Origin of the sequence: Azonexus sp. (genome assembly GCF_041909095.1) — a bacterium.
GTDB lineage: Bacteria > Pseudomonadota > Gammaproteobacteria > Burkholderiales > Rhodocyclaceae > Azonexus.
This window is the reverse complement of record NZ_JAYREB010000001.1, coordinates 1,192,909-1,247,693: the sequence shown is the minus strand read 5'-3', so window position 1 is coordinate 1,247,693 and position 54,785 is coordinate 1,192,909. Positions and strand designations below refer to the sequence as shown.

At 64.6% G+C, this 54,785-nt stretch carries 56 protein-coding genes, 2 tRNA genes, 1 pseudogene and 1 riboswitch (2 of these 60 only partly in view); of the genes and pseudogenes, 25 read left to right on the top strand and 34 right to left on the bottom strand.

Annotated elements, in window-relative coordinates; all coding sequences use genetic code 11:
• The 5 genes in view from pilQ to ACE3OV_RS05970 are tightly spaced (at most 8 nt apart) and all read right to left on the bottom strand, a layout consistent with a single transcriptional unit that may run on beyond the window.
• A protein-coding gene (gene pilQ / locus ACE3OV_RS05990; RefSeq protein ID WP_374325998.1) for a type IV pilus secretin PilQ crosses the window boundary here: on the bottom strand, nt 1-1,754 show its 5' portion. It extends 421 nt beyond the left edge of the window; the window shows 1,754 of its 2,175 coding nt (coding positions 1-1,754); its start codon is at nt 1,752-1,754; its stop codon lies off the left edge, out of view.
• Nucleotides 1,751-2,296, bottom strand: coding sequence for a pilus assembly protein PilP (locus ACE3OV_RS05985; protein WP_374325996.1), 546 nt, complete (start codon nt 2,294-2,296; stop codon nt 1,751-1,753). The genes pilQ and ACE3OV_RS05985 overlap by 4 nt, the downstream gene beginning before the upstream one ends.
• Nucleotides 2,293-2,982 carry a type 4a pilus biogenesis protein PilO gene (locus ACE3OV_RS05980; protein WP_374326240.1) on the bottom strand — a complete coding sequence of 230 codons (690 nt, stop codon included), beginning with the start codon at nt 2,980-2,982 and terminating at the stop codon, nt 2,293-2,295. The genes ACE3OV_RS05985 and ACE3OV_RS05980 overlap by 4 nt, the downstream gene beginning before the upstream one ends.
• Before the next feature lie 8 nt (nt 2,983-2,990).
• On the bottom strand, nt 2,991-3,554 hold the full coding sequence (locus ACE3OV_RS05975) for a PilN domain-containing protein (protein ID WP_374325994.1): 564 nt from the start codon (nt 3,552-3,554) through the stop codon (nt 2,991-2,993).
• Entirely contained in the window at nt 3,551-4,636 is a 1,086-nt protein-coding gene (locus ACE3OV_RS05970) for a pilus assembly protein PilM (protein ID WP_374325992.1), read from the bottom strand. The genes ACE3OV_RS05975 and ACE3OV_RS05970 overlap by 4 nt, the downstream gene beginning before the upstream one ends.
• Nucleotides 4,637-4,795: 159 nt before the next feature.
• Here ACE3OV_RS05970 and ACE3OV_RS05965 point away from each other — a divergent pair, with 159 nt between their 5' ends.
• Nucleotides 4,796-7,141 carry a penicillin-binding protein 1A gene (locus tag ACE3OV_RS05965; protein WP_374325991.1) on the top strand — a complete coding sequence of 782 codons (2,346 nt, stop codon included), beginning with the start codon at nt 4,796-4,798 and terminating at the stop codon, nt 7,139-7,141.
• Here ACE3OV_RS05965 and cyaY read toward each other — a convergent pair whose 3' ends face one another.
• The gene (gene cyaY / locus ACE3OV_RS05960) at nt 7,142-7,453 is read right to left on the bottom strand and encodes an iron donor protein CyaY (protein WP_374325989.1); all 312 of its coding nucleotides are present in this window, start codon (nt 7,451-7,453) and stop codon (nt 7,142-7,144) included.
• 42 nt (nt 7,454-7,495) lie between these two features.
• On the opposite strand from cyaY, the gene ACE3OV_RS05955 reads away from it, so the two are divergent.
• Genes ACE3OV_RS05955 through ACE3OV_RS05945 form a run of 3 tightly spaced genes read left to right on the top strand, consistent with a single transcriptional unit; the run spans nt 7,496 to nt 9,251 of the window.
• A complete protein-coding gene (locus tag ACE3OV_RS05955; RefSeq protein ID WP_374325987.1) occupies nt 7,496-7,624 on the top strand; it encodes a lipoprotein in 129 nt (42 codons plus the stop codon).
• The gene (gene lysA, locus ACE3OV_RS05950) at nt 7,621-8,880 is read left to right on the top strand and encodes a diaminopimelate decarboxylase (protein ID WP_374325985.1); all 1,260 of its coding nucleotides are present in this window, start codon (nt 7,621-7,623) and stop codon (nt 8,878-8,880) included. Before ACE3OV_RS05955 ends, lysA begins: the two co-directional genes overlap by 4 nt.
• A gap of 8 nt (nt 8,881-8,888) precedes the next feature.
• The gene (locus tag ACE3OV_RS05945; RefSeq protein WP_374326239.1) at nt 8,889-9,251 is read left to right on the top strand and encodes an RNA-binding S4 domain-containing protein; all 363 of its coding nucleotides are present in this window, start codon (nt 8,889-8,891) and stop codon (nt 9,249-9,251) included.
• On the opposite strand, the gene ACE3OV_RS05940 is transcribed toward ACE3OV_RS05945, so the two are convergent.
• The 11 genes from ACE3OV_RS05940 to ACE3OV_RS05890 form a co-directional block, all read right to left on the bottom strand.
• Nucleotides 9,248-10,120, bottom strand: coding sequence for an AEC family transporter (locus tag ACE3OV_RS05940; protein WP_374326238.1), 873 nt, complete (start codon nt 10,118-10,120; stop codon nt 9,248-9,250). The two genes, ACE3OV_RS05945 and ACE3OV_RS05940, sit on opposite strands and share 4 nt — an antisense overlap.
• A gap of 88 nt (nt 10,121-10,208) precedes the next feature.
• Nucleotides 10,209-11,534, bottom strand: coding sequence for an ATP-dependent protease ATPase subunit HslU (gene hslU / locus ACE3OV_RS05935; protein ID WP_374326237.1), 1,326 nt, complete (start codon nt 11,532-11,534; stop codon nt 10,209-10,211).
• An 11-nt stretch (nt 11,535-11,545) separates the two neighbouring features.
• The gene (gene hslV / locus ACE3OV_RS05930) at nt 11,546-12,082 is read right to left on the bottom strand and encodes an ATP-dependent protease subunit HslV (protein WP_374325983.1); all 537 of its coding nucleotides are present in this window, start codon (nt 12,080-12,082) and stop codon (nt 11,546-11,548) included.
• Nucleotides 12,083-12,094: 12 nt separating this feature from the next.
• On the bottom strand, nt 12,095-13,387 hold the full coding sequence (locus tag ACE3OV_RS05925; RefSeq protein ID WP_374325981.1) for an STAS domain-containing protein: 1,293 nt from the start codon (nt 13,385-13,387) through the stop codon (nt 12,095-12,097).
• A gap of 84 nt (nt 13,388-13,471) precedes the next feature.
• Nucleotides 13,472-14,665 (bottom strand): class I SAM-dependent rRNA methyltransferase, encoded by a 1,194-nt coding sequence (locus ACE3OV_RS05920; RefSeq protein WP_374325979.1) that lies wholly within the window; start codon nt 14,663-14,665, stop codon nt 13,472-13,474.
• Nucleotides 14,666-14,740: 75 nt separating this feature from the next.
• Nucleotides 14,741-14,893 (bottom strand): hypothetical protein, encoded by a 153-nt coding sequence (locus tag ACE3OV_RS05915; protein ID WP_374325977.1) that lies wholly within the window; start codon nt 14,891-14,893, stop codon nt 14,741-14,743.
• Nucleotides 14,894-14,987: 94 nt separating this feature from the next.
• Nucleotides 14,988-15,881 carry a tyrosine recombinase XerC gene (gene xerC / locus ACE3OV_RS05910; RefSeq protein ID WP_374325975.1) on the bottom strand — a complete coding sequence of 298 codons (894 nt, stop codon included), beginning with the start codon at nt 15,879-15,881 and terminating at the stop codon, nt 14,988-14,990.
• Nucleotides 15,878-16,549, bottom strand: coding sequence for a DUF484 family protein (locus tag ACE3OV_RS05905; protein ID WP_374325973.1), 672 nt, complete (start codon nt 16,547-16,549; stop codon nt 15,878-15,880). Before ACE3OV_RS05905 ends, xerC begins: the two co-directional genes overlap by 4 nt.
• Nucleotides 16,546-17,376 (bottom strand): diaminopimelate epimerase, encoded by an 831-nt coding sequence (gene dapF, locus ACE3OV_RS05900; RefSeq protein WP_374325971.1) that lies wholly within the window; start codon nt 17,374-17,376, stop codon nt 16,546-16,548. The genes ACE3OV_RS05905 and dapF overlap by 4 nt, the downstream gene beginning before the upstream one ends.
• A 60-nt stretch (nt 17,377-17,436) precedes the next feature.
• On the bottom strand, nt 17,437-17,940 hold the full coding sequence (locus tag ACE3OV_RS05895; protein WP_374325969.1) for an N-acetyltransferase family protein: 504 nt from the start codon (nt 17,938-17,940) through the stop codon (nt 17,437-17,439).
• Nucleotides 17,941-18,034: 94 nt separating this feature from the next.
• Nucleotides 18,035-18,874 carry a lysophospholipid acyltransferase family protein gene (locus ACE3OV_RS05890; protein ID WP_374325967.1) on the bottom strand — a complete coding sequence of 280 codons (840 nt, stop codon included), beginning with the start codon at nt 18,872-18,874 and terminating at the stop codon, nt 18,035-18,037.
• Between the two features lie 158 nt (nt 18,875-19,032).
• Here ACE3OV_RS05890 and metK point away from each other — a divergent pair, with 158 nt between their 5' ends.
• The 6 genes from metK (at nt 19,033) to metF (ending at nt 25,033) form a co-directional block, all read left to right on the top strand.
• Nucleotides 19,033-20,196, top strand: a complete 1,164-nt coding sequence (gene metK, locus ACE3OV_RS05885; protein WP_374325965.1) for a methionine adenosyltransferase — start codon at nt 19,033-19,035, stop codon at nt 20,194-20,196.
• 63 nt (nt 20,197-20,259) lie between these two features.
• Complete coding sequence (locus ACE3OV_RS05880; protein WP_374325963.1) at nt 20,260-21,468, top strand: HD-GYP domain-containing protein; 1,209 nt, start codon at nt 20,260-20,262, stop codon at nt 21,466-21,468.
• Nucleotides 21,469-21,489: 21 nt separating this feature from the next.
• A riboswitch (S-adenosyl-L-homocysteine riboswitch) is annotated at nt 21,490-21,551 on the top strand.
• A 75-nt stretch (nt 21,552-21,626) separates the two neighbouring features.
• Nucleotides 21,627-23,027 carry an adenosylhomocysteinase gene (gene ahcY / locus ACE3OV_RS05875; protein WP_374325961.1) on the top strand — a complete coding sequence of 467 codons (1,401 nt, stop codon included), beginning with the start codon at nt 21,627-21,629 and terminating at the stop codon, nt 23,025-23,027.
• A 10-nt stretch (nt 23,028-23,037) separates the two neighbouring features.
• Nucleotides 23,038-23,385 carry a phage holin family protein gene (locus ACE3OV_RS05870; RefSeq protein ID WP_374325959.1) on the top strand — a complete coding sequence of 116 codons (348 nt, stop codon included), beginning with the start codon at nt 23,038-23,040 and terminating at the stop codon, nt 23,383-23,385.
• Between the two features lie 2 nt (nt 23,386-23,387).
• Complete coding sequence (locus ACE3OV_RS05865) at nt 23,388-24,209, top strand: TlyA family RNA methyltransferase (RefSeq protein WP_374325957.1); 822 nt, start codon at nt 23,388-23,390, stop codon at nt 24,207-24,209.
• On the top strand, nt 24,206-25,033 hold the full coding sequence (gene metF / locus ACE3OV_RS05860) for a methylenetetrahydrofolate reductase [NAD(P)H] (protein WP_374325955.1): 828 nt from the start codon (nt 24,206-24,208) through the stop codon (nt 25,031-25,033). Before ACE3OV_RS05865 ends, metF begins: the two co-directional genes overlap by 4 nt.
• A gap of 34 nt (nt 25,034-25,067) precedes the next feature.
• Here the strand turns inward: metF and ACE3OV_RS05855 are convergent, their stop codons facing one another.
• Complete coding sequence (locus ACE3OV_RS05855) at nt 25,068-25,889, bottom strand: mechanosensitive ion channel family protein (RefSeq protein ID WP_374325953.1); 822 nt, start codon at nt 25,887-25,889, stop codon at nt 25,068-25,070.
• Nucleotides 25,890-26,076: 187 nt separating this feature from the next.
• Here ACE3OV_RS05855 and ACE3OV_RS05850 point away from each other — a divergent pair.
• Together ACE3OV_RS05850 and ACE3OV_RS05845 are read left to right on the top strand one after the other, a co-directional pair.
• Nucleotides 26,077-26,152 (top strand) — tRNA-Lys (locus tag ACE3OV_RS05850).
• Nucleotides 26,153-26,163: 11 nt separating this feature from the next.
• Nucleotides 26,164-26,239, top strand: a tRNA-Lys gene (locus tag ACE3OV_RS05845).
• Between the two features lie 150 nt (nt 26,240-26,389).
• Here ACE3OV_RS05845 and ACE3OV_RS05840 read toward each other — a convergent pair.
• The 3 genes from ACE3OV_RS05840 to rng form a co-directional block, all read right to left on the bottom strand.
• A complete protein-coding gene (locus ACE3OV_RS05840; protein ID WP_374325951.1) occupies nt 26,390-26,809 on the bottom strand; it encodes a ProQ/FINO family protein in 420 nt (139 codons plus the stop codon).
• A gap of 69 nt (nt 26,810-26,878) precedes the next feature.
• Nucleotides 26,879-27,754 (bottom strand): dienelactone hydrolase family protein, encoded by an 876-nt coding sequence (locus tag ACE3OV_RS05835; protein WP_374325949.1) that lies wholly within the window; start codon nt 27,752-27,754, stop codon nt 26,879-26,881.
• A gap of 19 nt (nt 27,755-27,773) precedes the next feature.
• Complete coding sequence (gene rng / locus ACE3OV_RS05830) at nt 27,774-29,225, bottom strand: ribonuclease G (RefSeq protein ID WP_374325947.1); 1,452 nt, start codon at nt 29,223-29,225, stop codon at nt 27,774-27,776.
• A gap of 34 nt (nt 29,226-29,259) precedes the next feature.
• On the opposite strand from rng, the gene yegQ reads away from it, so the two are divergent.
• Both yegQ and ACE3OV_RS05820 read left to right on the top strand, forming a co-directional pair.
• Complete coding sequence (gene yegQ, locus ACE3OV_RS05825) at nt 29,260-30,534, top strand: tRNA 5-hydroxyuridine modification protein YegQ (RefSeq protein ID WP_374325946.1); 1,275 nt, start codon at nt 29,260-29,262, stop codon at nt 30,532-30,534.
• 64 nt (nt 30,535-30,598) lie between these two features.
• Entirely contained in the window at nt 30,599-31,657 is a 1,059-nt protein-coding gene (locus ACE3OV_RS05820; RefSeq protein WP_374325944.1) for an acyltransferase family protein, read from the top strand.
• Here ACE3OV_RS05820 and ACE3OV_RS05815 read toward each other — a convergent pair.
• Nucleotides 31,654-33,612: an acetoacetate--CoA ligase gene (locus ACE3OV_RS05815; protein ID WP_374325942.1), complete on the bottom strand. Its 1,959-nt coding sequence runs from the start codon at nt 33,610-33,612 to the stop codon at nt 31,654-31,656. The genes ACE3OV_RS05820 and ACE3OV_RS05815 overlap by 4 nt on opposite strands.
• A gap of 115 nt (nt 33,613-33,727) precedes the next feature.
• Between ACE3OV_RS05815 and ACE3OV_RS05810 the strand changes: the two genes are divergently transcribed.
• On the top strand, nt 33,728-34,501 hold the full coding sequence (locus ACE3OV_RS05810; RefSeq protein ID WP_374325940.1) for an enoyl-CoA hydratase: 774 nt from the start codon (nt 33,728-33,730) through the stop codon (nt 34,499-34,501).
• A 51-nt stretch (nt 34,502-34,552) separates the two neighbouring features.
• Here the strand turns inward: ACE3OV_RS05810 and ACE3OV_RS05805 are convergent, their stop codons facing one another.
• On the bottom strand, nt 34,553-35,152 hold the full coding sequence (locus tag ACE3OV_RS05805; protein ID WP_374325938.1) for an isochorismatase family protein: 600 nt from the start codon (nt 35,150-35,152) through the stop codon (nt 34,553-34,555).
• Between the two features lie 92 nt (nt 35,153-35,244).
• Here ACE3OV_RS05805 and ACE3OV_RS05800 point away from each other — a divergent pair, with 92 nt between their 5' ends.
• Nucleotides 35,245-36,225: a GlxA family transcriptional regulator gene (locus ACE3OV_RS05800; RefSeq protein ID WP_374325936.1), complete on the top strand. Its 981-nt coding sequence runs from the start codon at nt 35,245-35,247 to the stop codon at nt 36,223-36,225.
• Between the two features lie 3 nt (nt 36,226-36,228).
• Nucleotides 36,229-37,275, top strand: coding sequence for a hypothetical protein (locus ACE3OV_RS05795; RefSeq protein WP_374325934.1), 1,047 nt, complete (start codon nt 36,229-36,231; stop codon nt 37,273-37,275).
• Here ACE3OV_RS05795 and ACE3OV_RS05790 read toward each other — a convergent pair.
• The 10 genes and pseudogenes from ACE3OV_RS05790 to ACE3OV_RS05745 form a co-directional block, all read right to left on the bottom strand.
• A pseudogene (locus tag ACE3OV_RS05790) lies at nt 37,272-39,080 on the bottom strand (methyl-accepting chemotaxis protein); the annotation flags it as partial. The gene ACE3OV_RS05795 and the pseudogene ACE3OV_RS05790 sit on opposite strands and share 4 nt — an antisense overlap.
• Nucleotides 39,081-39,321: 241 nt before the next feature.
• Complete coding sequence (locus ACE3OV_RS05785; RefSeq protein WP_374325933.1) at nt 39,322-39,900, bottom strand: nucleoside triphosphate pyrophosphatase; 579 nt, start codon at nt 39,898-39,900, stop codon at nt 39,322-39,324.
• A complete protein-coding gene (gene rlmH / locus ACE3OV_RS05780) occupies nt 39,900-40,370 on the bottom strand; it encodes a 23S rRNA (pseudouridine(1915)-N(3))-methyltransferase RlmH (protein ID WP_374325931.1) in 471 nt (156 codons plus the stop codon). Before rlmH ends, ACE3OV_RS05785 begins: the two co-directional genes overlap by 1 nt.
• Nucleotides 40,367-40,732 carry a ribosome silencing factor gene (gene rsfS / locus ACE3OV_RS05775; RefSeq protein ID WP_374325929.1) on the bottom strand — a complete coding sequence of 122 codons (366 nt, stop codon included), beginning with the start codon at nt 40,730-40,732 and terminating at the stop codon, nt 40,367-40,369. The genes rlmH and rsfS overlap by 4 nt, the downstream gene beginning before the upstream one ends.
• Nucleotides 40,732-41,385: a nicotinate-nucleotide adenylyltransferase gene (gene nadD, locus ACE3OV_RS05770; RefSeq protein WP_374325927.1), complete on the bottom strand. Its 654-nt coding sequence runs from the start codon at nt 41,383-41,385 to the stop codon at nt 40,732-40,734. Before nadD ends, rsfS begins: the two co-directional genes overlap by 1 nt.
• A complete protein-coding gene (locus tag ACE3OV_RS05765) occupies nt 41,378-42,151 on the bottom strand; it encodes a BPSS1780 family membrane protein (RefSeq protein WP_374325925.1) in 774 nt (257 codons plus the stop codon). The genes nadD and ACE3OV_RS05765 overlap by 8 nt, the downstream gene beginning before the upstream one ends.
• Before the next feature lie 3 nt (nt 42,152-42,154).
• On the bottom strand, nt 42,155-42,901 hold the full coding sequence (locus ACE3OV_RS05760) for a BPSS1780 family membrane protein (RefSeq protein ID WP_374325923.1): 747 nt from the start codon (nt 42,899-42,901) through the stop codon (nt 42,155-42,157).
• A 9-nt stretch (nt 42,902-42,910) separates the two neighbouring features.
• Nucleotides 42,911-43,837, bottom strand: a complete 927-nt coding sequence (locus tag ACE3OV_RS05755; RefSeq protein WP_374325921.1) for a homoserine kinase — start codon at nt 43,835-43,837, stop codon at nt 42,911-42,913.
• Between the two features lie 3 nt (nt 43,838-43,840).
• Nucleotides 43,841-44,170 carry a DUF2782 domain-containing protein gene (locus tag ACE3OV_RS05750; protein WP_374325919.1) on the bottom strand — a complete coding sequence of 110 codons (330 nt, stop codon included), beginning with the start codon at nt 44,168-44,170 and terminating at the stop codon, nt 43,841-43,843.
• Nucleotides 44,171-44,201: 31 nt separating this feature from the next.
• Nucleotides 44,202-44,930 carry a TIGR00730 family Rossman fold protein gene (locus ACE3OV_RS05745; RefSeq protein ID WP_374325917.1) on the bottom strand — a complete coding sequence of 243 codons (729 nt, stop codon included), beginning with the start codon at nt 44,928-44,930 and terminating at the stop codon, nt 44,202-44,204.
• A 3-nt stretch (nt 44,931-44,933) separates the two neighbouring features.
• Here ACE3OV_RS05745 and polA point away from each other — a divergent pair, with 3 nt between their 5' ends.
• Nucleotides 44,934-47,633, top strand: a complete 2,700-nt coding sequence (polA, locus tag ACE3OV_RS05740) for a DNA polymerase I (protein WP_374325915.1) — start codon at nt 44,934-44,936, stop codon at nt 47,631-47,633.
• 47 nt (nt 47,634-47,680) lie between these two features.
• On the top strand, nt 47,681-48,271 hold the full coding sequence (locus ACE3OV_RS05735) for a Uma2 family endonuclease (protein WP_374325913.1): 591 nt from the start codon (nt 47,681-47,683) through the stop codon (nt 48,269-48,271).
• A 12-nt stretch (nt 48,272-48,283) separates the two neighbouring features.
• Here the strand turns inward: ACE3OV_RS05735 and ACE3OV_RS05730 are convergent, their stop codons facing one another.
• Nucleotides 48,284-48,901, bottom strand: a complete 618-nt coding sequence (locus ACE3OV_RS05730) for an adenylate/guanylate cyclase domain-containing protein (protein WP_374325911.1) — start codon at nt 48,899-48,901, stop codon at nt 48,284-48,286.
• Between the two features lie 142 nt (nt 48,902-49,043).
• On the opposite strand from ACE3OV_RS05730, the gene ACE3OV_RS05725 reads away from it, so the two are divergent.
• The 6 genes in view from ACE3OV_RS05725 to ACE3OV_RS05700 are tightly spaced (at most 26 nt apart) and all read left to right on the top strand, a layout consistent with a single transcriptional unit that may run on beyond the window.
• Nucleotides 49,044-49,664, top strand: coding sequence for a thermostable hemolysin (locus ACE3OV_RS05725; RefSeq protein WP_374325909.1), 621 nt, complete (start codon nt 49,044-49,046; stop codon nt 49,662-49,664).
• On the top strand, nt 49,657-51,780 hold the full coding sequence (locus tag ACE3OV_RS05720; protein ID WP_374325907.1) for an AMP-binding protein: 2,124 nt from the start codon (nt 49,657-49,659) through the stop codon (nt 51,778-51,780). The genes ACE3OV_RS05725 and ACE3OV_RS05720 overlap by 8 nt, the downstream gene beginning before the upstream one ends.
• A complete protein-coding gene (locus ACE3OV_RS05715) occupies nt 51,771-52,556 on the top strand; it encodes an SDR family oxidoreductase (RefSeq protein WP_374325905.1) in 786 nt (261 codons plus the stop codon). Before ACE3OV_RS05720 ends, ACE3OV_RS05715 begins: the two co-directional genes overlap by 10 nt.
• A 26-nt stretch (nt 52,557-52,582) precedes the next feature.
• Nucleotides 52,583-53,227, top strand: a complete 645-nt coding sequence (locus ACE3OV_RS05710; RefSeq protein ID WP_374325903.1) for a TRAP transporter TatT component family protein — start codon at nt 52,583-52,585, stop codon at nt 53,225-53,227.
• A complete protein-coding gene (locus tag ACE3OV_RS05705; protein ID WP_374325901.1) occupies nt 53,228-53,887 on the top strand; it encodes a response regulator in 660 nt (219 codons plus the stop codon). It abuts the gene before it with no gap.
• Nucleotides 53,888-53,889: 2 nt separating this feature from the next.
• Nucleotides 53,890-54,785: the 5' portion of an ATP-binding protein gene (locus ACE3OV_RS05700; protein ID WP_374325899.1), read on the top strand. Its footprint extends 472 nt past the window's final position; 896 of the gene's 1,368 nt are visible here — the first part of the coding sequence; its start codon is at nt 53,890-53,892; the stop codon falls past the right edge of the window.

Genomic DNA, 54,785 nt, shown 5'->3' with positions numbered 1-54,785 from the left:
ATTTCGGTACCGTCTTCGATTTTTGCTTCGACATTGTTCGCGGTAACGATGCGCGGACTCGAGATGATCTTCCCCAAACCGTCACTCTGCAGCGCTGTCAGTTCCAGATTGAGGATGCGGGTCGCGGCGGAATTGAACAGGCTCAGCGCCAGCGAGCCCCCGGTGGCCGGAGCCGGCAAATTGACCCCCACCATCGGATTCTGGATCAAGGTTGCCGGGGTCGTCGTCGTTACCCCATTGGAGGTGGTATCGATCGCCGGCGTCATTTTGCCACCCGCAGTGTAGATGCCCGAGCCACCAAGCTGCACAGCCTTCGAGTTGATCAGACCAATCTTGGCCCCCAGCTCGCGATTGAAATTATCCTGCGCCTCAACAATTCTGGCTTCAATCATCACTTGGCGCGCACCGACATCAATCGTCTTGATGAAGGAGCGAATCTCGGCGAGCTTCGACGGGATATCGGTAACAAAAAGGATGTTCGATTGCGGATCAGCGACGGCACTGCCACGCTTACTCAGGATCTTCTGGGTTGCGATTGCCCCACCACCTTCGGCACCGCTGGAGGCCTGCTGATCGGAGCCCGATAGCAAACGTGCCACATCTCCCGCCCGCTGATAGTTCAGCATGAACTGCTCCATCTGCAACGGCTCAAGTTCGCTGATCTGCTGACGCGATTCGAAATCTAGCTTCTCGCGGGTGGCAATTTCGTCACGCGGGGCAATCATGATGATATTGCCCTTCTTGCGCATGTCGAGGCCCTTCTGCTGGAAGATGATATCGATCACCTGGTCGGCTGGCACGTCCTTGAGGACCAGGGTCGTCGTTCCGGTCACGGTCTCGCTGATCACCGCGTTCAACCCGAGCTCTTCCGCCATCAAGCGCAACAGCGCTCGCACATCGCCGTTCTGGTAGTTGATACTGACGCGCGGCCCCTGATAACCGATCTTCGTTCCCTGAACCAGTTTGTTGGGATCCTCGACAATTTCCTTGACCTCAACCACGAACTGGTTGTCGGTCTGATAAGCGTTATGCTCCCACAGCCCCTTTGGGGTGATCGTCATCCGCACGTTCTCGCCCATGACCCGGGTCTCCACCCCCAGGACCGGCGTGGCGAAATCGGTCACATCGAGTTTGCGGCGCAGATGTTCGGGAACGCTCGTCTTCATGAAATCAACAATCAGCCCCGTTCCCTGCTTGCGAATATCGATCCCGGTACCAGCATCGCTCAACTCTACGACAACCCGTCCCTCACCATCCTTGCCGCGCCGGAAAACCACATCGCGAACTGCATGACGCGAACCAACCAGACTCTCTTCTGCGAAGCGGACCGAGCGCTCGGCCACTGCGTCGCCCAGGCGCTCGATCGGTGTCAGGGTGACATACAAAGACTTCCCGTCGAGACGCGTCCGGTAGTTCATGTTACGCACGAGATTCAGCACCAGACGTGTTCTTCCGGCGACCTGAACGATATTGATGCTGCGCAGATCGCCCTGATTCAGCATTTCCGTTGTTTTTCCCAACGCATTGGCTGTTCCGGGGAAATCGAAAGCGATCTTCGCCGGATTGGCAACGGCGAAGCCCGCAGGCGGTGTCGCCAGCGCTTCCTTGAGATCGATCTTTACCGCTGTCTCATTGCCCTGCTGCGCAACATTGACCGCTTCGATAGCGTTCGCCGCAGCCGTTTCCGCCCGCAAAGGGGAAGCCATCAGCATACAGATGGCCGCGACGGCCGTTACGTAGTTGACCAATTTCATTTACCGCTCCCCTCCGTGGTCTGCAGGAATAGTGAACTCTGGCGCTCACTCCATTCCCCAGCAGAATCCTGAATCAGTTCCTTCAATTTCAGTTCGCTCTCGCCGATCTCGGTCACCATGCCGAAATCCAGCCCTAAATAATCGCCGACCTTCACTTGCTTGACATTATTTTCGTACTTGATGACCGCGATCGGACGCTTGTTGACTACCAATCGACCAATCATGGTCAGGGACTCAAGGGGATACTTCTCCAGGACACTGTTGCGCAACTCCCTGGCCTCGAAATCAGGCTGGAATTGCCCCCCCTTCCCCGTACCGAAGCGATTTTTTGTATCCGGGTCAATTTTCTTGGCCCTGAACGGCTCAATCATGTCGCTGACTTCGTAAGGTACCGGCTCATAGGACTTTACCTCAGGCAGCGGCTCAACTTTACCCCGCAAATCCCTTGAGTTTTCCTCCATCCATGACCTGAGTTCGTCCTGCTCACTGCCAGAACAGCCGGCGATGGCGATGCACAAGGCCACAAGCGCAATATGTCTCACTTGCCCCCTCCCTTTGCCTGGTCTGCTTTGAGTTTTTCCTCTGCCCGCTTCTGCTCAGCCAGTTCCTCTTCATCAAGATAGCGGAAGGTCTTCACAGTCGCGTCCAGAGAGAGGGTTTCGCTATTTTTCAGTGGCGCGATGGCAACGCTGTTGAGCGTGACGATACGCGGCAACTTCGCCACATCGGCAGCAAAAGCACCAATATCGTGGTAAGAGCCGTTGATCTTCACGGTTACCGGCAGCTCTGCATAAAAATCCTTGATCTGTTCAGCGCCCGGGCGGAACAACTCAAACTGCAGACCACGACCAAGCCCAGCCTGGTTGACTTCGATCAACAACGCCTCGATTTCGGACTTGTTCGGCAACTGCTTGAGCAGTGCGCCAAACGAACGGTCGATTTCGGCCAGTTGCTGGGTATAGAGATCCAGATTTACTGCCTGACGCTTTTTGGCAATGTACTGGTCCTTCAAACTCAACTCTTCTTGGCCGGCGCCTTCCAAGAGCGCCAGTTGGTCACTCCAGAAAAACCACCAACCAGCCAGCAGGATGACCAGAAAAACCCCTATCAGCACTGTAACCTTGGGAATGGCGGGCCATGCCCCCGGATCGTTGGGGTTCATGTAACGGAAATCATCAAGGATGGCCTGGTAGCTCACTCGCGACGCTTTCCCGGTCAATACAGGCATTTTCGGGCTCATTGTTTCGCCCCCTCAAGCGGCACTCGGGTCAGCGTGAAATCCATGCCAAACTCGTTGACCCTGCGACCATCGAGAACGACGGCCTTGGTTTCGATAAGACGCGGATTTTCCAACCAAGGAGAGCCGTCAATATTGCGCATCAGTGCCGAGACTCGCGCATTGGACTGGGCGTAGCCTGTCACATTGACTTTCAGGCCTTCCTGTTTCATGGACTTGAGATAGACCCCTTCAGGGACCTGGCGCACCATTTCACTCAACAGGTGCACCGTCTCGCCACGGTCGCGCTGCAAGTCCTCGATTACCTGTTTACGCGCCAGCAAGGCTTGCGTTTGCTCTTTCAGGCGCTTGATTTGCGTCAGCTGCTTGTCAAGAACGGCAATTTCTTGCTTGAGAAAATCATTCCTCTCGTTCTGCGCCTGAATCTGCGCATCAATCAGCGAGTAAATCGCAAATGCGACAAGGACGCCAAGCACCAGCACCAGCCCGGCCAGAACGTAAAACTGTTCGCGCCTGGCCTTTCTGGCCTGTTCACGATGTGGCAATAGGTTGATACGTATCATGCTGGATCAAACCTCCGCAAGGCCAAACCACAGGCCACCATCATGGACGACGAGTCTGCCAGCAGATTTCGCGCCCGAACCCGATCGGACAGCAGCATGTTGGCAAACGGGTTGGCAACCAGTGTATTGAACTGTGTTCTCGTCGCCACGACTTCGTCAATCCCGGGAATCACCGCACATCCGCCTGCCAGGACGATGTGGTCCACCTGATTGAACTGCGTCGAGGTAAAGAAGAATTGAAGCGAGCGCGAAACCTCAAGCGCCAGATTTTCCATGAACGGATTGAGCAACTCCGCCTCATAGCCTTCCGGTAGATTCCCCGAGCGCTTCGCCAACTCAGCCTCTTCAATTGCCATTCCATAATGGCGGGATATATCCAGGGTCAATTGACTGCCGCCAAACGCCTGCTCGCGCGCATAAACCTGCTGGCCGTTGCGCATGACCGTGAGGTTCATCACATTGGCGCCGATATCAACCAATGCGACCACCTGATTCTTGCCACCCTCGGGAAGCTGACGCTCGACCAGTTCAAACGCCGCCAAGGTAGCAAACGACTCGACATCGACGACCGCAGCCTTAAGCCCGGCCGCCTCGGCAACCGCCACCCGATCTTCGACCCGCTCCTTCTTCGACGCGGCGATCAACACCTCGACCTCGTCAGGAACGGAAGGCGCCGGCCCCAGAACCTGATAATCCAGATTCACGTCGTCAATAGAAAAGGGAATGTACTGATTGGCTTCAGTCTCGACCTGAACTTCCAGATCCTCTTCCCGCAAGCCGGCCGGCACTATGATTTTCTTTGTAATCACAGCCGATGCGGGGAGCGCCATCGCAACGTTACGTGTCGACGTCCCGAGACGCTTCCAGGCCCGTTTGACCGCCTCCACCACGGCGTCGAGGTTCGCAATATTGCCATCGGAAACAGCATCCTTTGGCAACACTTCTATGGCGTAACGCTCAACGCGATAGCCATCCCTCCCGTTAGCAGTCAACTCGACGAGCTTTACAGCCGACGAACTGATGTCGAGCCCCAGCAGAGGGCGCGCCTTGGGATTAAGTAAAGCTGAGATATCGAAGCCCACCACACCCCCAGAAAGTCCTTACGGATTACGATCTTAGAAGAAAAACCAATAATTCACTTCAGATGCTAACAACAAGCCACTGCAGTGTAAAGCTCTTTTATACCCCGAAATGACCTCAGCGTATAATGCCGACACACTTGCCACACACGACAACAATCCATGCCCCGTGCGCTTCGCCTACTCCTTTACCCCATCATCGCTCTCGTTGGCATCGCTCTGGTCGGCCTGGCCATCGCCATCATTGTGATTGCCCTGGCCTACCCAAACCTGCCCTCGCTCGAAGTACTGACCGACTACCGCCCCAAGATTCCGTTACGCATCTACACCGCCGACGGTCACCTCATTGGCGAATTCGGCGAAGAACGACGCGCTGTTGTAGCGATTTCGAAAGTCCCAGCCATCATGAAGCAGGCGATCCTCGCGGCCGAGGACGATCGTTTCTATCAGCACATGGGGATCGATTATACCGGAATCATACGAGCTGCCACCTCGAACCTGATCAGCGGCGGAAAAAAACAAGGCGCCTCCACAATCACGCAACAGGTCGCCCGGAATTTCTTTCTGACTTCCGAGAAAACCTACACACGGAAACTCTACGAAGCCTTGCTGTCGCTGAAAATTGAAAGCAGCCTGAGCAAGGATCAGATCCTTGAGCTATACATCAACCAGATTTTTCTGGGGCAGCGCGCTTACGGCTTCGGTGCCGCCGCCCAGATCTATTTCGGCAAATCACTGGACAGCGTTTCGATCGCTGAGGCCGCCATGCTGGCAGGGCTGCCCAAAGCGCCATCAGCCTACAATCCTATTGCCAACCCCCGACGCGCCAAAATCCGGCAGCAATATGTATTGCGCCGCATGCTGGAGCTTGGCTTCATCTCTGACGCGCAACATGAACAGGCACTCAAGGAGCCACTGGTCATCAAACGCGAACTTTCCGAATACGCGGTGAATGCCGAATTCGTGGCCGAGATGGCGCGCCAGCTTGCCGCCGACAGTTTCCCGGAAGACGTGTATACGCGCGGCATGAAAGTCTACACGACCCTGCTCCGTGCCGATCAGGAAGCAGCCTATCGTTCGCTACGCAAGGGCGTGATGGACTACGACCGCCGCAACGGTTATCGCGGCGCGGAGTCCTACATCGACATGAGCAGCCTGACTTCCGACCAGGACGAAACCATCGACATCCTGCTCCAGGACATCCACGATGCCGGCGACCTGCGGCCTGCGCTGGTCTTGCAGACCGGGCAGAACACAGTGCAGGCTTACGTCAAAGGTGGCGAGTTGCTGACCCTCTCGGGTGAAGGAATGCGCTTCGCCCAACGGATGCTCGACGACAAGGCCCCCCCCAACAAACGCATCCGGCGTGGCGCCATCATCCGGGTGATCAAGGACGAGGCCGGCAAATGGTCGATCTCCCAACTCCCCGAAGTGGAATCGGCCTTTGTCGCCATAGACCCCGCTGACGGCGCCATCCGGGCACTGGTCGGCGGTTTCGACTTCAATCGCAACAAGTTCAACCACGCGACCCAGGCCTGGCGACAGCCGGGATCCAGTTTCAAGCCTTTCATTTATTCCGCAGCGCTGGAAAAAGGCTTCCACCCCGGCAGCATCGTCGAAGACGAACCGATCGTCATCTCCGCCGGGGAAACCGGCTCCCAGGCCTGGCAGCCCAAAAACTACGACGGCAAGTACGATGGCCCCATGCCGCTGCGCACCGCCTTGGCAAAATCGAAAAACATGGTTTCCATCCGCTTGCTGCAAGCCATAGGCACGCAGTATGCCCAGGACTACATCGGCCGTTTCGGTTTCGACACGGCGAAACACCCGCCCTATCTGACGATGGCGCTGGGCGCAGGCTCGGTCACTCCATGGCAAATGACCACCGCCTATGCGGTATTCGCCAACGGCGGTTTCCGCATCACACCTTATGTGGTCAGTGAAATCCGCGACGAAAGGAACCGGGTTCTTGCTGTCGCCAAGGCCGCCAAAGCCGGAGATGAATCGATCCGGGCGATCGACGCCCGCAACGCCTTCCTCAGCGACTCGATGATGCGCGACGTCACGATCTACGGGACTGCCGCCCGCGCCTCCAGCCAACTGAAACGCCGCGACCTGGCAGGCAAGACCGGAACGACCAATGAATACGTCGATGCCTGGTTCTGTGGCTACCAGAAGACCGTAGCCGGCTGTGCGTGGGTCGGCTTCGATCAACCGCGCAAACTGGGCAGCAGGGAAACCGGCGGTGTCGCCGCGCTGCCGATCTGGATCGGCTACATGGCGACCGCGCTGAAAAATGTCCCTGAGGGATTACCCTCGCCGCCCCCGGGCCTGAGTTCGGCACCAGATGCCGATGGTGCCGGCCGCGAACTGATTTATAGCGAGAACCTGCCGAAGACGGCGACAGAAACCCCTGCGGCGGTAGGCGAGCAAGCACCACCGCCGCGTTCCGAAGCCGCTACCTCAAGCTTGCCGCAGGGCGTCCGTCAACTGATGGGCCCGCAGTGATCAGGAAAAACTGACCGACTCGCCGGCCTGCTGGCTGGCGAGCGCCGCCAGTTTAGTCAGCAGCGGGGAAGCATCGCGGGTATCGAGCCACTGCCCGCCATCCCAGCGAAAATGGAAGCCGCCGCTACGGGCGGCGACCCAGATTTCCCGGGCGACGCCATGGCGATTGACGATGATCTTGCTGCCATCGTCGAACTCGATTTCAAGCACACCACCCGCGACGATTTCAAAATCGATGTCGGCACGTTCGAGCCCCGCTTCGATCTGCTGCAAAGCCTGATCAGCCAAGGCATTGAATTCTTTGTCATCCATCGTGTGCTAACATCCCGCTCTTCGCAGACCGCGACCGAAACCATGTCCCGAATCGCTGCCGTACTGATCATCCTGAGCCTTGCCGCCTGCGGCATGAAAGGCCCGCTCGAATTGCCGCCCAAGGGCGGCGCGGCAGATGTTAGCACGGCTCAACGCAGCCCCGCCCGATGACCCACTTTGCCCTCAAGAACGGCGTCCTGCACGCCGAATCCGTCGCCCTGCCGGGCCTCGCCGAACGGTTCGGCACGCCTGCCTACGTCTATTCGCGCGCCGCGCTGAGCGCAGCGCTCAAGGAATTTCACGACGTCCTCGGCGCCCATCCGGCCGGTGCCGGCGCGCTCGTCTGCTACGCCGTCAAGGCCAATTCCAACCTCGCCATCCTCAACCTGTTCGCCCGCCTCGGCGCCGGTTTCGACATCGTTTCCGGCGGTGAGTTGCAGCGCGTCCTGGCCGCTGGCGCCGATCCGCAGAAGGTTGTCTTCTCCGGCGTCGGCAAGACGGCGGCGGAAATGAAGCTGGCGCTTGAAGCCGGCATCTTCTGCTTCAACATCGAATCGATCCCGGAAATCGAGCGCCTCAACGAGGTTGCCGGCCAGCTCGGCAAGACCGCGCCAGTCAGCCTGCGCGTCAATCCGAACGTCGATCCGAAGACCCACCCGTACATCTCGACCGGCCTCAAGGAAGCCAAGTTCGGCGTTGCCTACGACGACGCGCTGGCGCTTTACCGCCGCGCCGCCGCGCTGCCGAACATCGCCGTCGCCGGCATCGACTGCCACATCGGCTCGCAATTGCTCGATCCGTCGCCGTTTGCCGAAGCCCTTGACCGCATCCTGGCGCTGATCGACCAGCTCGCTGCCGAAGGCATCGCCGTGCATCACATCGACCTCGGCGGCGGCCTCGGTATCCAGTACCGCGCCGATGAAGTGCAGCCGACCGTCGCCTCCTACCTCAATCCGCTGCTCGACAAGCTGCAGGGCCGCGGTCTCAAGGTGGTGCTCGAACCGGGCCGCCGGCTGGTCGGCAACGCCGGCCTGCTGCTCACCCGCGTCGAATTCCTCAAGGAAGGCGAGGCCAAGAACTTCGCCATCATCGACGCGGCAATGAACGACCTGATGCGCCCGGCCCTCTACGAAGCCTGGCACGACATCGACCCGGTCGTGCCGCGTGCCGGCGCCACGCGCGACTACGACGTCGTCGGCCCGGTCTGCGAAACCGGCGACTTCCTCGGCCAGGCGCGGCCGCTCAACCTGCAGCCGGGCGACCTGCTCGCCGTGATGTCGGCCGGCGCCTACGGCATGGCCATGGCCTCGAACTACAACACGCGGCCACGCGCCGTCGAAGTCATGGTCGATGGCGACCAGGTGCACGTCATCCGCCAGCGCGAGACCGTTGAACAGCTCTACGCCGGCGAATCCCTCCTCCCGTAGTGGCTGGCATCCGCATCGACAAGTGGCTGTGGGCTGCGCGTTTCTTCAAGACGCGCAGCCTGGCCACAGATGCAGTCAGCGGCGGCAAGATCAAGCTGAACGGCGCGCCGACCAAGCCGGCGCGTGACGTAAAGGTCGGCGACCGCCTCGACATCTTCAATGGGGATACCCGCTGGACCGTGAGCATCCTCGGCCTGTCGGACAAGCGCGGCCCGGCGCCGGAAGCGCGCCTGCTCTACGAAGAAACCGCGGAGAGCATCGCCGCCCGCGAAGCCGAGCAGATGCGACGCAAATTCACCCAGGAACCCGCCGCCGCAATCCACGGCCGGCCGACCAAGCGCGATCGGCGGCAGATGGACAGTCTGGGCTAAAGCACCAGCGCCAGGGCCAACGGCAGGAATATCAGTGCCGCCAGATTGCCGACCAGCACGATCGACGCCACCCGTTGCGGCTCCTGTTTATAGCGCTCGGCAAACAGGAAATTGAGCACCGCCGGCGGCAAGGCGCCGAACACCAGCAACATCGCCGCGTCACGCCCTTCCAGTCCGAGTAGCTGGATGACGGCCCAGGCGATGGCCATGCCGGCCAGCGGGCGCAACAGTGCGCTGCCCACCGACAATTTCCACTCGCCGAAGGATACGTCGGTCATGCGCACGCCAAGCGAGAACAGCAACAGCGGCACCGAGACATCGCCGAGCATCTTTATGGCGATGACCAGCGGCTGCCACACGGGAATCTTCAGGACGGCCACGGCCAAGCCTGCAATGGCGGCGAACACCACCGGGATGCGCCAGAGCATCAGGATGCGTGTTTTCGGATCGAGCAGTTTGGCGCCGAAAGAGAAATGCAGCGTGTTCTCGACCATGAACAGGATCACCGCCGCCGGCAGGGCGTTCTCACCCCAGGCCAGCACGGCGAGCGGCAGACCGATGTTGCCGGAATTGTTGAACATCATCGGCGGCGCCAGCGTCTTCGCCTGCACGCCGCAGAGTTTGGCGATCGGCCAGGCGAGCAGGCCGCAGGCGGCAAGTACGAGGAAACCAGCAAGCGCCAGCGGCGCGTAAGCGACAAGATCGAAGGACTTGCCGGCCATCGCGGCAAAGACCAGCGCCGGCACGAAGACATCCATGTTCAGCCGGTTGGCCACCGCCATCTCCGGCTTGTGCTTGCGGCCGTAGAAAAACCCGGCGGCGACGATACCGAAGATTGGAAAAAGAATGGCCAGCAGGCGGAAGGTCAGGCTGCTTTCGTCCACGGTTCGGCCTCAGCAAGAAATGGGGAAGCGGATTGTGCGGGCAGCGCGGCCGCCCGCCCATCCGGAAATGCCCTTAGAGCACGTAGCGGGAGAGGTCCTCGTCGGCCGCCACTTCGCCAAGCTTGTCATTGACGTAGGCGGCATCGAGCGCAATGTTTTCCAACCCGACCTTGCCGGCCTCGAAGGACACTTCTTCCAGCAGCTTTTCCATCACCGTGTGCAGGCGACGGGCGCCAATGTTCTCGGTTTTCTCGTTCACCTGGAAGGCGATCTCGGCCATGCGGCGGATGCCATCCTCGGCGAAGTCCAGCGTCACCCCCTCGGTCGCCAGCAGCGCCTGATACTGCTTGGTCAGGCAGGCGTCGGTCTGGGTCAGGATGCATTCGAAATCGGCGACCGACAGCGAGTCGAGTTCGACGCGGATCGGGAAACGCCCCTGCAATTCGGGAATCAGGTCGGACGGCTTCGACAGGTGGAAGGCGCCGGAGGCGATGAACAGGATGTGGTCGGTCTTGATCATGCCGTACTTGGTCGACACCGTCGTTCCCTCGACCAGCGGCAACAGGTCGCGCTGCACGCCCTGGCGCGAGACGTCGGCGCCCTGCACGTCGGAACGGCTGGCCACCTTGTCGATTTCGTCGAGAAAGACGATGCCGTTCTGCTCGACCGCCTTGACGGCATCAAGCTTGATTTCCTCGTCATTGACCAGCTTGGCGGCTTCCTCATCGGTGAGCAGTTTCAGCGCATCCTTGATCTTCAATTTGCGCGACTTCTTCTTGCCGCCGCCGACGTTCTGGAACATCCCCTGGATCTGCTGGGTCAGCTCCTCCATGCCCGGCGGCGCAAAAATCTCGGCCTGCATGCTCGGCGCAGCAAGCTCGATGTCAATTTCCTTGTCGTCGAGTTCGCCCTCGCGCAACTTCTTGCGGAATTTCTGGCGGGTACCGTTATCCGTCGTCGCCGACTCCTCGGCGTAGAAACCTGGGCTGCGCGCCGGCGGTAGCAGCGCGTCGAGCACGCGCTCCTCGGCGGCATCTTCGGCACGCGCGCGGTTGGCCTTCATCGCCCGCTCGCGGTGGCCCTTGATCGCCATCTCGACGAGATCGCGGATGATTGTCTCGACATCGCGGCCGACGTAGCCAACCTCGGTAAACTTGGTCGCCTCGACCTTGATGAAGGGCGCATCGGCCAGCCGCGCCAGGCGGCGGGCGATCTCGGTCTTGCCGACACCGGTCGGGCCGATCATCAGAATGTTCTTCGGCGTGATTTCCTGGCGCAGCGGCTCGGCCACCTGGGCGCGCCGCCAGCGGTTGCGCAGGGCGATGGCCACCGCCTTCTTGGCCGCATGCTGGCCGACGATGTGCTTGTCGAGTTCGGAGACAATCTCCTTCGGGGTCATCGTGGCGCCACTCATTCCAGCGTCTCCAGCGTGAAGTTGCGATTGGTGTAGATGCACAGGTCGCCGGCAATCTCCAGCGACTTGGTGACGATTTCCAGCGGGCTCAAGTCGGTGTTCTCGACCAGCGCACGCGCCGCGCTCTGGGCGTAGGCGCCGCCCGAGCCGATGGCGACGATGCCGTATTCCGGTTCGAGGACGTCGCCGTTGCCGGTGATGACCAGCGAGGATTCGCGGTCAGCTACCGACAGCATGGCTTCCAGCCGGCGCAGCGCGCGGTCGGTGCGCCAGTCCTTGGCCAGCTCGACGGCCGAGCGCACCAGATTGCCCTGATGCTTCTCCAGCTTGGCTTCGAAACGCTCGAACAGCGTGAAGGCATCAGCAGTGCCGCCGGCAAAACCGGCGAGAATCTTGCCCTGATAGAGACGACGTACCTTTTTCGCCGTGCCCTTGATGACGATGTTGCCCAGCGTCACCTGGCCGTCGCCACCCATCGTGACGACGTTGCCCCGGCGCACCGACAGGATCGTCGTGCCGTGATATTGCTCCATGGAATAACCTTTTTAGGACTTGGGAACGATGATGCGCGCCTGCTTGTTGAGGCCGACCACGGCCATCAGCTCGGCGACGAGGTGATTCGGACTGCGGATCACGATATCCTGACCGGCAGCCTTGAACGGCGCCAGCCGATTGACCAGTTGCCCGGCCGAATAAAAATCGACGCGGCGGACCGCGGCAAAATCGATGACCGTCGGACCACCCGCTTCGAGCAGGGGAAGCAGTTCATCGAAGCGCAGCCCCTTGAGTTCGCCAGCCAGGTAATAAACCTCGTCCTTGGGTACAGCGGCAAGCGCCGTCTGTTTGGCCACGACATCCTTGGGCAGGGTTTCCCAGGACGGCGGCGACAGTTCGAAGGTGATCGCGTAATCAACCGCCTTTTCCTCGAAATGGGCTTGCGTGTCGAGCCGCTGCAGCAACTCCAGCAGCAGGCGCCAGGCAGATTCGTGCACCGGCTCACCGGTTTTCAAGCGCTCCTCGAGGCGACGCGCAAAGATGTCAGCGCCCTGCAAGGTCACCACCTTGCCGGAACGACGGGCAGCGATCAGCACATCGGCCAGGAGGCCGGCAGCGATGTCGTCGCAACCGACCAAGCGACTGCAATCGACCAGCAGATCGCCGGCCTGCTTCAAGGATGCATCGAGTTGCTGCAGTGCTTCACTGTCATCACCCGCCAGCACGCCTTGCAGCGTGAAGCCCTTCGCTGCCGAAGCCGGCCCCGCACCGGCGCCGCCAGCGTCCCGCCAGGCCGGCGGCGACATTTCACAACTACGCGCAAACTCCATGCCGAAGCGGTCAAAAGCGGCACGGTCTCCCTGAATCTGCAACAGATCGAACAACATCCGCCACAGGCGGATGCCCTCGCTCCCCGAGTAGGTCTTCAGCACACTGAGCAGCAGCGCACGTGCGGCATCGTCCTGACTATTGGCGAAGAGCACCGCCACCTGCTCGACATCGGCCTGCAGGGGATCGATATCGTGAACGACATCGATCGCCATCACCGACGAGGTGGTGAACTCACCGTCAAAATCGTCTTCCGCCGACATCGCCAGTGGCGTCCGTCCTGGCACAGGGGATGGGCTCACGGGAGGTTTCGCCGGCTTGGCCGGAGGCGGCGCTTTTACTGGCGGGACTTCCTCTACGGAAAATTCAAGATCCGGCAAAGGCTGCTCAAGCTTCTGCGGCACACCGGCCTGCGGTGGCGGCACCTTCATCTCGGGCAGCGGCGTGCGCGGGCGAGCGACGGTCGCCTTGGGCACCACCTTCTCGGGCTGCTTCTTGAAGAAAGAGAAAACCATGACCACTCCGTGTCCAGAACGGCTTTTTTAGCATGCCCTGACCGTTCATGGCAATGTTTTACAACAAAGCCGCATGCTCCCCGGTCAATCGACCTGTACCAGCAAGCCTTTCAAGTACTCGCCCTCGGGAAAATTCAGCGCCACCGGATGATCCGCCGCTCCCGCCAGGCGGCGCACAATGCGTGCTTCCCGTCCGGCGTCGTGGGCAGCGCCGGCGACGATCTTCTGGAACAGTTCGAGGCCGATGCCGCCGGAACACGAGTAGGTCATCAACATCCCGCCCGGGCGCAGCAGGCGGCAGCCGAGGACATTGATGTCCTTGTAGGCGCGTGCGGCGCGTTCGGCATGGGCGGCCGATGGGGCGAACTTGGGCGGATCGAGGACGATCAGGTCGAACTTGCGGCCGGCCTGGCGGAAATCACGCAAGGCCTGGAAGACGTCAGCCTCCTGCCATTCGGCACGCTCGGCCGGTAGTTGCGGGTTGAGTGCCAGGTTGGCGCGAGCCTGTGCCAGCGCCGGACCAGAGGAATCAATCGACAGCACATTGGCAGCGCCGCCAGCCAGCGCCTGCAGCGAGAAACCGCCGGTGTAGCAGAAGCAGTTGAGGATTTCCTTGCCGGCGGCCAGCTCACCGAGCAGGCGGCGGTTCTCGCGCTGGTCGAGGTAGAAGCCGGTCTTGTGCCCGCCGGCGATGTCGACCGCCAGGCGCACGCCGTTTTCCATGATCGAGAGCGGCGTCGCCGGCGCCTCGCCATGCAGCCAGCCGGTGGTCGGCTCCAGCCCTTCGAGGGCGCGCACTTCGGAATCCGAGCGCTCATAGACACGGGCGCAGCCGGTCGCCTTGATCAGGCCGGCGACGATTGCCTTGCGCCACTTGTCGGCACCTGCCGAAGTGAGCTGGACGACGACGGTGTCCCCGTAGCGGTCGGCGATGACGCCGGGCAAACCGTCGGATTCGGCATGGATCAGGCGCACGCCATCCTGGCCGCGCAGTTCCGGCAGCGCTTCGCGGCGGGCGACGGCGGCGGCAATGCGACGCTTGAAGAAGGCATCGTCGACCGACTCGTCAGCGTCGAAAGTCCAGAAGCGGGCGCGGATCTGCGATTGCGGGCTGTAGGCAGCACGCCCGAGCGGACGCAGATTGTCGGCCAGCACCTCGACGGTATCGCCGGGCCGGGCGCGGCCTTCGAGGCGGCCGACCGAGCCGGCGAACAGCCAGGGGTGGCGCTGCTTCATCGCCGAGCGTTCCTTGCCGGGCATCAGGATCAATTGGGCCATGTTTTTTGTCGACCGGTAAATGCAAGAAGCCCCGGTTACCTTGCGATAACCGGGGCCGGGAATGCGTGGTGCGGCTTAGTTGCCCAGCGGCTTGCGGTTGCGCTGATGGCACTCGACGGCGTACATGGTCTTGAACGTCGTCTTGCCGTCGCCCTTGAACAGGCGCTTGACGGTTTTCGAAACGCAGCGGCGTTCCAGGATGTTGCGGCGGTTGCGGTTGATGGCCATGACTGACTCCGGATTACGGCGAAATTTTGAAAGACGGGCATTATGCCGGGTTGACCGGACGGCGGTCAATTACCACTTGATTTGTTTGCCGTTTTCAGCGCTTGGCTCGTGGATGCGCCTTGTCGTAGACGCTGGCCAGGTGCTGGAAGTCAAGATGGGTATAAACCTGGGTCGAGGCAATGCTGGCGTGACCGAGCATTTCCTGCACCGCGCGCAGGTCGCCGGACGACTGCAGGACATGCGAGGCGAAGGAATGGCGCAGCATATGCGGGTGGACGTGCTGCGCCAGGCCGAGCTGCAGGGCCCGCTGCGCCAGCCGCTGTTCGACGCTGCGCGGCCCGATGCGGCGGCCGCGGGTATTGACGAAAAGCGCAGCTTCATCGGGCAAGGCCAGCGCGCCGCGCACTGCCGCCCAGGCGGCGACCGCCTGCCGGGCCGGGGTACCGACAGGCACCAGGCGCGGCTTGTTGCGCTTGCCGATGACCCGGACCTCGCCTTCATGCACGATGCTTTCAAGCGCCGAACAATCGAGGCCGACCAGTTCGGCGAGGCGCAGACCGGACGAGTAAAGCAGCTCGAACATCGCCGCGTCGCGCCGCTCGAAGAGATCGTCGGCGTCGGCCAGCGGCTGCATCAGTTGCGCCGCTTCGTCGACCGACAACGCCTTCGGCAACAGGCGCGGCGACTTCGGCGCCCGGATGCCTTCGCAGGGGTTGGCCCGGATCAGGCCGCGCGCGCCGAGCCAGGCGAAGAAGCCGCGCCAGGCCGAAAGCAGGCGGGCCAACGAGCGGCCGGAGAGGCCGCCACCATGCAGATTGGCGACGAAACGCCGGATGTGATGAACCAGCAACTGGTCGAGCGGCAGTTCGCCCGCCGCCGCCAGCAGTTTTTCCAGGTCGCGCCGGTAGTTGCTCAGCGTGTGCGGCGACAGCCGGCGCTGCCCGGCGAGTTCGCCGAGGTAGGCGTCGACCGCGGCCGCTGGCGTCACAGCGTGCTCTTGGTGACCCGTGCCAGCGCCGCCGAGACCATCTCGCCGATACGCTCGAGGTAGAGCGTCCCCATGTCGGCGTAGAAGCGCTGGGTTTCTTCGCTGCCCAGGGCGACCATGCCGATCGTGCCACCGCCGTTGCGCAGGGCGATCAGCGCCTGCGAACGGATGTGCGGCGCCGCTTCGCCGAACCAGGAAGCGGTACCGAAACCGGCGGTCGAACCGCAGTAGGGACGCGCCAGCGTCTCGGCGAACACCTGCAGTTCCTCGCTGACCGCGGCGAATTCCGGCAGGTCCTCGATGCCGGCCGGCTTGTCCCACAGGCGCAGGGCGACGTGCGGCACGGAAAAATCGTCGCGCAGGTGGAAGTTCAGCAGGTGAATCACCGCCTGGAAGGTTTCGGCGGCGATCAGCCCGACCGCCAGCCGATGCACCTTTTCGGAAATCTGGTCGTTCTCCTCGCCGAAAGCGATCAATTCGGCCAGCTTCGACTCGCTGGCGCGGTTTTTCTCGCGCAGCGTCAGCATCTGCCTTTCGGCCAGCGAAACGGCGCGCCCGCCGTGCGGATGCGGCACGAAAATCTGCGCCATCAGGTCGGCGTACTGCTCGAAGAAGCCGGGGTTGCGCTTCAGGTACTCGGCAACGTCTTCGGGAAACAAGGCGCTCATAAATCGATTTCTCCGGAAAATACCGTCTGGGCGGGACCGGTCATCAGCACCGGACGGCCCTCGCCGCCCCAGGCGATGGTCAGGTCGCCACCACGTGTGCTGACGCGCACCGGCGATTCGAGCAGGCCACGGCGGATACCGGCGACCGCGGCGGCGCAGGCGCCGGTGCCGCAGGCCAGGGTTTCGCCAGCGCCGCGCTCATAGACCCGCAGCCTGATCGCATGCTTGTCGACGACCTGCATGAAGCCGGCGTTGACCCGTTGCGGAAAACGCGCGTGCGATTCGATCAATGGCCCATGCTCGCCAACCGGCGCGCTATCCACGCTGTCAACGACCTGCACGGCATGCGGGTTGCCCATCGAGACGACGCTGACTTCCAGCGTCTCGTCGGCGACGTCGAGGTTGTATACGACCACGTCGTCGTCGTGCAGGAAAGGAATCTCGTGCGGCAGGAAACGCGGCACGCCCATGTCGACGGTGACCTTGCCGTCGCCCTCGAGACGCGGTGCGATGACGCCCTTCATCGTTTCGACGCGAATCTCGCGCTTGTCGGTCAACCCCTGCTCGTGCACGAAACGCACGAAGCAGCGGGCGCCGTTGCCGCATTGCTCAACCTCGCCGCCATCGGCGTTGAAGATGCGATAACGGAAATCGACGCCGTCCCGGGTCGGCTTTTCGACGACCAGAATCTGGTCGCAACCGACGCCGAAGTGGCGGTCGCCGAGGTAGCGCAACTGCTCCGGGGTCAGGGAAAACTGCTGGCGCACGCCGTCGAGCACGACGAAGTCGTTGCCCAGGCCGTGCATCTTGGTGAATTTGAGCTTCACGAACCGCTCCACTATTGATCAAGAAAAAGAATAACAGAGACAGGTAGTTATCTCAAATTCCTAAAGCTTTTTCTCCATCACGAAATCGTCCATCACGTAACCGTGACCGATATCGTCGACCATCGTCTCGCGCACGCTGAAGCCATACTTCATGTACGAGTTGATCGCCTTCACATTGCGTTTGTTGACCTGCAGGATCACACAGGGGTAACCCTGCTTGCGCGCCCGCTCGGCGACGTGGGCAATCAACTGGCCACCGACGCCGCGCCGTTGCACATCGGGGTGGATGTACAACTTGTCGAGCTTGAACTCGCCCTTGTACAACTCGCTGAATGCGAAACCGACACGCCGTCCTTCGTGGATCGCCTGGTCCAGCCATTTGTGGGCGTCTTCCAGGTCGTCGTAAAGGCGCTCGTGACCGTAACGCTGCTCGAGCATGAAGTCGATCTGCTCCTGGGTGATGATCCCGGGATAGCTCGCCTGCCAGATTTCCCGCGCCAGCGAGGCAATCGCCGGCACTTCCGGCGGCGTGATGGGGCGAATCTCGATATTCAGGCTGCTCATGGGTAAATCCTGTTCTCAGTCGGCCATGGTCTGTGGATTGCCACCGGCGCGGCCCTGGCCGGCAACAACGGGATGATACCTGCCCCGCCAGCTTCTAGGCCGGCGGCGGTTCGGCGCCACGCGGCGTCTTGTAGCGGTTGTAGCCCCACAGGTACTGGACCGGGCACTGCCGGATCAGGGTTTCGATCTCATGGTTGATCTGTTGCGCGCGCGCCACGGTATCGCCGGCCAGTGGCGCTGTCAGCGCCTGGAAATGCACCCGGTAGCCGCGCCCTTCGGGCAGGCGCTCGCCCCAGGTCAGCAGCACGGCGGCGCCGGTTTCGGTCAGGCGGGCGGCCAGCGTCATCGTGTAGGCCTTGCGCCCGAAGAAATCCAGCCACACGCCCTCGCCGGTCTTCGGTGCCTGGTCGGGCAGCATGCCGACCATCTGCCCCTTCTTCAGCGCCTTGATCAGCGCCCGCACCCCGGACAGATCGGCCGGCGCCAGATGCAGCTGCGCCCGTTGGCGCCCCATCAGGATCAGTTCCTGCGCCGCCGCCAACTTGGGCGGCCGGTAGAGGACGGTGATATCGCCGAAAGAAGAAAGATACTGGGCGGTGATTTCAAAGCACCCGAGGTGCGGCGTCAGGAAGACGACGCCCCGGCCGGCCTGCAGCGCGGCGTCGAGCAACTCGCGGCCGACCACCTCGACGACCTGGGCATTGGCCTGTTCGAGCGGCCGCATCCAGATGCGCGACAGTTCGAGCATCTGCTTGCCGGTCTCGGCCGCCGCCGGCAGATGCAGCGCCGGATCGACGCCGGCCTGCGCCATGTTGCCGCGCAGATGACGCCGGTAGCTGGGCGAGAGCAGGTAGGTCAGTTTCCCGAGCCAGGCGCCAAGCCGATGCACCATGGATAGCGGCAGATACGAAAGCAGACGGAACAGAAAAACCATGAGGCCCCGGGGGTTGAAAGCAGACGGCAAAGGCTTATCATTATGGGATCGCCGAGTTAAACAGACAACTTGCGGGGCGATTCACAAAATCCGCTAAAGCGTCGCCTGCTCGTGGTCCGAAGCCGGTAACGCCGGAGACAAGGACCAAGGAGCATCCCATGAGCGAGTACCTGTTCACTTCGGAATCGGTTTCCGAAGGTCATCCCGACAAGGTCGCCGACCAGATTTCCGACGCCATCCTCGACGCCATCCTGGCCCAGGACAAGCATTCCCGCGTCGCCGCCGAAACCCTGTGCAACACCGGTCTGGTCGTCCTCGCCGGCGAGATCACGACCAACGCCAACGTCGATTACATCCAGGTCGCCCGCGACACGATCAAGCGCATCGGCTATGACAACACCGACTACGGCATCGACTACAAGGGCTGCGCCGTGCTCGTCGCCTACGACAAGCAGAGCCCGGACATCGCTCAAGGTGTGAACAAGGCCTACGACGACAATCTCGACCAGGGCGCCGGCGACCAGGGCCTGATGTTCGGCTACGCCTGCGACGAAACGCCATCGCTGATGCCGCTGCCGATCTACCTCTCGCACCGCCTGGTCGAACGCCAGGCCATGCTGCGCAAGGACGGCCGCCTGCCTTGGGCGCGCCCGGACGCCAAGTCACAGGTCACCATCAAGTATGTCGACGGCAAGCCGCACTCAATCGACACTGTCGTGCTGTCCACCCAGCATGCGCCAGACATCAGCCTGGAAGACCTGCGCGAAGCGACCATCGAGCAGATCATCAAGCCGGTGCTGCCCAAGGAACTGATCAAGGGCAACATCAACTTCCTGGTCAACCCGACCGGCCGTTTCGTCGTTGGCGGCCCCCAGGGCGACTGCGGACTGACTGGCCGCAAGATCATCGTTGATACCTACGGCGGTGCCGCGCCGCACGGTGGCGGCGCCTTCTCCGGCAAAGACCCGTCCAAGGTCGACCGTTCTGCCGCCTACGCCGGCCGCTACGTTGCCAAGAACATCGTTGCCGCCGGACTGGCCTCGCGCTGCCTGGTGCAGATTTCCTACGCCATCGGCGTCGCCCACCCGACGTCGATCATGGTCGATACCTTCGGTACCGGCAAGGTCAGCAACGAAACCCTGACCGCGCTGGTGCGCAAGCACTTCGACCTGCGCCCGAAGGGCATCGTCAACATGCTCGACCTGCTGCGCCCGATCTACCAGAAGACCGCTGCCTACGGGCACTTCGGCCGCGACGAGCCGGAATTCTCCTGGGAAGCCACCGACCGGGCCAACCTGTTGCGTAGCGACGCCGGTCTCTGAGCGGATGATTCTGAGCACGACAACGCGGGCCACCAGCCCGCGTTTTTGTTAGTATTGCCAGATATGCTCAAGAAAATTCCGGTCGACCAGCTCCGTCTCGGCATGCACCTCCAGGCCTTCTGCGGCGCCTGGCTCGATCATCCGTTCTGGCGCACGCGCTTCGTCATCGAAGACCCGAACGATCTCGTGCTGATCCGCGAAAGCTCGATCCGCGAGGTGTGGATCGACATCGGCAAGGGACGCGACGTCGAGCCGACGACGGACGCAACCATCGCCTACGAGACAGCCGACACCGTACCGGAAACGACACCGGCCGCGGCACCAGCAGAAAAAGCCGCCTTCGCCGACGAGGTCAAGCGGGCCAGCCGCATCGTCGCCCGGGGCCGCGAAGCGGTCGTCTCGATGTTCCAGGAGGCGCGCATGGGCAAGGCAGTCGACGCCGATGCCGCGGCGCCGCTGGTCGAGGAAATTTCCAACTCGGTGCTGCGCAATCCCGGCGCGCTGATCAGCCTCGCCCGGCTCAAGACCGCCGACGACTACACCTATCTGCACAGCGTCGCGGTCTGTGCCCTGATGATTGCGCTCGCCCGCCAACTCGGTCTCGACGAACAGCAGGTACGCGAGGCCGGCATGGGCGGCCTGCTGCATGATCTCGGCAAGGCCATGATGCCGACGGCCATCCTTAACAAGCCGGGCAAACTCAGCGACGTGGAATTCGCGGTGATCCGAACCCACCCGGACGAAGGCCACCGGATGCTGCTCGAAGGCCGGAGCATCAGCGAAGCGGTCCGCGACATCTGCCTGCACCATCACGAAAAATTCGACGGCAGCGGCTACCCGGCAGGCCTCAAGGGCGAACAGATCAGCCTGATGGCCCGGATGGGCGCCGTCTGTGACGTCTATGACGCAATCAGCTCGAACCGGCCGTACAAGGCGGGCTGGGATCCGGCCGAATCGATCAAGCGCATGGCCGAGTGGCAGGGGCATTTCGACCCGACCGTCTTCCAGGCCTTCGTCCGCAGCCTGGGCATCTACCCGGTCGGCTCGCTGGTCCGGCTGGAATCGGGCAAGCTCGGCGTCGTCGTCGAGCAGGGCGAACTATCGCTGCTCAAGCCACGGGTCAAGGTCTTCTTCTCGACCCGCTCGCAGGCCTACCTGAAGCCGGAGATCATCGATATCGCCAGGAGCCGCGAGAAGATCGCTGGCCGAGAGGATGCAGCAAAATGGGGCATCCGCGACATCGACCGCTGGTGGGCCGGCGACAAGCGCTGAAAACGCGTTTATAATCCGCCACCTACCGAGGAGCGCTGCAGGAGGCCACTCCCAGGCTCGGTTCAAAACGGCGCTCACTGTCCAACCCTGCCGGGCGCAGGGGGCGCAGCTGAGCATGCCGCACCTCCCTCCCCGGTCACAGTTCAAGGAGCTTTACTGTGGCTGAAACCCAAGACTACGTCATCGCCGATCTTTCCCTTGCCGACTGGGGTCGCAAGGAAATCCGCATCGCCGAAACCGAAATGCCGGGCCTGATGGCGATCCGCGAGGAATTCGCCAAGACCCAGCCGCTCAAAGGCGCGCGCATCACCGGTTCGCTGCACATGACGATCCAGACCGCCGTGCTCATCGAGACGCTGACCGCGCTCGGCGCCGACGTCCGCTGGGCCTCGTGCAACATCTTCTCGACCCAGGACCACGCCGCCGCCGCCATCGCCGCTACCGGCGTGCCGGTGTTCGCGGTCAAGGGCGAATCGCTGACCGATTACTGGGATTACACCCACCGCATCTTCGAATGGGCCGACGGCGGCTATTCGAACATGATCCTCGACGACGGCGGCGACGCCACGCTGCTGCTGCACCTCGGTGCCCGCGCCGAGCAGGATCTGTCGGTGCTCGACCATCCGGACAGCGAGGAAGCCGTCGTTCTTTTCGCCAGCATCAAGGCCAAGCTGAAGACTGATCCGACCTGGTATTCGACCCGTCTCGTCCAGGTCAAGGGCGTCACCGAGGAAACCACCACCGGCGTGCATCGCCTGTACCAGATGTTCGAGCGCGGCGAACTGAAGTTCCCGGCGATCAACGTGAACGATTCGGTGACCAAGTCCAAGTTCGACAACCTCTATGGCTGCCGCGAATCGCTGGTCGACGGCATCAAGCGCGCCACCGACGTGATGATCGCCGGCAAGATCGGCGTCGTCCTCGGCTACGGCGACGTCGGCAAGGGCTGCGCCCAGTCGCTGCGCGGCCTCGGCGCCACCGTCATGGTCACCGAGATCGACCCGATCTGCGCCCTGCAGGCGGCAATGGAAGGCTTCCGCGTGGTCACCATGGAAGAAGCCGCCGCCCTTGGTGACATCTTCGTCACCACCACCGGCAACGTCGGTGTCATCACCCACGACCACATGGTGGCGATGAAGAACAACGCCATCGTCTGCAACATCGGCCACTTCGACTCGGAAATCGAAGTCGCCAGCCTGCGCCAATACACCTGGGAAAACATCAAGCCACAGGTCGACCACATCATCTTCCCGGACGGCAAGCGCATCATCCTGCTCGCCGAAGGCCGCCTGGTGAACCTCGGCTGCGCCACCGGCCACCCCAGCTTCGTCATGAGCAACTCCTTCGCCAACCAGACCCTGGCCCAGATCGAACTGTTCACCAAGATCGGCGAATACCCGGTCGGCGTCTATGTGCTGCCCAAGCACCTCGACGAAATGGTCGCCCGCCTGCACCTGAAGAAGATCGGCGCCAAGCTGACGACGCTGAGCGAAGCGCAGGCCAGGTACATCGGCGTGCCGGTGGAAGGCCCGTACAAGCCGAACCACTACCGCTACTAAGCCCACCAACATGTTCAAGCTCATCGCCGTCTGGATCGTCAACGCGCTAGCCCTGCTCATCCTGCCCTACCTGCTGCCGTCGATCCAGGTCGCCGGTCTGGGCACGGCCTTGCTGGTTGCCGTCGTGCTCGGCCTGATCAACACGCTGCTGCGGCCGCTGCTAATCCTGCTCACCCTGCCGGTGACGGTGCTGACGCTGGGCTTGTTCATCTTCGTCATCAATGCCGTATTGTTCCAGTTGGCCGGTAGCCTGATCGACGGCTTCCAGGTCGGCGGTTTCTGGTCGGCACTTGCCGGCTCGATCGCCTACAGCCTGGTTTCCTGGGCACTGAGCAGCGTGCTGCTGGGCAAGCGATGAGCATGAACTCCTTCCACGCCCGGCAGGGCGGTCGTCCTGCCGCGGAAAAAGCGGCCAAGCCGCCGGTCGAGCGGCACGGCCTGCTGCGTGCCGACGCGCTGCTCGTCCAGCGCGGGCTGGCGGCGTCGCGCACCCTGGCGCAACGGCTGATCGGCGAAGGCCGGGTGTTCGCCGATGGCAAGCCGGTCGGCAAGCCGGCGCAGGAACTGCCGGCCGAAGTGGTACTGACAGTGCTGGCCGACGACAGCGACCGCTACGTCTCGCGCGGCGGACTCAAGCTGGCTGGCGCGCTGGCGGCTACCGGCATTGCGGCAGCGGGCAAGACCTGCCTCGACGTCGGCCAGTCCACCGGCGGTTTCACCGACTGCCTGCTGCAGGCTGGCGCCGCCCATGTCGTCGGCGTCGATGTCGGCCACGGGCAACTGCACGGCAAGCTGAAAGGCGACCAGCGCGTCACCGCACTCGAAGGCATCAACTGCCGCGCCCTGACCGCCGCCGACCTCGGCGACGCAATGCCGGCCTACGGTTTCGAGCTGATCGTCGGCGACGTCTCGTTCATCTCGATGACCCTGGTCCTGCCGCAACTGCCCACCCTGCTTGCCGCCGACGGCGACCTGCTGCTGCTGATCAAGCCGCAGTTCGAGGTCGGCCCGCACAACATCGGCAAGGGCGGCATCGTCCGCGATCCGACGCTGTACCGCGACGTCGAGGGCCGTTTCCTCGATCTCGCCCGCCAGCTCGGCCTGACGGCAAAAGCCTGGCTCGACAGTCCCATCACCGGCGGCGACGGCAACCGCGAATTCTTCATCTGGCTGAAAAAATGAACAAAGAAATCTCCATCGAATTCTTCCCGCCGCAAACGCCCGAAGGCGTCGACAAGCTGCGCGCGACGCGCGCCGAGCTGGCCAGGCTGCAACCCGAATTCTTCTCCGTCACCTACGGTGCCGGCGGTTCGAGGCGCGAGCGCACCTTCGCCGTGGTCAAGGAAATTGCCGCCGAAGGCTTCGATGCGGCGCCGCATCTGTCGTGTATCGGCTCGACGCGCGAGTCGATCCGCGAAATCCTCGGCGAATACCAGGCCGCCGGCATCCGCCGCATCGTCGCCCTGCGCGGCGACCTGCCCTCGGGCATGGCGGAAACCGGTGAATTCCGCTACGCCAACGAACTGGTCGAATTCATCCGCGCCGAGACCGGCGACCAGTTCAGCATCGAGGTCGCCGCCTACCCGGAATGGCACCCGCAGGCGCGCAGCCCGCAGGACGACTTGCGGAATTTCGCGCGCAAGGTCAAGGCCGGGGCCAATTCGGCAATCACCCAGTATTTCTACAACGCCGACGCCTATTTCCACTTCGTCGACGAGGCGCGCGCGCTGGGCGTCGACATCCCGATCATCCCGGGCATCATGCCGATCGTCGGCTTCACCAAGCTGGCCCGCTTTTCGGACGCCTGCGGCGCCGACCTGCCGCGCTGGATGCGCAAGAAGTTCGAAAGCTACGGCGACGATACCGAATCGATCCGCGCCTTCGGCCTCGACCTGGTCACCGAACTCTGTGCCCGCCTGCTTCAGGGCGGCGCCCCGGGGCTGCACTTCTACAGCATGAACCAGGCACCGCTGACCCTGGAAATCTGTCGCCGCCTCGGCAACTGAAGCACGGGCCGGCAACGCCGGCCCCTTCCCCGCCTCAGGACTGAGTCAGCAGCACGTTCTGCGCCGGCATCGGCGCCGGGAACCCGGCTTCGGCCAGCGCTTCGCGCAGAATCCGGTTGGTCTCGAAATAGACCTGCCAGTAATGGTCGTTATGGCAGTACGGACGCACCGCCAACACCGGCCCCACCAGATTGAACTCGAGGATCTCGACATCGACCGCCGGTTCGGCGAGCACATTCGGAATCGCCGCGATCTTCTCGCGCAGTAGCGCAATCGCCGCCCGGTGATCGGCAGCACCGGCCAACTGGCACTTCAGATCGACCCGGCGGAACGGGTTGTGGGTGAAATTCTGGATGTTGTCGCCGAAGATCTTGTTGTTGCCGACTACAGTGGCAATGTTGTCCATCGTGTTCAAAGTCGTCGCGAACAGACCGATCTCGGTCACCGTGCCGGTAACGCCGCCAACGCAGACGAAATCGCCGACCTTGAACGGGCGCAGAACGATCAGGAAGGCGCCCGCCGCGAAATTCGACAGCAGCCCCGCCCAGGCGGCGCCGATGGCAATCCCGGCACCGGCGACCAGCGCGGCGAAGGTCGTCGTCTGCATCCCGAAGTAACCCAGGATGCCGATCACCAGCAGGATGTTCAAAGTCACGGTGACGATCGAACCAACGTAGCGCAACACCGTCGGATCGACCTTCTGCCGCTCCAGCGCCGCACGCACCATGCCCACCGCAATACCGATCAGCCAGCGGCCAACCACCCAGAAAACAATCGCCGCCAGCACCTTGAGACCGACATCGGTCGCCGCCGCCAACAGCCAGTCCTGATAGCGGGATAAACTTTGCGCATCCATGATCAAGCTCCTGAACGATAAGGGGAAAATCCCGCTTTGATTTTAGCGGGGCTAATCCATGAAAGCTTGCTGACTACATAACTTCACCATTCAACGGACAGGCTTGCATCGGCAACAGTCACCAAATTTGTTCGCAGGCGTTGACGGCAAGCGGCGACCCCCATATAATGCGCGCTTCCCGTGGGGCGGGTCGGTAGCTCAGTCGGTAGAGCAGCGGACTTTTAATCCGTTGGTCGCGAGTTCGAATCTCGCCCGACCCACCAGGATAAATTCTGGGTCGTTAGCTCAGTTGGTAGAGCAGCGGACTCTTAATCCGTAGGTCGAGTGTTCGAATCACTCACGACCCACCAGAATTCAATGACTTAGGCCGCCTTCGGGCGGCCTAAGTCGTTTCTGGCGACAGATTTGCTGCATTTCTGACGCACCGAATCAGCCGGCGAAAAAAAACCGGGCCCGTCCGCAAAGGGACCCGGCCCGGTGTTGTTCGCGACGCCTGCTTCTTACTTGCGCCCGAATTTCTCGGCCAGTTCTAACAGCTTCTTCTGCTTCATGGCTTCGGCCTTGGCCGCCGCTTCGCTGGCCTTGCGCTGCTCGGCCTGCTTCTTGAAGCGTTCCTTCAGTTGCTCGGTCGCGTGCTGGCGGTTCTCGTCGGTGACTTCGCCTGCCGGCGTACCGTCCAGGTTCAGACGCTGCGCCGCCTTTTCCATTTCCTTCAGGTAGCGCGTGCTCATCGTGTGGCTGCGCATCGCCAGCCGCACCGATTTTCGGCTCAGGTCCGGCAGCGCGGCGAACAACTGCTTGTCGATGCCGATCGCCAGCGGGCTATGGTTGCGGAAGACCGCGAAGCGCTCCTGCAGGTCCTTTAGCAAGGCACGAACGTCGGTGGTTTTTTCAGTGGTGGCGGTTTCGGCGGTGGTCATGATCGACAGCGGGCAGGACAAGGGGCGAAGCGTAGCATGAAAGCGCCACGCCGTGCCCCGGAATGGCGTTTACACGCCATTCCTGCGGAACCAGTCGAGCATGCGGCGCCAGCCGTCCTCGGCCTCTTCCTTGCGGTAACTGGGCCGGTAATCGGCATGGAAGGCATGCGGCGCGTTGTCGTAGAGATGCATCTGCGACGCCTTTGCCGCCGGACTGCCGGTCTGCAGCGCCGCTTCCATGGCATCGACGGTGTCGACCGGAATGCCGGTATCAACGCCGCCGTAGAGGCCGAGCACCGGCGCCTTCAGTTCGCCGACCAGGTCGATCGGGTGGCGCGGGTTGTAGGTATTGACCGGGCTGACCAGGCGGCCGTACCAGGCGACGCCGGCCTTGACGCCGGGGTTGTGGGCGCTGTACAGCCAGGTGATGCGGCCGCCCCAGCAGAAACCGGTGATCGCCAGCCGGCCGGTGTCGGCGCCCTGGCCGGCAGCCCAGGCGACCGCCGCGTCGAGGTCCTGCATGACCTCGGCGTCCGGCGTCTTGCTGCTGATCTTGTCGATGATCTCGGCGACGCTCTCGATCTGGCGTGGATCGCCCTGGCGGGCGAACAGTTCGGGGGCGACGACGAAATAACCGAGCTTGGCCAGGCGGCGCGCGGTATCGCGGATGTATTCATGAACGCCGAAGATTTCCGAGATCAGCAGCACCACCGGCGCCTTGCCGACACCGGCCGGCGCAGCGCGGTAGGCCACCATCTCGCCATCGCCTACCGGCACCTTGACCTCGCCGGCAGTGAGGCCGGCGGCATCGGTGTGAATTGCGGTCTGCGCCGCCACCGGCTGGGTGGCCAGCGCAAAGCCGGCGCCCAGGCTGGTGACCAGGAACTCGCGCCGGCTGAAACCCTGCGCCGGCACCAGGCTGTCGAATTCTGCACGGTCGTTCATGTCTCTCTCCTTGGCTATCTCACATCAGGACGATGTCGTACTGCTCGGGCGAATAACTCGGTTCGGACTGCAGGGAAACCGCCTTGCCGATGAAGTCGGAAAGCATCGCCAGCGACTGCGACTCCTCGTCGAGGAACAGGTCGACGACGGCCGGCCCGGCCAGGATGCGGTACTCGCGGGCGTTGAACTGGCGCGCCTCGCGCAGCAGTTCGCGGAGGATCTCGTAGGCGACGGTGCGCGCCGTCTTCACCTCGCCGCGACCGCCGCAGGTCGGGCACGGCTCGCACAGCACGTGGGCGAGCGATTCGCGGGTGCGCTTGCGCGTCATCTCGACCAGGCCGAGATGGGTGAAGCCGTTCACCGTCAGCCGCGTGTGGTCGCGCGACAGCGCCTTGTTGAACTCCTCCAGCACCGACTTCTTGTGCTCCTCGTTTTCCATGTCGATGAAATCGACAATGATGATGCCGCCGAGGTTCCGCAAACGTAGCTGGCGGGCAATCGTCACCGCCGCTTCAAGGTTGGTCTTGAAGATGGTGTCGTCGAAGTTGCGCACGCCGACGAAGCCGCCGGTGTTGACGTCGATCGTCGTCATCGCCTCGGTCTGGTCGATGATCAGGTAGCCACCGGACTTCAGGTCAACGCGGCGAGCCAGCGCCTTCTGGATTTCGTCCTCGACGCCGTGCAGGTCGAACAGCGGCCGCTGGCCGGTGTAATGCTCGAGCAGCGACTGCACCGCCGGCGTGTATTCGCCGGCGAACAGCGACAGCTTCTGGAAATTCTCCCGCGAGTCGATGACGATGCGCGTCGTCTCCGGATTGACGAAGTCGCGCAGCACGCGCTGGCCGAGCGACAGCTCCTGGTAGAGCAGGCTGGGCGGCGCGCAACTGCGCGAACGTTGGTGGATGTCGGCGCAGATCTTCTTGAGGTAGGCGATGTCGGTGGCAAATTCCTCGTCGCTGGCGTTCTCGGCCATCGTCCGGACGATGAAACCGCCCGATTCGTCGGCCGGCACCAGCCGGGTCAGGCGCTCGCGCAGCAACTCGCGCTCGGTTTCCGATTCGATGCGCTGCGAGATGCCGATGTGCTTTTCCTGCGGCAGATAGACCAGCATGCGGCCGGCGATCGACAGTTGCGTCGTCAGCCGCGCCCCCTTGGTGCCGATCGGGTCCTTGACCACCTGGACGACTATGCTCTGGCCTTCGGCGAGGATTTTCTCGATCGGCCGTTCGGTCGCCGTCTCGCGCGGCTGCCAGATGTCGGCGACGTGCAGGAAGGCGGTGCGTTCGAGGCCGACGTCGACGAAGGCCGACTGCATGCCGGGCAGGATACGGACGATGCGCCCGAGATAGACGTTGCCGACCAGGCCGCGGCTGGCGGTGCGTTCGATGTGCAGCTCCTGGACGACCCCCTGTTGCATCACGGCAACGCGGGTCTCCTGGGGCGTGAAGTTGATCAGGATTTCTTCAGTCATGAGGGTAGAATTCTCGGTTTTTCAAGATTTTACTATGCGCAAGGCGCCAGAACTCCTCGCCCCGGCCGGTTCGCTCGAAATGATGCGTACCGCCTTCGCCTTCGGCGCCGACGCGATCTATGCCGGCCAACCCCGCTACAGCCTGCGCGTGCGCAACAACGAGTTCGGCGACCTGGGTATCCTCGGCGAAGCGATTGCCGAGGCGCATGCCGCCGGCAAACAGTTTTTCGTCGTCAGCAACATCTACCCGCACAACGCCAAGCTGAAGACTTATCTCGACGACATGGCGCCGGTGATCGCGCTCAAGCCGGATGCGCTGATCATGTCCGACCCCGGCCTGATCGACATGGTGCGCACGCAATGGCCGGAACAAGTCATCCACCTGTCGGTACAGTCGAACACGGTCAATTGGGCGGCGGTCAGGTTCTGGCAGAAGATGGGCATCAGCCGCGTCATCCTGTCGCGCGAACTGTCGCTCGACGAAGTCGCGGAAATCCGCCAGCAATGCCCGGACATCGAGCTCGAAGTCTTCGTCCATGGCGCGCTGTGCATCGCCTACTCCGGGCGCTGCCTGCTTTCCGGCTACTTCAACCACCGCGATCCCAACCAGGGCAGCTGCACCAACTCCTGCCGCTGGGACTACAAGGTATCGACTTCCGATGGTCAGCCGGTCAATTTTTACCAGAATCCGGAACAGGAAATCCTGCTTGAAGAGCGCCAGCGCCCCGGCGAGCTGATGCCGATCGAGGAAGACGAGCACGGCACCTACATCATGAATTCGAAGGACCTGCGCGCCATCGAACACGTCCATCGGCTGACCGAGATCGGCGTCGATTCACTGAAGATCGAGGGCCGCACCAAGAGCCCCTACTACGTCGCTCGTAGCTGCCAGGCCTACCGCCGGGCGATCGACGACGCCGTCGCCGGCCGGCCGTTCGATCCGAGCCTGCTCGGCGAACTGGAAAACCTCGCCAACCGTGGCTACACCGACGGTTTCTACCAACGCCACCACGACGCCGATTACCAGAACTACCTGCGCGGCCATTCCGAGTCGGACAAGAGCCAGTACGTCGGCGACGCCGTCGCTTTCGACGCGACGCGCGGCCTGATGCAGGTTGCCGTCAAGAACCGCTTCGCGCTCGGCGACAACGTCGAATGCGTACATCCGCAGGGCAACCTGCGCTTGCGCATCGGCCGCATGGAAAACGCGGCCGGAGAAGCCGTCGCCGTCGCCCCAGGCAGCGGCCACACGGTGTGGATCGACCTGCCCGCCGGGCACGCCGGCTCATTCGTCAGCCGCTTGTTCTGAAACGGATTTTGTGCACCGCAGCAGTTGGCGTAATATTACCGTCATGAAACCGACAACTTCGCGCATGCCTCTGCTTGATGCACTCAAGGCCGGCGCCTCGCAGCTTGTCCTGTTGCACCATTTCGCGCTCTACGGCCCGCTGGCCGTGGCTTTCGGCGCCACCTTCCCGGAAGTTGCCGAATGGCTGGTCGATTACGGCCGCATGGCAGTCCAGGTCTTCCTCGTCTGCGCCGGTTTTCTCGCCGCCCGCGGCCTGGCGCCGGAAGGCCGCCTGCTGGCCGGCAACCCGCTGCCACTGATCGGCCGCCGCTACCTGCGGCTCGCCCTGCCCTTCGTCACTGCGATCAGCATCGCCGTCATCGTTTCGGCCATCGCCGACCAGTGGCTCGACGATCCGGCGGTTCCCGACCGCGCCACCTTCGGCCAGTGGCTGGCCCACGTCTTCCTGCTGCATGGCGTGCTCGGCGCCGAATCACTGTCGGCCGGCGTCTGGTACGTCGCCATCGACTTCCAGCTTTTCGCCCTGATGACACTGCTGCTGTGGCTGGGCCGCAAGCCACCCGGCGCGCTGCTGGCGGTGCTCGGGCTGGCGATCGTTTCGCTGTTTCATTTCAACCGCGACAGCAGCCTCGACAACTGGGCGATCTACTTCTTCGGTTCCTACGGCCTTGGCGCTGCTGCCTGGTGGGCGTCGGCGCGCGGCCGGCTGCGGCTCTGGCTGGGACTCATCGCTACCGTCGGCATCGCCGCGCTGGTCGAGGATTTCCGCCTGCGCATCGCGATCGCCCTGACGCTGGCGCTGCTGCTCGCCTTCAGCCGGCGCAGCGGCCTCCTCGAACGCTGGCCGCAAGGGCGGCTGGCAGCCTTTTTCGGGCGCATTTCCTACTCGGTCTTCCTGGTCCATTTCCCGGTTCTGTTGCTCGCCAACACCTTGTTCGCCAACAGCGCCCCGCGCGACGCGGCGGCGATCACCTGGTGGACGCTGGTCACCTGGGGTGCCTGCATTGGCGCCGGCATGGCCTTCCATCGCTGGGTCGAAGTGCCGGCCGGCAAGGTCCGGATGCCGGCCTTGCTCCGCCAGTGGGGCCGGCGCGCCCTGCAGGCGCTGCCCGGGCGCGGTTAATCGGCCAGTTCGGGGCGCCGCCGGAAACCTTCCAGCGCCTCCGGGTTGGCCAGCGCCTCGACATTCTTCACCGGCCGCTCGTGCACCACGTTGCGCACTGCCAGTTCAACGATCTTGCCCGACTTGGTGCGCGGAATGTCCGTCACCTGGACGACCTTCGCCGGCACATGGCGCGGCGTCGTGTTGGCGCGGACCTGCTGCTTGATCCGCTCGATCAACGTAGCGTCGAGCACGGCGCCCTCGGCCAGCTTGACGAAGAGCACCACGCGCACGTCGTCGTTCCTGCCCGGCGGCCAGTCCTGGCCGATCACCAATGACTCCAGCACTTCCGGCAACTGCTCGACCTGGCGGTAGATTTCGGCGGTGCCGATGCGCACGCCGCCCGGATTGAGCGTCGCGTCGGAGCGGCCGTAGATGATCATGCCGTCGTGCGCGGTCAGTTCCGAAAAATCGCCATGGCACCAGATGTTGTCGAAGCGTTCGAAGTAGGCGGCGCGGTACTTGCTGCCGTCGGCATCGTTCCAGAACCCCACCGGCATCACCGGGAACGGCCGGGTGCACACCAGTTCGCCCTTCTCGCCACGCAGCGGCCGGCCGTCCTCGTCGAACACCTCGACCGCCATGCCCAGCCCGCGACATTGAATCTCGCCGCGATAGACCGGTAGCACCGGGTTGCCGAGGACGAAGCAGGAAACGATGTCGGTACCGCCGGAGATCGAGGCCAGCGGCAAGTCTTCCTTGACCTCGCGATAGACCCAGTCGAAACCTTCCGGCGACAGCGGACTGCCGGTCGAGAACATCGCCCGCAAGGCGCCCAGGTCGTGCGAGCGCGCCGGCGTCAGGCCCTGCTTGGCGGCGGCGTCGATGAACTTGGCCGAGGTGCCGAAGTGGGTCATGCGCTCGGCTTCGGCGTAGTCGAACAACACCTTGCCGCCAGCCGCGAACGGCGAGCCGTCGTAAAGCAGCAGCGTGGCGCCGGCAGCCAGCCCGGAAACCAGCCAGTTCCACATCATCCAGCCACAGGTGGTGAAGTAGAAGAGGCGGTCGCCGGGGCGCACGTCGCTGTGCAGGACATGCTCCTTGAGATGTTGCAGCAGCACGCCGCCGTGGCAATGGACGATGCACTTGGGCACACCGGTAGTACCGGACGAGTACATGATGAACAGCGGATGGTCGAAGGCGACCCGTTTGAACACCGGCATCGTCGCCGCGTCTGCTTCCGGAAGTGCCGGCCAGGCGACAGCGTTGGCGATAGCGCCAATTTCCGGTGCGTTGCTCAGATACGGCACGACCACGGTCTTCACCAGCGACGGCATCTGCGCCACGACTTCCGCGTTCTTGACCAGGCAATCGACCGCCTTGCCGTTGTACCAGTAGCCATCGACGCAGACCAGCACCTTGGGTGCAATCTGACCGAAGCGGTCGAGCACGCCCTGCACGCCGAAATCCGGCGAGGCCGACGACCAGATGGCGCCGAGCGCCGTCGTCGCCAGCATCGCGGCGAGCGTCTCCGGCAGGTTGGGCAGGTAGCCGGCGACGCGGTCGCCTTCACCGACGCCGGCGTCGATCAGGAAGCGCTGGAAACGGGCGACCTCGCGGCGCAGTTCGCTGCGGCTCATGCGCCGCTTGACCTTGTCCTCGCCCCAGAACACCAGCGCCTCGCCGTCGTCGGCGTGGCGCAACAGGTTTTCCGCGTAGTTCAGGCGCGCTTGCGGAAACCAGCGCGCGCCGGGCATCTTGCCGCCGTCTTCGAGCACTGTCTCGCCGCGCTCGCCGACGGCAGCGCAGAAGCGCCAGACCTGCGGCCAGAATTCCTCTGGCTTATCGACCGACCACTGCCACAGTTCGGCGTAGCGGCCGTAGCCGGTCGCCTGCATGAACTGAGCCATGCGGGTATCGCCGACGGTGGCCGGGTTGGGACGCCACAGCGGGGCGGCTTCGATCGGGTAGGTCATCTTGTCTCCTCCGGGATGGTTTTTCGTGACAGCTTAGCAGGTTAACGTTAACGTCAACTGTCGTGCGCCGGACAATGCGGCGCCAGACTTCAACAAGAACATCCAGGAGAATCCAATGAGCAACGTCGTACTGAGCGAAGTCCACGGCAAGGTGGGCCTGATCCGCATCAACCGGCCGGAAGCGATGAACGCGCTGAACAACGATGTCGTCGACGGCATCGCCGCCGCCATCGACGCCTTCGAAGCCGACGAGGCCATCGGCTGCATCGTCCTCACCGGCAACGAGAAGGCCTTCGCCGCCGGCGCCGATATCGGCTTCATGAAGGACTTCGACTACATGCACGCCTACAAGACCGACTTCATCACCCGCAACTGGGAGCGCATCAAGACCACGCGCAAGCCGGTGATCGCTGCGGTAGCCGGCTTCGCGCTGGGTGGCGGCTGCGAGATGGCGATGATGTGCGACATGATCTTCGCCGCCGATACGGCCAAGTTCGGCCAGCCGGAAATCCGCCTCGGCACCCTGCCCGGCGCCGGTGGCACGCAGCGCCTGCCGCGCGCCGTCGGCAAGGCGAAGGCGATGGACCTCTGCCTGACCGCGCGCATGATGGACGCCGCCGAAGCCGAGAAGGCCGGCCTGGTCGCCCGCGTCATCCCGGCCGAGCAACTGCTGGAAGAAACTTTGAAGGCCGCGACCACCATCGCCGGCTATTCGCTGCCGGTGGTGATGATGATCAAGGAGTCGGTCAATCGCGCCTTCGAGTCCTCGCTCAACGAAGGCCTCTTGTTCGAACGCCGCGTCTTCCACTCGGCCTTCGCGCTCGAAGACCAGAAGGAAGGCATGGCTGCCTTCGTCGAGAAACGCAAACCGGCGTTCAAGAACCGCTGAGGTTCAGGGCGTATTCACAGTAACCAGCGGGCTGCTTGCTGTGAACACGCCCTAGTCTGGAATCGCGGCGACGTCGCGGACGATCACCGCCTGCGTGTCGCTAAGGCCGATCAGGCTGGCCTCATGCAACAGTTCGGCGGCCATCACCCCGCCCTGCCCGTCCGGCAGCGGCCGGGTGGCGCAGGCCGGGGCGACGACGGTGCAGCGAAAGCCGCGCCCGGTTGCCGCGCGCACCGTCGAGCTGACGCAGTTGTGCGTCATGAAGCCGATCACAATCAGGTTCTGCCGCCCCGTCGCCTCCAGCACCGCCTGCAGCTCGGTGCCGGCGAAGGCGTCGGCCAGCGTCTTGTTGACCACGCTTTCGCCGGGCAGCGGCTGCATTTCGTCAAGCGGTTGGTAAGCCGGCGTCTCCGGGTTGAACAGCGGCCCGGCGCCGCGATGCAGGACGTGCACGACCGGCGTGCCGGCCGCGCGGGCACGCGCCAGCAGGCTGGCACCTGCAGCCAGCGCCGGGCCGATGCCGGGCAAGGCCAGGTGGCCGTCGAGGTATTCGCGCTGCGCGTCGATGATCAGCAGCACGCTGTCGGCAAGCCGGTTCGGCGGCGCCGGCGGGGCGAAGCGCTGGAGGATGGTGAAGGCGTTGGTGGTCATGGCAATCTCCGTGTCAGTGGGCAGGGCAATGATGCGCGTCGGCAAGAGGCGCCGACAGCGGCATAATTGACATTCTTCATGCCGAATCTGCCATGACCGCCCTCCTCGTCGCCCCCGGTTCCACGCCATCGAGCGTCACCAGCACGCTGGACATGGTCGCCGTCGCCCGCCGTCATCCGGCCGCCGCCGATTGCCGGCTCGACCTGCTCTCGGCCAGCGGCGGCGAAATCGCGCTGGCGCCGGCCCTGCGTCTGCAGACGACGGCGCTGCCGGAGCGCCTGGACGATTACGCGGCGATCCTCGTCTCCGGCTTCTTCGCGGCGGATTTCGCCGACCTGGTGCGCCAGCTCGGCGCCGTCTGGCAGCCGGCGATCCAGCGGCTGGCGGCGCTGCCGGCGGATCGCCTGGTCGCCGCCAGTTGCTACGGCAGCTTCGTTCTCGCCGAAAGCGGCCGTCTCGACGGACGCCCGGCAACCACCCCGTGGTGGCTGGCCGAGGCTTTCCGCCAGCGCTATCCGCGCGTTCGACTGGACGCCGACCAGGCGCTGGTCGACGCCGGCCCGACCATTACCGCCGGGGCGATGACGGCGCATGTCGACCTCTCGCTGCATGTCCTGCGCCGCCTGTTCGGCGCCCCGCTCGCCCGCCAGGTCGCCGGCATCATGCTGATCGACGGCGCCCGCCGTTCGCAGCGGCCGTTCAAATCGCTGCCGCAGCGCTTCGCCGACCCGCTGATCGACGCCGCCGCCGGCTGGCTCAGCCGCCACGCCAGCCAGGACGTCAGCACGCAGGCACTCGCTGCCGCGCTGGCCGTCAGCTACCGCACCCTGCACCGGCGTTTCGTCGCCGCCGCCGGCATGCCGCCGCTCACCTACCTGCAGGCGCTACGCATCGAACACGCCCGCGAACTGCTGGAAACGACGCGTGACAGCGTCGAGCGCATCGTCGAGACGGTCGGCTACCGCGACAGCTCGGCCTTCCGTCGCCTGTTCGCGCGCCAGGTCGGGCTCAGCCCGGCCGAGTATCGCCAGCGCTTCCGCCACCCCGAACCCAAGCTACTGGAACCCGACTGAAGCATGCACCTGTTTGCCGACATCACCGCCCACGGCCTCGGCCATCTGGCGATCAGCGCGCCCATCCTCAACGCGCTGGCCGAAATCACTCCCGACCTGCGCCTGACCGTGCGCAGCCGCGTCCCGGAGAGCAAGCTGCGCGAACGGATCGTGCCGCCCTTCGAGCTGATCGCCGCCGCCAGCGACTTCGGCTACGTCATGCACGACGCCCTGCGCATCGACCGGGAGGCCAGCGCTGCCGCCTACCGCGCCGCGCACACCGACTGGCCACTGCGCGTCGCCACCGAAGCGGATTTCCTGCGCGCGCTGGCGCCTGACGTGGTCCTCAGCAACGTCGCCTACCTGCCGCTGGCCGGGGCGAAGCTGGCCGGCATACCGGCGCTGGCGGTCTGTCCGCTGAACTGGGCCGACCTGTTCGCCCATTTCTTCGGCAATGAACCGTGGGCGGCGCCGATCCACGCCCAGATCCTCGCCGCCTATCGCGACGCCGATACTTTCCTGCGCCTGACGCCGGGCATGCCGATGGCCGATCTCCCCCGCCTGGAAAGCATCGCCCCGATCGCCGCCCGCGGCACCCGGCACGATCTCGGACTCGGCACCGGGCGCAACATCCTGATTGCGCTGGGCGGCTTCGACCACCGCCTGCCGGTCGACGCCTGGCCGCGCCTGCCCGGCACACGCTGGTTGCTGCCCGCCGCCTGGCAGTGCCGGCATCCGGACGCGGTGGCGTTCGAAAGCCTGAACCTGGGTTTCACCGACCTGCTCGCTTCGGCCGATGCCGTGATCACCAAGCCCGGCTACGGCACTTTCGCCGAAGCCGCCTGCAATGGCACGCCGGTGCTTTACCAGCGGCGCGCCGACTGGCCGGAACAGGATTGCCTGATCGACTGGCTGCAAACCCACGACCGCTGCCGCGAGGTTTGCGCCGAGCGCCTGCAGGACGGCCAGCTCGGCGGCGATATCGACGCCCTGCTGGCGCTGCCGGCACCGCCCCGACCACAGCCGGACGGCGCGCTGCAAGCAGCACGCCGTATCCTGGCGGCGGTTTAGGAAGTCGCCAGGCGCTGCAACAAGGTCAGTTGTTCGACCGCCTCCTGCATCGCTTCCATCCCCTGCGCCAGTTCCTCAAGGCGGGCCAGACTGGCCTTCAATTCGTCGCGTTCGGTGCCGGCGTTCTGGCTCATGTTGACGATCTGGTCGGCGGCGACCGTACTCTTGTCGGCCATTTCCTGCGTCGTGCCGACGGTTTCGGTGGCCACCGCGCGAATCTTGGCGATCGTCGTCACCGCTTCGCTGATGCTCTTGGTCGTCGCCTGCGCCTGGTCCTTCGCCGACTGGGCGAGCTTGCGCACTTCGTCGGCAACGACCGCGAAGCCGCGCCCGGCCTCGCCGGCGCGCGCCGCCTCGATCGCGGCGTTAAGGGCCAGCAGGTTGGTCTGGTCGGCAATCGCGCCGATACCGCCGGTGATCTGGCTGATACCCTGCGAGATGCGTTCGAGGTCGTCGAGCTCGCTGCCCAGCCGCGACTGCGCCGAACGCGTCTGGGTGGCAGCCTCGCTGATCGAGCGGATGCTGCGCTGGGCGATGTCCAGCGTATCGGCCTGGCGCAGGGTCGCCTGCTCAAGTTGCGGCAACGCGGCAAGCAGCGGGGCAATCGCCTGCTGGTAATCGACGACGCGCTCGGTCACTGCGGTCTGGATGCCGTTGAGCGCCGCCCAGCGATGCAGCGCACGCTGCGCGTAATGACCGGCGTAGGCCGCATAATCGACCGGAAAGCGGGCCATCGCCTCGTTGCGCTGATCGAAGAAGGCGAGCGCCGACAGGGTCTGGTTGATCGGCACGCCAAGGATTTCACCGAAGGTCGAGAAACCGGCGGCCGGCACGTCGTCGAAGAAGCGCGCCTCGGCGAGACGCCCGCTGTTGCCGACGCGGCGCAGCACGCAGTCGTTGAGCAGCACCGCGCTCGGCCGGCCGTGGCGGCTGACGAACTGCTGCCAGTCGTTGCGCGTGGCGGCGATGAAATCGGTGGCCTTGAGCAGGTGCAGGCGGTCGCCGAATTCGAGGTCGCAGAAGAAGGCGATGCGGTCGCTGCGGATTTCCGCAACCGAACGGATGAAGTACTCGTCCTCGACCTTGACCGCAAAGGTCTTGCCTTCCAGTTGCCGGGCCAGATCGCCCGGACTGCAGCGCAAATGGCCGGCGAGCACATCGAGGATGGGCTGCGGCCGGCCGTCGCTGCCGAACAGCGAGGTAACGGTACGGGCGACCGGATCGGCCTCGGCGACCAGCCAGCTTTGCTGGGTCGGCTCGAAATTCTGGCTTTTGAACGGCGCGAAGGATTTGCCTTCCGCCATCTGGCAGAAGACCAGCACCGCCTTGCCCTGCAGCACCGAACCGCCGGCGCCGATGTAGGTACCGTTGAAATTGAGACTACCACCAGCGGAGCCGCCGATCGCCAGACAGGGAAACTGCCCGCTCTGGTACCAGGCCTGCATCAGAAAACCTTCGGATGCGGACAGCCCGTCGCAGAAGACGAGGGCGAAGCTGCGCTCACCGGACAGCGGAATCCCCGGCCGGATTTTCTCCAGTTCGCGGCGGATGGCGGCGACGCGCTGGCTGGCGGTGGCCGTGTCCTTGATGTGGAGGTCGACGACATGCACTTCGTGACGGGCGATCAGGCCCTGCGGCAGCCATAGCCAGCTACCCTGCGTGCCCTGCATCTCGCAGTAGGGCGAAGCGCCGGCCTGGCCGCACAGGGCGCCGGTCGACGACAGGCTGAGGACCGTGCGACCACTGGCGGAGAGGCGTTGCCAGGCGGCGCTGACCCGCGAGAAGTCGGTTTCCGGTGGCACGAAGGAAAGCAGCAGCCCTGCCTCCCCAGCGACGCCGAGCTGGCCGAAGCTGTCTGGCAGCGCATTGCAGTCGAAACGCCCGCTCTGCGGCTGGCCCGCCTGAGGCGCCCCGGTTGTCGGCCGTGCTACCGACGTATCGCCGGACAACAGCGAAAACAAGCCCATGATGTCTCTCCTCGTGTGTCGTTATGAGGAGCAATGTAGCGAGCCGCGGCGGTGCCGGCAAGCACGGCCTGCAGACAGGTCAGAAACGCCAGCCGAACTGCTTTAACAACTCGCCGGTTTCACACACCGGCAGGCCCATGATGCCGGTGTAGCTGCCGGAAATATGGGCGACGAACAAGCCAGCCCGCCCCTGGATGCCGTAGGCGCCGGCCTTGTCCATCGGCTCGCCGGAAAGGACGTAATGGCGGATCTCCTCATCGGAGAGGACGCGGAAGGTGACTGCGCTGACCGACAGGATGAAGGCGCAGCGCTCGGCATCGGCGACGGCGACGCCGGTCAGGACGCGATGCGTCTGCCCGGACAGGCGGTGCAGGATGGCCTCGGCGTCGGCGGCATCGACCGGTTTGCCAATGATCTCGCCGGCGAATTCGAGCGTGGTGTCGGCGGCCAGCACCGGATGGGCGACCAGGTGACGCTCCTTGAGCAAGTGCAGGCCGTGCGCCGCCTTCGCCCGCGTTACGCGTTCGACGTAGGCGGCGGCCGGCTCGCCGGGCAGCGGACTTTCGTCGACGTCGCCGATCAGGGTGTCGAACTCGACGCCGATCTGGTGCAGCAGTTCGCGCCGGCGCGGGCTGCGCGAGGCAAGGTAGAGACGCATCAGCCTTCCCGGTGGTAAGGGTGGTTCTTGAGTACGCTGACCGCGCGATACAACTGCTCGCACAGCAACAGGCGCGCCATGCCATGCGGCAGGGTCAGGCTGGACAGGCGGATCTTCTCGGCGGCGCGCTGCTTGAGCGCCTCGTCGATACCGTCGGCGCCGCCGATCAGCAACGCGACGTCGCGCCCGTCCTGCATCCAGTGTTCGAGCCGCTGGGCCAGCTTCATGGTGGTCAGGTCATCGCCCTTCTCGTCGAGGACGACCAGGCGGCAGGAGGTCGGCAGGGCGTCCTCGATCCGCCCGCGTTCGGCGGCGAGCAGTTGTTCGCGGGTTTTCGAGCCGCGCGGTTCGGGCTTGATCTCGACGACACTGGCCACCGCTTCGCGCGGCATGCGCTTGAGGTATTCGGCGCAACCGGCGTCAACCCAGGCGGGTTGCCGGTGGCCAACGGCGAGGATGGCCAGCTTCATTCGCCGGCGGCGACGTCCGCCAGCTTGCGCCGCTGGGCCGGTGTCACCTGCCAGAGCTCCTCGAGGTTGTAATAGCTGCGTACCGCCGGCTGCATGACATGGACGACCAGGTCGCCGATATCGACCAGCACCCACTCGCCGGCGTCCTCGCCTTCGACCGAGACGATTTCGCCGCCGGCCTCGCGCACCTTCTCCTGGACGTTGCGGGCCAGCGCCTTGACCTGGCGGTTGGAATCGCCGGTGGCAATGACCAGGCGATCGAACATCGAGGTCAGCTTGGTGGTGTTGATCACTTCGATGTCCTTGCCCTTGATGTCTTCGAGGGCGGAAACGACGATTTTCTGCAGCTTGCGTATGTCCATCAGGAATTTCTGTAAAGGGAATGGGCGCGAATATAGTCGAGAACGGCATCCGGCAGCAAATAACGCGCCGACAGGCCGTTGGCCAGCAGCTTGCGGATCTGCGTCGCCGAAATGGCGAGCTGGGTCATCGCGAAAGTGACGATCCCGCCGCCCGGCGCGCTACGCAGGCCACTCGCGTCGGCCAGCCGGCGCTGCTGGAAGACGGCGGCGAGTTCTGCCGGCAGGCTGGCGGCTTCGACCGGGAAACCCGGGCGGTGCGAGACCGCGATGTGGGCAAGTTCGAGGATGTCACGCCAACGGTGCCAGCCCGCCAGACCGGCGAAGGCATCGGCGCCGACAAGCAGGACCAGCGGCCGGGCGGCAGCGAGTTCGCCGCGCAGGCGTTCCAGCGTGTGCACCGTGTAACTCGGCGCGCTGGCGTCGACTTCCGCCGCATCGACGGTGAAGCGGGGATTGCCGGCGGTGGCCAGGCGCACCATCGCCAGCCGCTGTTCGCCGGTGACCTGCGGCACCCCGCGGTGCGGCGGGTTGCCGGCCGGCAGCCAGCGCACGCCGCCCAGGCCGAGATGGGCGATCGATTCCTCGGCCAGGCGCAGGTGCCCGAAATGCACCGGGTCGAAGGTGCCGCCAAAAATCGCCAGCGGCTCAGACAATTTCGGAGATGCCGAAGATGTCGCGATAAACGACGTAAAAGCTGGCGAACACGGTCGGCGCGATGACCAGCGCCATCAGCAGCGTGACCAGTGTCGTTGCCAGCTCCTGCAGGCCAGGCAACAGGCTGAGCAGCAGTCCCAGCGCCAAACCAGGCAGCATGGCGGCGACGATCAGCAGCCCCAGCCCATATACCAGGAAGGGCCGCCAGTTCATCCGGCAGGCGACGAAGCTGAAGAACAGCGACTTGCCGAGCGGCAGACGGTGCCAGGCGGCAAGCACCGGCGCGAACCACCAGGCCATCAACACCGGCACCATACCGGCGGCGACGATCAGCGCCGACAAGCTGAAGTCGGCATCCTCGACCAGCGCGCGTTCGGCACGGCTGTCGGCGAGCATGTACTTGAGCAGCGCACCGGAGTCGGCAATGGTCGACAGGCCGAGCACGGCAAAGGTGGCCAGCAGGTAGAGGGCACCGAGCACGAGCAGGGTCCGGGTGTTGTCGCGAAAACCGCCGAACAGGGTCTGGATGGCGACCGGCAGATGGCGTTCGGTGTTGCGCGCCGCCTGCATCAGGCCGACCGACAGCCCGGGGATGACCAGCGACGCGGCCAGCGCACCGACCATCGGAAACAGGTTGAGGAAGACGACGATGAACCAGTAGGTGATGACCAGCAACGACAGCATCAGCGGGTTACGGCGGTAGATGGCAAAGCCGCCAAGGACCCACTGCCAGCCGCTGGCTGCCGGGAGCGTCTGCGCGCGCATCGGTCAGGCTCCCGCAAAGATGTCGCGATAGGACGCGTAGACCGCGGCCGAGAAGATCGGCAGCCACAGCAGCAAGCCAAGCCCGAGCGGCAACATGGCGAAGAAGGCCGCCACCACCAGGAAGGTGCCGAAGATCACCATCACCAGCCAGTTCTTCGCCCCGGCGGCGAAACTCGCCTTCATTGCGGCCAGCGCCGGCATGTCGTGAAAATAGACCAGCGCCGGCGCAAACCAGGTGGCCATGATGACCGGCACCGAAAGCAGCATGACGAGCAGGCCGGCCAGCATGAAACCGCCGAAGGCGATGCCGAAGCCACCGATCCGCCCGGAAATCGCCCCGCCCAGCAAGCCACCGCTGATCAGCAGGAAGGCGATCAGTGCGATGCCGAAGACACCGATGGCGAAAAAGACGCCAACCATCACCAATTGCCCGGCCTGCCGGCGGAAACCGGCGAACAGGTCGCCGATCTGCGGTTCGCCGCCGTCGGCGATGGTGCGCGAGATGTGCAACATGCCGGCACCGAACAGCGGCACCAGCAGGTGGGCGGCAATCTGCCCGAACAGCGGAACGATGGAAATGGCCATCAGGATGACCAGCAGCAGGATGCTCGCCCCTAGCCAGATGCCGGGATGGGCGAGGAACATCGCCCAGCCCTGGGCCAGCCAGTCGAAACAGGCGCCGGCATCAACCTCGCGGCTGTCGCCCTTGAACGGCGCGGGGGAAATCGGAAATTGCGGACTTTCGCTCATGCCCGGATGCTAGCCGGGGAGCGCGTCGGCGGCAAGGCGCAAGTGCAGCAGCAGGGTCTTGAAATCGTCCGGATTCTTGATCGTCACCACTTCGCCGGCACGCGGGCGCAATTTTGCATCAAGACGCAGCAGCCAGAAACGCAGCGCCGCCGCCCGCCGCAAGGCCGGCCAGGCCCTCCTTTCGGCCGCCGTCAGCGGGCGCACCCCGGTATAGCCGTCGATCAGCGCCGTCAGTCGCCCGACGTCGCCGCACCAGTCGTTGGCGACCACCGCCAAGTCGAACAACCAGGCATCGACGCCGGCAAAATAGAAATCGAGCAGGCCGCCGAGTTCGCCATCGTCGCGCCATAGCACGTTGTCGCGGAACAGGTCGGCGTGGATCACGCCCTGTGGCAGCGCCGAGCGGTCCTGCCGCGACTGGAAAGCCAGTTCGTCGGCAAGCAGCGCGGCATCGGCGGCCGACAGCAGAGGCAGGAGGCTTTCCCCCAGCGCCTGGCACCAGGCGGCGCCGCAGGGATTGGCCGGCGCCCCGGCGAGGTCGCCCGCAGCCAGATGCAGGCGGGCGAGCGCGGCGCCGACGCGACGGCATTGCGTCGCATCAGGAGTGTCGACTGCGCGCCCGGGCAAGCAGGTGAGCAGCGCCGCCGGCTTGCCACACAACGGCCGCCACAGGCAGCCGGCGGCGTCAGCCAGCGGCCGCGGACAGGGCAGCCCGGCGTCGGCCAGATGCGCCTGCAGGCGCAGGTAGAAATCGAGCGCCGCCGGGTCGATCGCTTCGAACAGCGTCAGCACGAAGCGGCCGCGAGCCGTCGTCACGAAATAGTTGGAATTCTGCATGCCGGCGGCGATGCCGGCATGCTCAATCAGTTCGCCGGCGGCGAGCGGCCGCAGCCAGGCCGCAAGTTCGGCGCGGCCGACCGTGGTGTAGACGGACAAGGCTTACCAGCTATGGATGACCCACATCGGCGGCCGCACCGGGTTGGGATTGATCTCGCTTTCGACCATCACGCCATCGCCCTGGCGATCGACCAGGTAATAAGGTTTGCCGTGTGTCGGCGTCACCTTGACCATGTACAGCTTGCCGTTGGCGCGGAATTCCTCGCGCGTTTCCTTGTCGTTGCGGACGATGGTCACCTGCGGCTCAAGCGCCGCGTCGAAGGGCTCCATTTCCGGCGGTGGCGGCGGCACGGCGGGCAGCGGTTGCAGATCGCCCTTTTGCGCCCAGGCGGGCAAGGCGGCGAAGAGCAGGATGGGGAGGAGACGGCGCATGTTTTTTCCTTTCGGTATGCCGACCATTTTATTACAGGTTGAGCATCATCTCCCGCTCGTTCGGCAACGGGCTGAACGGGCGCGCCTCGTAGTGCTTGAAGATGGCTTCGACGACCTTTTCCGGGTCGTCGATGATCTGGATCAGCTCGGTATCCTCGGGGTCGATCATCTTCTCGCGCACCAGCGTGTCCTTGAACCAGTCGATCAGCCCCTTCCAGAAATCCGAGCAGACCAGGATCAACGGAATCTTGCGCGCCTTGCCGGTCTGGATCAGGGTCAGCGCCTCCATCAACTCGTCGAGCGTGCCGAAGCCGCCGGGCATGACGACGTAGGCACTGGCGAAGCGGACGAACATGTACTTGCGCGCGAAAAAGTGGCGGAAGGTCTGCGAGATGTCCTGGTAGGGATTGCTCTGCTGCTCGTGCGGCAACTGGATGTTGAGGCCGACCGACGGCGACTTGCCGTGAAAGGCGCCCTTGTTGGCCGCTTCCATGATGCCGGGGCCACCGCCGGAGATCACCGAGAAGCCGGAATCGGAGAGCAGGCGGGAAATCCGCTCGGTGAGGTCGTAGTACGGCGTGCCTTCCTTGACCCGGGCCGAACCGAAGATCGTCACTGCCGGTTTGATCGCCGCCAGGCGGTCGGTGGCCTCGACGAACTCTGACATAATGCCGAAAATCCGCCAGGACTCGCGGGCCGTCGCGCTTTTCAGCAGCGCCTCGGTCTCGATCCCCATCACCAGTTTATCGCTCTCGGTCATCCCATGCCTCTTCTCTTGTTGGTGGACGGTTCGTCCTATCTTTACCGCGCCTATCACGCCCTGCCCGACCTGCGGAATCCGGCCGGCGAGCCGACTGGCGCGCTGTATGGCGTGCTGAACATGCTACGTCGTCTGGAAAGCGACCACAAGGCGGACTACAAGGCCGTCGTCTTCGACGCCAAGGGCAAGACCTTCCGCGACGACTGGTATCCCGAATACAAGGCGCATCGCCCGCCGATGCCCGACGACCTGCGCGCCCAGATCGAGCCGATCCACGCCGCCATCGCCGCCGCCGGCTGGCCGGTGCTGTGCGTCGACGGCGTCGAGGCCGACGACGTAATCGGTACGCTGGCGACCAAAGCTGCGGTCGACGGCATCGATACCTTGATTTCCACCGGCGACAAGGACCTGACCCAGCTCGTCGGCCCGCATGTCCGCTGGTACAACACGATGAGCGAGGAAATGCTCGACGCCGCCGGCGTCGAAGCCAAGTTCGGCGTGCCGCCGGAAAAAATCGTCGATTACCTGGCGCTGGTCGGCGATACCGTCGACGGCGTCCCCGGCGTCGCCAAGTGCGGGCCGAAGACTGCCGTCAAATGGCTGACGCAATACGGCTCGCTCGACGAAGTCGTCGCCAACGCCGACAAGATCAGCGGCGTGGTCGGCCAGAACCTGCGCGACCACCTCGACTTCCTGCCGCTCGGCAGGAAGCTCGTCACCGTCGTCTGCGACCTGCCCGATTTGCCGGCACCGACCGCCTTGACCGCCACATCGCGCGACCGCGACACGCTGCGCGAACTGTACACCCGCTACAACTTCCGCACCTGGACGCGCGAACTCGACAGCGACGCGCCTCCAGCCAGCGAAGAAGCTGCCGCGCCACCCGCCGCGCCGAGCGAGGTCCGCTACGACACCGTGTTCACCTGGGCGGCTTTCGACAGCTGGCTGAAAAAGATCGAAACCGCGTCGTTGACCGCGCTCGACACCGAAACCACCAGCCTCGATAGCTTCGCCGCCCGCATCGTCGGCCTTTCGCTGTCGATCACGCCCGGCGAAGCCTGCTACATCCCGCTCGCCCACAACGGTCCCGGCGTCGCCGAGCAGTTGCCGCGCGACGAAGTGCTGGCAAAGCTGAAACCCTGGCTGGAAAGCGCCGCACACAAAAAGGTGCTGCAGAACGCCAAGTACGACCAGCACGTCTTCGCCAACCATGGCATCACGCTGGCCGGCATCGCCCACGACACCATGCTGCAGAGCTACGTGATCGAATCCGACAAGGGCCACGACCTCGGCCAGCTATGCAGCCGCCATCTCGGCCTCGCAACGATTGCCTACGAGGACCTGTGCGGCAAGGGTGCCAAGCAGATCGGCTTCGACCAGGTCGACATCGAGCGCGCCGCCACCTACGCCGCCGAGGACGCCGACGTCACGCTGCGCGTCCATGAGGTATTGCACCCGCAGTTCGCCAAGGAGCCGGGCCTCTCGCGCATCTACCACGAGATCGAACTGCCCGCCCGCCAGGTGATCTGGCAGATGGAACGCAGCGGCATCCTGATCGACGGCGCCACGCTGGCCCGCCAGAGCCACGAGATCGGCCAGAAGATCATGGCGCTGGAAGCGCAGGCCTACGAACTCGCCGGCCAGCCGTTCAACCTCGCTTCGCCCAAGCAACTCGGCGAAATCCTGTTCGGCAAGCTGGGCCTGCCGGTGAAGAAGAAAACCGCCTCCGGCGGCCCGTCGACCGACGAGGAAGTGCTCTCCGAACTGGCGCTCGACTACCCGCTGCCCAAGCTGCTGCTCGAACACCGCAGCCTGTCGAAGCTGAAGGGCACCTACACCGACAAGCTGCCGCGCATGATCAACCCGGACACCGGCCGCGTGCATACGCATTTCTCGCAGGCGTCCGTGGTCACCGGACGGCTCGCTTCCAGCGAACCCAACCTGCAGAACATCCCGGTGCGTACCGACGAAGGACGCAAAATCCGCACCGCCTTCGTCGCCACTGAGGGCAGCAGCATCGTCTCGGCCGACTACTCGCAGATCGAGCTGCGCATCATGGCGCATCTTTCCGGCGACGCTCGCCTGCTCGACGCTTTCGCCCACGGCGAGGACGTGCACCGCGCCACCGCCGCCGAAATCTTCGGCGTCACGCCGCTGGAAGTCGGCCCGGATCAACGCCGCGTCGCCAAGAGCATCAACTTCGGGCTGATCTACGGCATGAGCGCCTTCGGCCTCGCCCGCCAGCTCGGCCTGGAGCGCAGCGCGGCGCAGACCTACATCGACCGCTACTTCGCCCGTTACCCCGGCGTCGCCCGCTACATGGAAGAAGCCCGCGCCACGGTGCGCGAGCACGGCTACGTCGAAACCGTCTTCGGCCGCCGCCTGTGGCTGCCGGAAATCCGTTCGAGCAACGGCAACCGTCGCCAGGCGGCAGAGCGCGCGGCGATCAACGCGCCGATGCAGGGCACCGCCGCCGACCTGATCAAGCTCGCCATGATCGCCGTCCAGGGCTGGCTGGAACAGACCGCCCGCCAGTCGAAGCTGGTCCTGCAGGTGCACGACGAACTGGTACTGGAAGTGCCGGACGCCGAGCTGATGGAAATCCGCACCCACCTGCCACGCCTGATGACCCAGGTGGCGCAACTGAAGGTGCCGCTGGTGGTCGAGGTCGGCGTCGGGCCGAACTGGGAAGCCGCCCACTAAGACGGTGATTTAGCGCATAATTTTCCCGTCGACTGCAGGAGAGCGCCATGAAACTCGCCGATGACATCTACGTGACGGAAACCGAATACCTGGCCCACGAAGTGCGCAGCCCGGTGCGCCACGAATACGTCGCCGGTCGCATCCACGCGATGACCGGCGCCTCGCTGCGCCACAACGTCATCGCGCTCAACATCGCATCGCTGTTGCGCAACCATCTGCGCGGTTCGCCTTGCCGTGCCTTCATGGCCGACACCAAGCTGCGCGTCGCCAAGACGCACAGTATCTATTACCCCGACGTTCTGGTCACCTGCGACCCGCAGCACCTGAGCGTCAGCCCGGCCGACCAGGTGGTCGACAACCCGCGCCTGATCGTCGAGGTGCTTTCCGAAAGCACCGCCGCCACCGACCGCCGGGAAAAACTGCAGGCCTACCGCAGCCTGCCGACCCTGCTCGAATACGTGCTCGTCAGCCAGGACCAAGCGCTAATCGAAATCCACCGGCGCAGCGGCGACATCGGCTGGCAACTCGCCACGCTGACGGCCGGCGACCCGGTCGAACTGAAGAGCGTCGAACTGCTCACCGATTTCGCGGCGATCTACGAGGAAAGCGGGCTGCCGCTCGTCGCCGGCAGCGACTGACCCGGCCCCGCCTCAGCGGACCATCCGGAACGCCGCGTTGGCCCCCGGCGGCACGGTGGCGATCGGCTCAAAGGCGTAGACACCCGACGCCGCATCGCGCACGGCGTCAGTCACCAGCACCTCGCCGGCACGGGCGATGTCTTCGCCGAGCTTGGCCGCCGCGTTGACCTCGCTGCCATAGACGTCGCGGTCGCCGATCCGCAGCAGCCGCCCGAAACCGAGTCCGACGCAAAGGCCGATGCGTTCCGCCGGCTCGCGCCCGACGTTGTAGGCCTGACAAACGCGCTGCATGGCATCGGCGCACTCGATCGCCTTGACGACATTGCGGAAGATGATCAGCAGGCTGTCGCCCTCGACCTTGAGCAGGATGCCGTCGTGGGCGTCGATGCACGGCGAGAGCAGGCGTTGCGATTCGTAGATCAACTGCAGGAAGTGGATGATCCCGAACGACGCAACGCCGCTGGAAAAGCCGGACAGGTCGGTAAACATCACCGCCCATTCCTCACCGAACAGATCCCAGATGCGGGCGTCGATCTTGTCCTTGTCGGCGCCAGGCGCCAGCCGCTCGGCGATCAGTTTCTCGATCCGGTCCTCGGATGCGCTGAGGCCGACGTTGCGCGTGTATGCCATATCCCCCCCGGGTACTTTTCAGTTGGAAGGGCAATGATGCCCCAAGCGGCAAACTTCCGGAACGCATGCGACGAATCGCGCTTGGCAAAAAAGCAAATGCTTAAGTTTCCTTTAATTTGCCGGCCGCATCCTTGGCGCCATAGTGTTCACCGAGGTCATCATCGTGGCTGCCATCCAGAAGATTTTCCAGACCCGCCGACCCGTATCGACGGTCCGTCACACCATCGTCGGCGCCCCGCGCCGGGCGCAGGCGGAAGCCTTCATCGGCGACATCTTCCACCGCCACTACGGCGCCACGGTGCGCAGCTTCGCCCCCAACCTGATGCTGCTCGAAGACAACGAGCGCATCACCGCCGCCGCTGGCTGGCGTTGCGCCGGCGAAGACCGGCTCTTCCTCGAAACCTACCTCGACGAGCCGATCGAAGCCGCCGTCGCCCGCCTGGCCGGCCAGCCGGTGAAGCGCGAAGCGATCGTCGAAGTCGGCAACCTGGCGGCCGACCGCCCCGGCGGCAGCGTCGATGTCATCCTCAACCTGGCCCGCCACCTCGACCGGCTCGGTTACGAGTGGGTGGCCTTTACCGCCACCCGCGAGCTGATCGGCATCTTCCGCCGCCTCGGCCTGCCGCCGCTGGCCCTGGCGCCGGCCGACCCGGAGCGTCTCGGCGCCGACGCCGCCGACTGGGGCAGCTACTACGACAGCCGGCCGATCGTCGTCGCCGGCCGCATCGCCTTGGCCCTGGAAATGGTGAAACGTCATGGCTGATTTTTCCTGGCAAGCCGAACTCGCCACCCGCCCGGCCGACGCCTCGCTGCTGCTCGACAGCCAACGTGGCTGGAATGCCGGCGAGATCGTCGCCGAACTGCTCAACCTGCGCGACCGCCTGGCCGGCAGCCGCGTCGTCGGTGTCCTCGCCGACAACAGCCCGGCCTGGATCATCGCCGACCTCGCCTGCCAGGACGCCGGCCGCGTACACCTGCCGCTGCCCGCCTTCTTTCATGGCGAACAACTACGGAACGCCCTCGAACAGGCCGGCGCCGACACCGTGCTCACCGACCAGCCGGAACGCATTGGTGCCCTCGACCTCGGCTTCGCCATCACCGGTCGCTGGCAGGGCCTGACCTGGATGCGCCGGGTCGTCGAGCCGGTCGCGCTACCGCCGGGCACCGTCAAGATTTCCTTCACTTCGGGCAGCACCGGCGCGCCCAAGGGCGTCTGCCTGAGTCGCGACGGCCTGCTCGACACCGCCCGCGCAGTGCATGAGCGCCTCGCCGACCTGCCGCTCGAACGCCATCTGGCGGTGCTGCCGCTGGCCCTGCTGCTGGAAAACGTAGCCGGCGTCTATGCGCCGCTGCTGCGCGGCATGCCGGTGCACCTGCCGCCGCTGGCCGAACTCGGCTGGGCCGGCATGCAAGGCTTCGACCCGGCAGCGCTCGACCGCAAGGTCAAGGAAAGCGGCGCCGGCAGCATGATCCTGGTGCCCGAACTGCTCAAGGCGTGGGCGACTTACCTCGGTTTCACCCGTAGCCAGCCGTCCTCCCTGCTGCGCTTCGTCGCCGTCGGCGGCGCCAGCGTTGCCCCGGACCTGCTGGCCGGCGCCCGTGCCCTCGGCATTCCCGCCTACCAGGGCTACGGCCTGACCGAAGGCGGCTCGGTGCTGGCGATCAACCGCCCCGGCGACGACGCCGACGGTGTCGGCCGGCCGCTCGGCCACGCCCAGCTGAGCATCGAGGACGGCGAACTGAGCGTGCGCACCCGCGCCTTCCTCGGCTACACCGGACAGGCTGCAGCCAGCGACGGCGCCTTCGCCACTGGCGACCTGGCCAGCCTCGACGCCAACGGCCACCTGCATCTGCAGGGTCGGCGCAAAAACCTGCTGATCACCTCGTTCGGCCGCAACGTCTCGCCGGAATGGGTCGAAGCGGCGCTGCTCGCCCAGCCGCAGATTATCCAGGCCGTCGTCACCGGCGACGGCCAGCCGGCCCTGACCGCCATCGTCGTCCCGCTGCCCGGCATCGCCGACGGTGCGCTCGGCGAAGCCATCGCCCGCGCCAACGCCGGCCTGCCGGATTACGCGCAGATCGCCCATTTCATCGCCAGCCCCGCCTTCACCCCGGCCAACGGACTGGCCACCGGCAACGGCCGGCCGCGCCGGCAAGCCATCATCGACCATCACCGTGCCGCCCTGGCGGCGCTCCATTCTTCCGAGGAGTCCCCGATGTCCTTCTACGACACGCTCAAGTTCGAAACCGCCCAGGCCCGCGCCTACCTGCTCTCCGCGCCGATCATCAGCGAATGCCTGCAGGGCCGCGCCAGCCTCGACAGCTATCTCGCCTTCCTGGCCCAGGCCTACCACCACGTACGTCACACGACGCCGCTGCTGATGACCCTCGGCGGCCGCCTGCCCGAGCGCCTGTCCTGGATGCGCGCCGGTGTCGCCGAGTACATCGAGGAAGAAATCGGCCACGAGGAATGGATCCTCAACGACATCGCCGCCGCCGGTGGCAATGCCGACGCGGTGCGCAACAGCCGCCCCGAGCTACCGGCCGAGCTGATGGTGGCCTACGCCTACGACCTGATCAACCGCGGCAACCCGGCCGGCTTCTTCGGCATGGTCTTCGTCCTCGAAGGCACCAGCGTCGATCTCGCGCTCAACGCCGCCGACCGCATCCAGGCGGCGCTGGGCCTGCCCGACACGGCCTTCTCCTACCTGCGCTCGCACGGCACGCTCGACCAGGAACACACGCAGCACCTGGCCAACATCCTCGACCTGATGACGCCGGAAGATCAGGCCGACGTGCTGCACGCCGCCAAGGTCTTCTTCAAGCTCTACGGTGACATCTTCCACGCCCTGCCGGTCGAGGTCGCAGCATGCAACTGAAAGGCGCCCGCATCGTCCTCACCGGCGCCAACGGCGGCCTCGGCCGGGTGCTCGCGCGCGAGCTGGCCAACGCCGGCGCCGCCCTGCTGCTGACCGGCCGCGACCCGGCGGCGCTGGCCCGCATCGACCTGCCGGCCGGTTGCGACTACCAGTTGCTGCAAGCCGACCTGACGCACGGCGGCGGCATCGAGAGCACGGTCCAGGCCGCCCGCAGCTTCGGCGCCAACATCCTGATCAACAACGCCGGCGTCGCCAGCTTCGGCCTGCTCGCCGAGCAGGAATGGAACGACGTCGAGCGCATCCTGGCGACCAATCTCGGCGCGCCGATCCGCCTGACCCAGGCCCTGCTGCCCTGGCTGACGCAACAGCCGGAGGCGGCGGTGGTCAATATCGGCTCGACCTTCGGCAGCGTTCCCTTCGCCGGCTTCACCGCTTACTCGGCGGCGAAAGCCGGGCTGCGCGGCTTTTCCCAGGCGTTGCGACGCGAACTTGCCGACAGCACGGTGCGCGTCATCCATGTCGCCCCGCGCGCCATCGACACGCCGATCAACCCGCCGGCGGTGCGCGCCCTGAACCGCGCCCTGGGCAGCGCCACCGACACGCCGGAGACAGTCGCTCGACACGTCCTGGCCATGCTCGCCAACGACGTCGCCGAAGGCCACATCGGCTTTCCGGAGCGCTTCTTCGCCTGGCTCAACGGTTTCGCCCCCGGCCTCGTCGACCAGGGCCTGCGCGGCAAGCTCGCCAAGATCAAACAACACGCCACCAAGGCGTGACCCTCACCAGAACCCATGGAGGCATCATGTCCCGTTTGAAATCCCTGCTTTTCGCCGTCGGCCTCGGCTTCGCGACGCTGATTCACGCCGCTCCCGGCGACGAACTGATCCGCCCGATCCAGGACCGCTGGGCGGAAATCAAGTACCGCCAGCCGGAAGACCGGCAAGCCGACCTCTACCGCGATCTGGCCGCCCAGGCGAAGCAGCTTTCCCGCAACAACCCCAACCTCGCAGCCGCGCTGATCTGGGAAGCCATCGTCGTCTCCAGCGAAGCCGGCGCCCGCGGCGGCCTCGGCGGCCTGTCGCTGGCCAAGGAAGCCCGGGCACTGCTGGAAGAAAGCCTGAAGCTCGACGAAAAGTCGCTCAACGGCTCCGCCTACACCAGTCTGGCGACCCTCTACGCCAAGGTACCGCGCTGGCCGCTCGGCTTCGGCGACAAGGAAAAGGCCGAAGCGCTGTTCAGGAAGTCGCTGGCGGTCAACCCGGACGGGATTGACCCGAATTTCTTTTACGGCGAGTATCTGGTCGATCAGGAACGCGTCGCCGAAGGCCGCCGCTATCTGGAAAAAGCCCTCGCCGCACCGGCCCGCCCGGGGCGCGAATTGGCCGACCAGGGCCGGCGCCAGGAAATCCGCGCCCTGCTCGCCAAAACCGCCGGAGAGGCACGCTAATTGAGACTGTTGCTGGTTGAAGACGACACCCTGCTCGGCGACGGCATTCGCGCCGGACTGATGCTCGCCGCCTACGCGGTCGACTGGGTGCAGGACGGCAAACTGGCGCTGCTGGCCCTGGCCGACCACAGCTACGACGCCTGCGTCCTCGACCTCGGCCTGCCAGGCAAGGATGGCCTCGCCGTGCTGCGCGAAATGCGCGGCCGTGGCGACCAGACCCCGGTACTGCTGCTGACGGCCCGCGACACCGCCGAAGACAAGATCGCCGGTCTCGACCACGGGGCCGACGACTACCTGACCAAGCCCTTCGACCTCGGTGAGCTGCAGGCGCGCATCCGCGCCCTGCTGCGCCGCGCCGGCGGCAAGGCGCAGCCGCGGCTCGAACACGGCGGCGTCAGCCTCGACCCGGCGAGCAAGCGGGTCAGCTTCAACGGCCAGGAAGTCCCGCTGTCGGCCCGCGAGTACGCGCTCCTCCATGCCCTGCTCAGCCAGCCTGGCCACATCAGGAGCCGCAGCCAGCTGGAAGAAAGCCTCTACGCCTGGGGGGACGAAGCGGGCAGCAACACCGTCGAGGTCTACATCCACCACTTGCGCAAGAAATTCGGTGCCGAATTCATCAAGACGGTACGCGGCCTCGGCTACCAGCTGGCCGACGACTGACGATGCACCGCCTGCTGCCGCCGCAAGGGCTCAACTCGTTACGCTGGCGGCTGCTCGCCGCGATCGGCGCAGTTGTCATGACGACCTGGCTGCTCACCGGCTGGTTCAGCTACAGCAAGGCGCAGCACGAAGCGGAAGAGCTGATGGACGGCAGCCTGGCGCAAACCGCCCGCCTGCTGCTGGCGATCACCCACGACAACGAGGACGACCTCGGCGAACTGGCCCCGCGGCTGGCGACGGTCCGCGGCGCCGCAGACATCTATGAACCCCCGCTCGAATTCCAGATCGGCCGCGGCAACGGCACCATCCTCGCCCGCTCGCCGGATGCACCGGAGTTCCCCATCCTCGGCGTCGCCGGCTACAACGACATCATCCGTCACAAGGAAGCCTGGCGAGTGCTCAATGTCGTTTCGACCGACGGCCGCTACCGGGTCCAGGTTGCCCAGGCGATCGGCCTGCGCGACCGCGCCGCGCTCGAAGTCGCCACCCAGACGGTGTGGCCGCTGCTGCTCATCACGCCAGTCCTGATCCTGCTGATCTACATCTCGATCAAGCGCGCGCTGCGACCGCTCGAGCAACTGGCCCGCGAGGTCGCGACACGCACACCGGATAGCCTGGCCCCGTTGACCAGCGACCGCGTCCCGACCGAAGCCAGGCCACTGGTGCTGGCGATCAACCGGCTGTTCCGGCGCGTTGGCCGGACACTCGACAACGAGCGCCGGTTCACCGCCGATGCCGCCCACGAGCTGCGCACGCCGCTCGCCGCGCTCAAGGTTCAGACCCAGGTGGCACGACTGAGCGGCGACTCGCCGGTACGCGAGCACGCACTGCAGCAGATCGAAGCCGGGGTCGACCGGGCTGGCCGGCTGGTCGAGCAACTGCTGCGCCTGGCCCGGCT

What these genes read in the sequence shown, in the direction of transcription:
- ACE3OV_RS05905 (WP_374325973.1), bottom strand. Translation starts at nt 16,549, where the DNA reads ATGAGCGCCTTGTTTCCCGAAGACGTTGCCGAGTACCTGAAGCGCAAC.
- lysA (WP_374325985.1), top strand. Translation starts at nt 7,621, where the DNA reads ATGACCCACTTTGCCCTCAAGAACGGCGTCCTGCACGCCGAATCCGTC.
- ACE3OV_RS05810 (WP_374325940.1), top strand. Translation starts at nt 33,728, where the DNA reads ATGAGCAACGTCGTACTGAGCGAAGTCCACGGCAAGGTGGGCCTGATC.
- rsfS (WP_374325929.1), bottom strand. Translation starts at nt 40,732, where the DNA reads ATGGACATACGCAAGCTGCAGAAAATCGTCGTTTCCGCCCTCGAAGAC.
- cyaY (WP_374325989.1), bottom strand. Translation starts at nt 7,453, where the DNA reads ATGGATGACAAAGAATTCAATGCCTTGGCTGATCAGGCTTTGCAGCAG.
- ACE3OV_RS05815 (WP_374325942.1), bottom strand. Translation starts at nt 33,612, where the DNA reads ATGACCTACCCGATCGAAGCCGCCCCGCTGTGGCGTCCCAACCCGGCC.
- ACE3OV_RS05980 (WP_374326240.1), bottom strand. Translation starts at nt 2,982, where the DNA reads ATGCCTGTATTGACCGGGAAAGCGTCGCGAGTGAGCTACCAGGCCATC.
- ACE3OV_RS05760 (WP_374325923.1), bottom strand. Translation starts at nt 42,901, where the DNA reads ATGAGCGAAAGTCCGCAATTTCCGATTTCCCCCGCGCCGTTCAAGGGC.
- ACE3OV_RS05895 (WP_374325969.1), bottom strand. Translation starts at nt 17,940, where the DNA reads ATGAGCAGCCTGAATATCGAGATTCGCCCCATCACGCCGCCGGAAGTG.
- ACE3OV_RS05890 (WP_374325967.1), bottom strand. Translation starts at nt 18,874, where the DNA reads ATGGTTTTTCTGTTCCGTCTGCTTTCGTATCTGCCGCTATCCATGGTG.
- ACE3OV_RS05805 (WP_374325938.1), bottom strand. Translation starts at nt 35,152, where the DNA reads ATGACCACCAACGCCTTCACCATCCTCCAGCGCTTCGCCCCGCCGGCG.
- metF (WP_374325955.1), top strand. Translation starts at nt 24,206, where the DNA reads ATGAACAAAGAAATCTCCATCGAATTCTTCCCGCCGCAAACGCCCGAA.
- ACE3OV_RS05715 (WP_374325905.1), top strand. Translation starts at nt 51,771, where the DNA reads ATGCAACTGAAAGGCGCCCGCATCGTCCTCACCGGCGCCAACGGCGGC.
- ACE3OV_RS05795 (WP_374325934.1), top strand. Translation starts at nt 36,229, where the DNA reads ATGCACCTGTTTGCCGACATCACCGCCCACGGCCTCGGCCATCTGGCG.
- ACE3OV_RS05820 (WP_374325944.1), top strand. Translation starts at nt 30,599, where the DNA reads ATGCCTCTGCTTGATGCACTCAAGGCCGGCGCCTCGCAGCTTGTCCTG.
- ACE3OV_RS05745 (WP_374325917.1), bottom strand. Translation starts at nt 44,930, where the DNA reads ATGACCGAGAGCGATAAACTGGTGATGGGGATCGAGACCGAGGCGCTG.
- ACE3OV_RS05925 (WP_374325981.1), bottom strand. Translation starts at nt 13,387, where the DNA reads ATGGTTTTCTCTTTCTTCAAGAAGCAGCCCGAGAAGGTGGTGCCCAAG.
- ACE3OV_RS05710 (WP_374325903.1), top strand. Translation starts at nt 52,583, where the DNA reads ATGTCCCGTTTGAAATCCCTGCTTTTCGCCGTCGGCCTCGGCTTCGCG.
- ACE3OV_RS05730 (WP_374325911.1), bottom strand. Translation starts at nt 48,901, where the DNA reads ATGGCATACACGCGCAACGTCGGCCTCAGCGCATCCGAGGACCGGATC.
- ACE3OV_RS05920 (WP_374325979.1), bottom strand. Translation starts at nt 14,665, where the DNA reads ATGGCCCAATTGATCCTGATGCCCGGCAAGGAACGCTCGGCGATGAAG.
- polA (WP_374325915.1), top strand. Translation starts at nt 44,934, where the DNA reads ATGCCTCTTCTCTTGTTGGTGGACGGTTCGTCCTATCTTTACCGCGCC.
- ACE3OV_RS05975 (WP_374325994.1), bottom strand. Translation starts at nt 3,554, where the DNA reads ATGATACGTATCAACCTATTGCCACATCGTGAACAGGCCAGAAAGGCC.
- ACE3OV_RS05880 (WP_374325963.1), top strand. Translation starts at nt 20,260, where the DNA reads ATGCTCAAGAAAATTCCGGTCGACCAGCTCCGTCTCGGCATGCACCTC.
- ACE3OV_RS05800 (WP_374325936.1), top strand. Translation starts at nt 35,245, where the DNA reads ATGACCGCCCTCCTCGTCGCCCCCGGTTCCACGCCATCGAGCGTCACC.
- ACE3OV_RS05765 (WP_374325925.1), bottom strand. Translation starts at nt 42,151, where the DNA reads ATGCGCGCGCAGACGCTCCCGGCAGCCAGCGGCTGGCAGTGGGTCCTT.
- ACE3OV_RS05915 (WP_374325977.1), bottom strand. Translation starts at nt 14,893, where the DNA reads ATGGCCATCAACCGCAACCGCCGCAACATCCTGGAACGCCGCTGCGTT.
- ACE3OV_RS05720 (WP_374325907.1), top strand. Translation starts at nt 49,657, where the DNA reads ATGGCTGATTTTTCCTGGCAAGCCGAACTCGCCACCCGCCCGGCCGAC.
- ACE3OV_RS05735 (WP_374325913.1), top strand. Translation starts at nt 47,681, where the DNA reads ATGAAACTCGCCGATGACATCTACGTGACGGAAACCGAATACCTGGCC.
- yegQ (WP_374325946.1), top strand. Translation starts at nt 29,260, where the DNA reads ATGCGCAAGGCGCCAGAACTCCTCGCCCCGGCCGGTTCGCTCGAAATG.
- rng (WP_374325947.1), bottom strand. Translation starts at nt 29,225, where the DNA reads ATGACTGAAGAAATCCTGATCAACTTCACGCCCCAGGAGACCCGCGTT.
- hslU (WP_374326237.1), bottom strand. Translation starts at nt 11,534, where the DNA reads ATGACCCCGAAGGAGATTGTCTCCGAACTCGACAAGCACATCGTCGGC.
- rlmH (WP_374325931.1), bottom strand. Translation starts at nt 40,370, where the DNA reads ATGAAGCTGGCCATCCTCGCCGTTGGCCACCGGCAACCCGCCTGGGTT.
- ACE3OV_RS05835 (WP_374325949.1), bottom strand. Translation starts at nt 27,754, where the DNA reads ATGAACGACCGTGCAGAATTCGACAGCCTGGTGCCGGCGCAGGGTTTC.
- ACE3OV_RS05870 (WP_374325959.1), top strand. Translation starts at nt 23,038, where the DNA reads ATGTTCAAGCTCATCGCCGTCTGGATCGTCAACGCGCTAGCCCTGCTC.
- ACE3OV_RS05855 (WP_374325953.1), bottom strand. Translation starts at nt 25,889, where the DNA reads ATGGATGCGCAAAGTTTATCCCGCTATCAGGACTGGCTGTTGGCGGCG.
- hslV (WP_374325983.1), bottom strand. Translation starts at nt 12,082, where the DNA reads ATGGAGCAATATCACGGCACGACGATCCTGTCGGTGCGCCGGGGCAAC.
- ACE3OV_RS05955 (WP_374325987.1), top strand. Translation starts at nt 7,496, where the DNA reads ATGTCCCGAATCGCTGCCGTACTGATCATCCTGAGCCTTGCCGCCTGC.
- ACE3OV_RS05840 (WP_374325951.1), bottom strand. Translation starts at nt 26,809, where the DNA reads ATGACCACCGCCGAAACCGCCACCACTGAAAAAACCACCGACGTTCGT.
- ACE3OV_RS05865 (WP_374325957.1), top strand. Translation starts at nt 23,388, where the DNA reads ATGAACTCCTTCCACGCCCGGCAGGGCGGTCGTCCTGCCGCGGAAAAA.
- metK (WP_374325965.1), top strand. Translation starts at nt 19,033, where the DNA reads ATGAGCGAGTACCTGTTCACTTCGGAATCGGTTTCCGAAGGTCATCCC.
- ACE3OV_RS05785 (WP_374325933.1), bottom strand. Translation starts at nt 39,900, where the DNA reads ATGCGTCTCTACCTTGCCTCGCGCAGCCCGCGCCGGCGCGAACTGCTG.
- ACE3OV_RS05750 (WP_374325919.1), bottom strand. Translation starts at nt 44,170, where the DNA reads ATGCGCCGTCTCCTCCCCATCCTGCTCTTCGCCGCCTTGCCCGCCTGG.
- ACE3OV_RS05965 (WP_374325991.1), top strand. Translation starts at nt 4,796, where the DNA reads ATGCCCCGTGCGCTTCGCCTACTCCTTTACCCCATCATCGCTCTCGTT.